The sequence below is a fragment of the Amycolatopsis vastitatis genome (assembly GCF_002234595.1).
Taxonomy (GTDB): Bacteria; Actinomycetota; Actinomycetes; order Mycobacteriales; family Pseudonocardiaceae; genus Amycolatopsis; species Amycolatopsis vastitatis.
This window is the reverse complement of the sequence record NZ_NMUL01000011.1, coordinates 1-57,671: the sequence shown is the minus strand read 5'-3', so window position 1 is coordinate 57,671 and position 57,671 is coordinate 1. Positions and strand designations below refer to the sequence as shown.

At 69.9% G+C, this 57,671-nt stretch carries 42 protein-coding genes and 5 pseudogenes; 22 read left to right on the top strand and 25 right to left on the bottom strand.

Annotated features, from left to right (window positions below):
* Positions 1-525: 525 nt before the first annotated feature.
* From CF165_RS53410 to CF165_RS13910, 5 genes and pseudogenes are all read right to left on the bottom strand, one after another.
* Positions 526-840, bottom strand: a pseudogene (locus CF165_RS53410) (hypothetical protein); the annotation flags it as partial.
* Between the two features lie 411 nt (positions 841-1,251).
* Positions 1,252-6,123 (bottom strand): DNA repair ATPase, encoded by a 4,872-nt coding sequence (locus CF165_RS13930; RefSeq protein ID WP_093947927.1) that lies wholly within the window; start codon positions 6,121-6,123, stop codon positions 1,252-1,254.
* The gene (locus tag CF165_RS13925) at positions 6,120-8,129 is read right to left on the bottom strand and encodes a flotillin family protein (RefSeq protein WP_093947926.1); all 2,010 of its coding nucleotides are present in this window, start codon (positions 8,127-8,129) and stop codon (positions 6,120-6,122) included. Before CF165_RS13925 ends, CF165_RS13930 begins: the two co-directional genes overlap by 4 nt.
* 6 nt (positions 8,130-8,135) lie before the next feature.
* The gene (locus tag CF165_RS13920) at positions 8,136-8,705 is read right to left on the bottom strand and encodes a hypothetical protein (protein ID WP_093947925.1); all 570 of its coding nucleotides are present in this window, start codon (positions 8,703-8,705) and stop codon (positions 8,136-8,138) included.
* 401 nt (positions 8,706-9,106) lie between these two features.
* Positions 9,107-10,039: an AraC family transcriptional regulator gene (locus tag CF165_RS13910; protein WP_093947923.1), complete on the bottom strand. Its 933-nt coding sequence runs from the start codon at positions 10,037-10,039 to the stop codon at positions 9,107-9,109.
* 81 nt (positions 10,040-10,120) lie between these two features.
* Here CF165_RS13910 and CF165_RS13905 point away from each other — a divergent pair, with 81 nt between their 5' ends.
* Positions 10,121-10,909, top strand: coding sequence for an NAD(P)H-binding protein (locus tag CF165_RS13905; protein WP_093947922.1), 789 nt, complete (start codon positions 10,121-10,123; stop codon positions 10,907-10,909).
* A 443-nt stretch (positions 10,910-11,352) separates the two neighbouring features.
* On the opposite strand, the gene CF165_RS13895 is transcribed toward CF165_RS13905, so the two are convergent.
* Positions 11,353-12,192, bottom strand: a complete 840-nt coding sequence (locus CF165_RS13895; RefSeq protein ID WP_093947921.1) for an NAD(P)H-binding protein — start codon at positions 12,190-12,192, stop codon at positions 11,353-11,355.
* 104 nt (positions 12,193-12,296) lie between these two features.
* Here CF165_RS13895 and CF165_RS13890 point away from each other — a divergent pair, with 104 nt between their 5' ends.
* Both CF165_RS13890 and CF165_RS13885 read left to right on the top strand, forming a co-directional pair.
* Positions 12,297-12,653, top strand: coding sequence for a winged helix-turn-helix transcriptional regulator (locus tag CF165_RS13890; protein WP_093947920.1), 357 nt, complete (start codon positions 12,297-12,299; stop codon positions 12,651-12,653).
* Positions 12,654-12,798: 145 nt separating this feature from the next.
* Positions 12,799-13,542, top strand: a complete 744-nt coding sequence (locus CF165_RS13885; protein ID WP_240521583.1) for an SDR family oxidoreductase — start codon at positions 12,799-12,801, stop codon at positions 13,540-13,542.
* Between the two features lie 17 nt (positions 13,543-13,559).
* Here the strand turns inward: CF165_RS13885 and CF165_RS53405 are convergent.
* From CF165_RS53405 to CF165_RS13875, 3 genes and pseudogenes are all read right to left on the bottom strand, one after another.
* Positions 13,560-13,655, bottom strand: a pseudogene (locus CF165_RS53405) (aldehyde dehydrogenase family protein); the annotation flags it as partial.
* Positions 13,656-13,715: 60 nt separating this feature from the next.
* Positions 13,716-15,575 (bottom strand): bifunctional sugar phosphate isomerase/epimerase/4-hydroxyphenylpyruvate dioxygenase family protein, encoded by a 1,860-nt coding sequence (locus CF165_RS13880; protein WP_093947919.1) that lies wholly within the window; start codon positions 15,573-15,575, stop codon positions 13,716-13,718.
* A complete protein-coding gene (locus CF165_RS13875) occupies positions 15,562-16,452 on the bottom strand; it encodes a shikimate dehydrogenase (RefSeq protein WP_205660857.1) in 891 nt (296 codons plus the stop codon). Before CF165_RS13875 ends, CF165_RS13880 begins: the two co-directional genes overlap by 14 nt.
* A 167-nt stretch (positions 16,453-16,619) precedes the next feature.
* Here CF165_RS13875 and CF165_RS13870 point away from each other — a divergent pair, with 167 nt between their 5' ends.
* Positions 16,620-17,282, top strand: coding sequence for a TetR/AcrR family transcriptional regulator (locus tag CF165_RS13870; RefSeq protein ID WP_093947918.1), 663 nt, complete (start codon positions 16,620-16,622; stop codon positions 17,280-17,282).
* A gap of 120 nt (positions 17,283-17,402) precedes the next feature.
* On the opposite strand, the pseudogene CF165_RS13865 reads toward CF165_RS13870, so the two are convergent.
* The 4 genes and pseudogenes from CF165_RS13865 to CF165_RS13850 all read right to left on the bottom strand — a co-directional run.
* Positions 17,403-17,894: pseudogene (locus CF165_RS13865) on the bottom strand (MBL fold metallo-hydrolase); the annotation flags it as partial.
* A gap of 140 nt (positions 17,895-18,034) precedes the next feature.
* A complete protein-coding gene (locus CF165_RS13860; RefSeq protein WP_240521582.1) occupies positions 18,035-19,390 on the bottom strand; it encodes an MFS transporter in 1,356 nt (451 codons plus the stop codon).
* A 115-nt stretch (positions 19,391-19,505) separates the two neighbouring features.
* Positions 19,506-20,975: an alpha/beta hydrolase domain-containing protein gene (locus tag CF165_RS13855; RefSeq protein WP_093947916.1), complete on the bottom strand. Its 1,470-nt coding sequence runs from the start codon at positions 20,973-20,975 to the stop codon at positions 19,506-19,508.
* Positions 20,972-22,411 (bottom strand): alpha/beta hydrolase domain-containing protein, encoded by a 1,440-nt coding sequence (locus tag CF165_RS13850; protein ID WP_093947915.1) that lies wholly within the window; start codon positions 22,409-22,411, stop codon positions 20,972-20,974. Before CF165_RS13850 ends, CF165_RS13855 begins: the two co-directional genes overlap by 4 nt.
* Before the next feature lie 502 nt (positions 22,412-22,913).
* Between CF165_RS13850 and CF165_RS13845 the strand changes: the two genes are divergently transcribed.
* From CF165_RS13845 to CF165_RS52580, 3 genes and pseudogenes are all read left to right on the top strand, one after another.
* Positions 22,914-23,132: a hypothetical protein gene (locus CF165_RS13845; protein ID WP_093947914.1), complete on the top strand. Its 219-nt coding sequence runs from the start codon at positions 22,914-22,916 to the stop codon at positions 23,130-23,132.
* Positions 23,133-23,202: 70 nt separating this feature from the next.
* Positions 23,203-24,975 (top strand): annotated as a pseudogene (locus CF165_RS52585) (bifunctional sugar phosphate isomerase/epimerase/4-hydroxyphenylpyruvate dioxygenase family protein); the annotation flags it as partial.
* Entirely contained in the window at positions 24,949-25,839 is an 891-nt protein-coding gene (locus CF165_RS52580; protein WP_240521589.1) for a sugar phosphate isomerase/epimerase family protein, read from the top strand. The pseudogene CF165_RS52585 and the gene CF165_RS52580, both read left to right, overlap by 27 nt.
* Positions 25,840-25,869: 30 nt before the next feature.
* On the opposite strand, the gene CF165_RS13835 is transcribed toward CF165_RS52580, so the two are convergent.
* From CF165_RS13835 to CF165_RS13820, 4 genes are read right to left on the bottom strand one after another with little or no spacing between them, the layout of a single operon-like run.
* Entirely contained in the window at positions 25,870-27,558 is a 1,689-nt protein-coding gene (locus tag CF165_RS13835) for an FAD-dependent oxidoreductase (protein WP_093947912.1), read from the bottom strand.
* Entirely contained in the window at positions 27,555-28,355 is an 801-nt protein-coding gene (locus tag CF165_RS13830; RefSeq protein ID WP_093947911.1) for a citryl-CoA lyase, read from the bottom strand. Before CF165_RS13830 ends, CF165_RS13835 begins: the two co-directional genes overlap by 4 nt.
* A gap of 1 nt (position 28,356) precedes the next feature.
* Entirely contained in the window at positions 28,357-29,586 is a 1,230-nt protein-coding gene (locus CF165_RS13825; protein WP_093947910.1) for a CaiB/BaiF CoA transferase family protein, read from the bottom strand.
* Between the two features lie 37 nt (positions 29,587-29,623).
* Entirely contained in the window at positions 29,624-30,409 is a 786-nt protein-coding gene (locus tag CF165_RS13820; protein ID WP_093947909.1) for an IclR family transcriptional regulator, read from the bottom strand.
* A gap of 162 nt (positions 30,410-30,571) precedes the next feature.
* On the opposite strand from CF165_RS13820, the gene CF165_RS13815 reads away from it, so the two are divergent.
* Genes CF165_RS13815 through CF165_RS13790 form a run of 6 tightly spaced genes read left to right on the top strand, consistent with a single transcriptional unit; the run spans position 30,572 to position 38,485 of the window.
* Positions 30,572-32,050, top strand: a complete 1,479-nt coding sequence (locus tag CF165_RS13815) for an aldehyde dehydrogenase family protein (RefSeq protein ID WP_158226781.1) — start codon at positions 30,572-30,574, stop codon at positions 32,048-32,050.
* A 35-nt stretch (positions 32,051-32,085) separates the two neighbouring features.
* Positions 32,086-33,831 (top strand): thiamine pyrophosphate-binding protein, encoded by a 1,746-nt coding sequence (locus CF165_RS13810; RefSeq protein WP_093947907.1) that lies wholly within the window; start codon positions 32,086-32,088, stop codon positions 33,829-33,831.
* Positions 33,832-33,863: 32 nt separating this feature from the next.
* Positions 33,864-35,021: an ABC transporter substrate-binding protein gene (locus tag CF165_RS13805; protein WP_158226780.1), complete on the top strand. Its 1,158-nt coding sequence runs from the start codon at positions 33,864-33,866 to the stop codon at positions 35,019-35,021.
* Between the two features lie 55 nt (positions 35,022-35,076).
* A complete protein-coding gene (locus CF165_RS13800) occupies positions 35,077-35,946 on the top strand; it encodes a branched-chain amino acid ABC transporter permease (RefSeq protein ID WP_093947905.1) in 870 nt (289 codons plus the stop codon).
* Complete coding sequence (locus tag CF165_RS13795) at positions 35,943-37,772, top strand: branched-chain amino acid ABC transporter ATP-binding protein/permease (protein WP_093947904.1); 1,830 nt, start codon at positions 35,943-35,945, stop codon at positions 37,770-37,772. Before CF165_RS13800 ends, CF165_RS13795 begins: the two co-directional genes overlap by 4 nt.
* Complete coding sequence (locus tag CF165_RS13790; RefSeq protein WP_093947903.1) at positions 37,769-38,485, top strand: ABC transporter ATP-binding protein; 717 nt, start codon at positions 37,769-37,771, stop codon at positions 38,483-38,485. Before CF165_RS13795 ends, CF165_RS13790 begins: the two co-directional genes overlap by 4 nt.
* Positions 38,486-38,542: 57 nt before the next feature.
* On the opposite strand, the gene CF165_RS13785 is transcribed toward CF165_RS13790, so the two are convergent.
* Genes CF165_RS13785 through pqqC form a run of 4 tightly spaced genes read right to left on the bottom strand, consistent with a single transcriptional unit; the run spans position 38,543 to position 41,898 of the window.
* Positions 38,543-39,508 (bottom strand): ThuA domain-containing protein, encoded by a 966-nt coding sequence (locus tag CF165_RS13785; protein ID WP_093947902.1) that lies wholly within the window; start codon positions 39,506-39,508, stop codon positions 38,543-38,545.
* Positions 39,509-39,566: 58 nt separating this feature from the next.
* Positions 39,567-39,830 (bottom strand): MBL fold metallo-hydrolase, encoded by a 264-nt coding sequence (locus CF165_RS53635; protein ID WP_093947901.1) that lies wholly within the window; start codon positions 39,828-39,830, stop codon positions 39,567-39,569.
* Positions 39,827-41,212 carry a pyrroloquinoline quinone biosynthesis protein PqqE gene (pqqE, locus tag CF165_RS13775; protein ID WP_093947900.1) on the bottom strand — a complete coding sequence of 462 codons (1,386 nt, stop codon included), beginning with the start codon at positions 41,210-41,212 and terminating at the stop codon, positions 39,827-39,829. Before pqqE ends, CF165_RS53635 begins: the two co-directional genes overlap by 4 nt.
* Positions 41,209-41,898, bottom strand: coding sequence for a pyrroloquinoline-quinone synthase PqqC (pqqC, locus tag CF165_RS13770; protein WP_093947899.1), 690 nt, complete (start codon positions 41,896-41,898; stop codon positions 41,209-41,211). Before pqqC ends, pqqE begins: the two co-directional genes overlap by 4 nt.
* Before the next feature lie 368 nt (positions 41,899-42,266).
* Between pqqC and CF165_RS13765 the strand changes: the two genes are divergently transcribed.
* The 3 genes from CF165_RS13765 (at position 42,267) to CF165_RS13755 (ending at position 45,708) form a co-directional block, all read left to right on the top strand.
* Positions 42,267-44,417 carry an outer membrane protein assembly factor BamB family protein gene (locus CF165_RS13765; protein WP_093947898.1) on the top strand — a complete coding sequence of 717 codons (2,151 nt, stop codon included), beginning with the start codon at positions 42,267-42,269 and terminating at the stop codon, positions 44,415-44,417.
* Between the two features lie 152 nt (positions 44,418-44,569).
* Positions 44,570-44,902, top strand: coding sequence for a winged helix-turn-helix transcriptional regulator (locus CF165_RS13760; RefSeq protein WP_240521581.1), 333 nt, complete (start codon positions 44,570-44,572; stop codon positions 44,900-44,902).
* 257 nt (positions 44,903-45,159) lie between these two features.
* The gene (locus CF165_RS13755; protein WP_093947897.1) at positions 45,160-45,708 is read left to right on the top strand and encodes a hypothetical protein; all 549 of its coding nucleotides are present in this window, start codon (positions 45,160-45,162) and stop codon (positions 45,706-45,708) included.
* A 199-nt stretch (positions 45,709-45,907) separates the two neighbouring features.
* Here the strand turns inward: CF165_RS13755 and CF165_RS13750 are convergent, their stop codons facing one another.
* Entirely contained in the window at positions 45,908-46,285 is a 378-nt protein-coding gene (locus CF165_RS13750; RefSeq protein ID WP_093947896.1) for a hypothetical protein, read from the bottom strand.
* 178 nt (positions 46,286-46,463) lie between these two features.
* Here CF165_RS13750 and CF165_RS13745 point away from each other — a divergent pair, with 178 nt between their 5' ends.
* The 5 genes and pseudogenes from CF165_RS13745 (at position 46,464) to CF165_RS13725 (ending at position 50,560) form a co-directional block, all read left to right on the top strand.
* Positions 46,464-47,468: a LysR family transcriptional regulator gene (locus CF165_RS13745; protein WP_093947895.1), complete on the top strand. Its 1,005-nt coding sequence runs from the start codon at positions 46,464-46,466 to the stop codon at positions 47,466-47,468.
* Positions 47,469-47,471: 3 nt separating this feature from the next.
* Positions 47,472-48,038, top strand: a pseudogene (locus tag CF165_RS13740) (ATP-binding cassette domain-containing protein); the annotation flags it as partial.
* Between the two features lie 224 nt (positions 48,039-48,262).
* Complete coding sequence (locus CF165_RS13735) at positions 48,263-49,252, top strand: ABC transporter permease (protein ID WP_093947893.1); 990 nt, start codon at positions 48,263-48,265, stop codon at positions 49,250-49,252.
* 46 nt (positions 49,253-49,298) lie between these two features.
* Positions 49,299-49,697, top strand: coding sequence for a GntR family transcriptional regulator (locus CF165_RS13730; RefSeq protein WP_205660856.1), 399 nt, complete (start codon positions 49,299-49,301; stop codon positions 49,695-49,697).
* Positions 49,694-50,560 carry an ABC transporter ATP-binding protein gene (locus CF165_RS13725; protein WP_093947891.1) on the top strand — a complete coding sequence of 289 codons (867 nt, stop codon included), beginning with the start codon at positions 49,694-49,696 and terminating at the stop codon, positions 50,558-50,560. Before CF165_RS13730 ends, CF165_RS13725 begins: the two co-directional genes overlap by 4 nt.
* Before the next feature lie 233 nt (positions 50,561-50,793).
* On the opposite strand, the gene CF165_RS13720 is transcribed toward CF165_RS13725, so the two are convergent.
* On the bottom strand, positions 50,794-51,456 hold the full coding sequence (locus CF165_RS13720; protein ID WP_158226786.1) for a GntR family transcriptional regulator: 663 nt from the start codon (positions 51,454-51,456) through the stop codon (positions 50,794-50,796).
* Between the two features lie 177 nt (positions 51,457-51,633).
* Here CF165_RS13720 and CF165_RS13715 point away from each other — a divergent pair, with 177 nt between their 5' ends.
* Entirely contained in the window at positions 51,634-52,314 is a 681-nt protein-coding gene (locus tag CF165_RS13715; RefSeq protein WP_093947889.1) for a YbhB/YbcL family Raf kinase inhibitor-like protein, read from the top strand.
* Positions 52,315-52,420: 106 nt separating this feature from the next.
* Here CF165_RS13715 and CF165_RS13710 read toward each other — a convergent pair whose 3' ends face one another.
* The gene (locus CF165_RS13710) at positions 52,421-54,499 is read right to left on the bottom strand and encodes a PQQ-dependent sugar dehydrogenase (protein WP_093947888.1); all 2,079 of its coding nucleotides are present in this window, start codon (positions 54,497-54,499) and stop codon (positions 52,421-52,423) included.
* Between the two features lie 36 nt (positions 54,500-54,535).
* Positions 54,536-57,349 carry a glycoside hydrolase family 2 protein gene (locus CF165_RS13705; RefSeq protein WP_167441439.1) on the bottom strand — a complete coding sequence of 938 codons (2,814 nt, stop codon included), beginning with the start codon at positions 57,347-57,349 and terminating at the stop codon, positions 54,536-54,538.
* Positions 57,350-57,671 lie beyond the last annotated feature (322 nt).

The following is a 57,671-nucleotide window of genomic DNA, read 5'->3' as shown; positions in this document are numbered from 1 at the left end:
TCGCACCGCGCCGCCAGCCGGCGAGCTGGGCGAAACGATTTTCCGACACACTTTCATCGCGTCGAACTGATCAAGGGACCTGAAAATGATCCAAGAAATGGCCGGGCGTCCGTCGCGGCGGGTGAAAGGCGTACGCGGAGGGCTCGTCGCGATCGGTATCGCGGTTCTGCTCGGCCGGTCAGATCGCCGCCGTGGTCGTCGCGTTCGCGTGCCTCGTCGCCGCACGCGCGGCAAGCCGCCGGGATGCGGTGACCGACGAGCGCCGGCTGGGCCGGACCGTGCGGCGGGGAGCCGGCCAGGTGGTGGCCGGGGTGCTCTCGCTGGCCCTTCTGGTGAACGCCGTCACGCCCGCCCCGGTGGCGTTGGGCTTTCAGTCCTCGACGGGCTACGGCAACTCGTTCGAGCCGGCGAAGCCCATGGCGACCACCGTGGTCTCGAACACCCGGCTCACCAGCGACATCAAGTACGGCGACACCTACCCCAACAGCTACCTCGACGTCTACATCGCCGGCAACGACTCCACCGTCAAGCGGCCCACGTTCGTGATCGTCCACGGCGGCGGCTGGATCGCGGGGAGCAAGAACGACGGCGACCCGAATGGCTGTCTCGCGTGGGGATGCCGCGTTCACGCAGCTTGTTCAGCACGGTGGTGTGGTTGACGCCCAGGCGGTCACCGACTCGCGCCAGAGACCAGCCGAGCTTGTACAGGTGGATGGCGTCGTCGACCTGCTCAGGCGAAAGTCCGCGCCGGCGCATCGACACCCCGTGGCGGTGGAGGATGGCGCTGACCGTCCGCCGCTCGATGCCGAACCGATCTCCGAGTTCGTCCACCGTCGCGCCGCCGACGTCAGCCTCGGCCCCTTCGGGTACTGACTACGCGTCGCCTTCTGCCAACGGCGCTGCAGATCGGCCGACAACCGCGTCTCCACCTCCGGCGCCACATGCGAATACACCTCGACCACCCGGTTCGGCAGGTGATGACCCAACCGGCGGGGCCTGCGCGATCTCGGGCGCTCCTCCGGCGATCAGCCACGTCTTGTGACTGTGCCGCAACCCGTGGAACGTCAACCCGGGCCTGACCGCATACAACCGCACCCCCGCCGGTCGAGGCTCGAGCGCCACTACTCGAACAAGACGCAGGTGGCTGACGCGAACCACGGCAGCCCGACTTGCCACAGCCGCCCGGATCGGTTTCATGGTGGGCGGCTCCATCGACCATGACGCGGCTACGTCATTGCGGGGTCAAAGCAATCAAGCCTCTTCCCGCGCCAGCCGCTGTGCCGCGCGCCCGATGGCCGTCTCGACCGCGCCCACCCGGTCGGCCAGCAGGCCCACCGCGCCGACCGCGCGGCTCAGCGGGTCCTCGCCGTCCCCGCCCAGCGCCTGCTCGCGCAGGTACGCGGCCTTGACGGCGGCCCACCGCCGGGCCTGCTCCGCGGACAGCCGTCCCCGCAGCTCGGCCAGCTTGAGCAGGTTGGCCTCGGCGCCCGAGGTCAGCGTCTGCGCCTCGCCGGCGTAGTGGTCGTCGATCAGAGCCTCGAGCTCCGCGTCGTTCATCGCCGGCACGATCCGCTCGGCGAGCTTGTTCATGTTCCGGTACGAACCCTGCAGCTGGAACGGCGGTTCGGTGCGCGACGCGTCCGCCTGCGCCGCCGAGGCGATGTAGGCCTGGTTGTTCGCCAGCACGGTCCGCTGCACCTGCACCAGCTTCCGGAGCACGGCGAGGATCTGCTCCAGCTCCGTGGCCGAATAGGCGTGCGAAAGCTGGTCGGCACGCACGGAACCATCGCCGTGGGCCATCCGGACCAGAACGTCCACATCGGACCGCTCCCGTGACACGAGCGGCGCCAGCACGGCGTTCGACGTCAGCGCGTTCTCGATGTAGCTCAGCGCGAAGAGCTCTTCCTTGCCGGACAGCACATCACCGAGGTTCCACACGTCCGCGCGGTTGGCGAGCATGTCGGGGATGCGGAACCGCTTGCCCTGCTCAGTGTACGGGTTGCCGGCCATGCACACCGCGAACCGCTTGCCGCGCAGGTCGTAGGTCCGCGTGCGGCCCTCCCACACACCTTCCATCCGCCGCTGCGCGTCGCACAGCGAGATGAACTTCTGCAGCAGTTCCGGCGACGTGTGCTGGATGTCGTCGAGGTACAGCAGCACGTTGTTGCCCTGCTCCAGCGCGAAGGAGATCTTTTCGACTTCCTGCCGCGCGGTCGCGTTGGGCGCGTCGGCCGGGTCGACCGAGGTGACGTCGTGGCCCAGCGCCGGCCCGTTGACCTTCACGAAGACCAGCCCGAGGCGGCTGGCGACGTACTCCATGAGCGTCGTCTTGCCGTACCCCGGCGGCGAGATGAGCAGCAGCAGACCGGACTGGTCGGTGCGCTTGGCGTCCCCGGCCGCGCCGAGCTGCTTGGCCAGGTTGTCCCCGATCAGCGGCAGGTAGACCTCGTCGAGCAGCCGGTTCCGCACGAAGGCGCTCATCACCTTCGGCTTGTACTCCTCAAGCCGGAGCCGGTCGCGTTCGGCCGCTACCAGGTCGTTGCGCAGCCGCTGGTACGCGCGGAAACCCGGCACGCGGTCACGCCGGAATCGGTGCGTCCTGGCGAGCGTCTCGTCGAGCCGCACCGCCACCGACCGCCCGGCGATCCGCGGGTGCGCGCCGAGCAGACCGTCCACAGTGGCCGTCAGCGCCGCCGACGAGTCGTACCGCGGCAGGTCGCACAGCTCGATCGCAACGGCTTCGGGCAGCTCGTCAGCCGGCAGCCCGACCGAGTCCACAAAGGACCGCAGCCAGGCGTCGGCGAGCTGGTACCGTTCCACCAGTACGTCGAGGGAGCGCAGGTCCTCGGCGAAGCTCCGCCGGTCGAGCCGGAACTTGTCCAGCACCGCCCGCGCGCCGCCGCCGGTGACGAACCCGGCCGGCGCGACGGCGAGCTCCTCGACCAGGTACTCCCCGGCGAACTCGGCGTCGAGCGCGAGCCCGGCGCCGTCGAGGAACGCCGTCATCGCGGCCGTGAGCTCCCGCGCCAGCTCGTCGCTCGCCCGGGTGGGGCCGAACGCCTCCCGCACCCGCGCGAGCGACGCGGCCCGGGTCGTCCACGCGGCCTTGGCCCGCTCGTCGGCGCCGAACGCCCAGAACAGCTGGGCCGCCGCCCGGGCGGCGGGTGGGAAGCGCAGCAACCCGGCAGCGGACCGCAGCCGCAGCAGGGCCGCCAGGATCGCGGCGGCGTCGTGGTCGTGCACCCCGCGCGCGTACCCCTCGTCGTACCGCTCCCCGGCCACGCTCCGCACGACGTCGAGCAGATCGGCTTCGACCAGCTCGGCGACCGGCCGTTCGGCGAGGATCGACGTCGCGAGGTACTCGGCGCGGTAGACCTCCGGCGACTCCGAGACCAGCAGCTGGTCCCAGTACGGCCGCGTCGCCTCGAAAGTGGCGTCCCGCACCGGCGCCCGGTAGTCGGTGCCGGTGATCGCGAACTTCATCGAGCCGTCGTGCGGCACCAGCGTCAGGTCGAGGTCCTGGGTGTTGACGGCGAAGGTGTTGCGGCCGAGTCGGATCGTCGCGCCGCCTTCGCCGTAGAGGTCGAGGCGGTCGCGCAGGGCCCGGCCGGCCTCCTGGCGAGCGGCCTTCACCCGGCCTTCGAGCTCCTCGGCCCGCACCTGGTCGCCGAGCGCCCGCAGGTCCTCGACGACGCTGCGCAGCTTCGAGACCATCGGATCGGCCGCGAAGTAGGTGTTGATCTCCTCGGCCGAGCCGAGCGAACCGACCCGGCGCGTCACGCTGCCGAGGATGCGCCCGGCCGACTCGACCAGCCGGTCCGCGCGCCGCGCCCGCTCGTCGAGCAGCGTCTGCTTGCGCGAGGAGAACGCCTCGTAGACGTCGGTGCGCTTCTCCCCGAGCGAGGTCAGGAAGTCGTCGAACTCCCCGAACCGCGATTCGAGGTTCTCCAGCTGCAGCAGCAGCCGGCCCAGCTGTTCGTCGCAGCGCTCCGGGGTGTCCGCGACCGCGAGCCCGCCGGTGATGGCCTGCGCGAGCAGCGCGAACTCGGCGGCGAACTCCGCCCGGCCCTCGGTCTCCAGGAGCTCCTTGCGACGCGCGTCGAGCGTGGCCCTGGCCCGGTTGACGGCGCCGATCACCTCGCCGACGCGCTCCAGGATCTTCGTCCGCACGACGGCGTCGGCGATGTCGAGCCCGCCCACGACGTCGGTGAGGACCTCCAGGCCGGCGGACTGCTCGTCGAGCCGCGCGGCAACCGGACCGGCCTCGGCGACCGTCTTGATCGCGCCCGCCGCGGCGATCAGCCCGTCCACCTCGGCGTGGTAGCCGGTGAACGCCTCCTCGCCCTGCAAGAACCGCACGGCCCGCTGCGCCGCCTCGGAGAACTCCGTGTCCAGTTCGGCGATCAGCGTGTCCACGCGCGCGGTGTCGGCGTAACGCAGCTCCCGCACGGTGACCAGGCGCCCGCGCGCCCGGTGCATCTCGGCCAGGCGGCGCACCCACGCGTCCGCCGCGTTCAGCGCTTCGCCCCGCACCCGCCGCACGAGCGACGCCGTGTCGGCCGCCGCCGTGTCGACGGCCTCGGCCGCCTGCGCGGTGAGCGAGGTGACCGTCTCGAACTCGTCCAGCACCTGCTCGGCGGTGACGCGGACGTCGGACAGCGGCGAGCGCAGGTCCCCCAGCTCACTCTCGCCGAGCCAGTGGTAGTGGTCGAAGACGCGCGTGCAGGCGGCGATCAGCGCCTCGAACACCGCCGCCGACGGCGCCATTTCCCCGATCATCCTGGTGATCGACAGGCAGTCGGAGATCCCGCGGACGAGGTCGGCGTTCCCGACCCGCTCCAGCGGCCCGGTGCCGGCCGGCTGCGACGCCGCGTAGGTGTCCGATTGGAACGGCGTCCGCCACACCTGCATCGGGTGGACCCGGCTCGGTTCGTCGGACAGCGCGCGGAACAGGATCATCGTGCCGTCGTCGAACAGCGAGTACCCGTGGCACGGGATCGGGTTGGCGACCTCCTTGCGGATCACGTTGTACGGCAGCAGGAGCGAGCGCCCCTCGGCCCGCGCGTGGAAGACGTACAGCACGTCCTCGCCGTTGGGCGAGCGGATCACGCGCTCGAACTCGAGACCGTCCACAGTGGTGTCGAACGTCTTGCTGACGCCGGTGTCGAGGTAGTAGCCGCCGGGGAAGATGATGCCGTGGTCCTCGGGGAGCCGCTGGCAGGCCTGCCCGATGCCGTCGAGCCGCACGACGTCCTGGGTGCGGGTGTTGAACACCAGGTAGCGGTACGTGGTTTCCTTGTACGGCAGCATGCGCAGCAGGATCAGCGGGCCGATCCGGGCATAGGAGACTTCGGCGTCGGCGAGGCTCTGCAGCGGCTCGTCGACCGGCTCGGCGTACACCCCGGCGCCGGTCTCGGTGTTGTTCTCGACCTTGACCGTCAAGTTGCCGCCGACGGTCTCGACGAACACCTCGTCCTCGATCGAGATGTGCGGGTGCCGGCCGAGGACGTGGTCCTCGCGCGTCGTCTCGATCCACTCGAAGTCGTGCGACGGCGGGAAGACGTGGTCACGTTCGCCACGACTGTCCAGATAGGACACCGTGCCGTCGGCCGCGATCCCCCACCGCAGCACCCGGATGTCCTCGGTGCGCGGACCGATCTGGAACACCGCGAGCAGCTTCCCGTCCAGCCGGCGCAGCTGCAGCAGCTTCGCCTGCCGGTAGTAGCGGTACAGCTCGCCGAAGTCCCGCCCGAACTGCTCGTCACGCAGCAGTTCGGGCAGTTCCTCCGCACTGACGTCGTCGAAGCGGAACGCGTCTTCGTCACGGCTGAAGCGCTGCAGCGAGAAAACGTCGTCGATCGCCGTCTCGGGCTTCAGTCCGATGAAGACGTTGTAGCCGAACAACATCCGGCCGTCGACCGCGACGATGTCCCGGGGCACGCAGTTGTTGGCGGTGCGGATGCGTTCGGTGCCGAGCAGCGCGAGCTGCGCGCCGCCGAAGACCTCGAGCCGGCGCGCGTTGAGCTCGTCCGCGCGTTTCGCCAGCTCGGAGGCCTGGGCGGCCAGCCGGACGCGGAGCACGTCATAGGTGCCCGCGTCCAGCTTCGTCTCGGCCGCCGTCACTGCTTCGCGGCGACGACGGTGGCGACCGACGTCTCGGCGAGGCCGAGCCGCTGCGCCGTGGTCATCAGCTCACGGAGCTTGTCGCTGTCCGGCCCGCCGTCCTGCAGCTGCTTCGCCAGGAAGGCCGACAGCGTCAGGTTCTTCACGTCTTCGGTGCTCACCGCGCCGATCAGCTTGGCGAGGTCGTCGGTGAAGCTGGCCGACCCGTCGAGGTAGGGCCGCGCGAGCGATCCGACGACGTCGGAGTGCTGCACGAAGCCGTCCACGCTCTTGCCGAGCCCGATCGAGCCGACGATCCGGTCGAAGAACATGGTCTCGCCGCCGACGATGTCGATGTCGGCCTTCTCCAGCCCGACGCTGAGCACGGTCGCCTGCGCTTCGGCGACGTCACGCTGCACGTCGAGCGCGGCCAGCCGGATCTCCTTCTCGGCGTCCAGCCGCAGCCGGTACTCCTCGTGCTCCCGGCTCGCGCTGTCGAGCGCGGCCAACGCGGCGGCCTTCTCGGTGAGGCCCTCGGCTTCGCCCTTCAGCTTGTCGCGCAGCGCATCGGCGACCACGGTCGCCTTCTCGCGTTCGACGATCGCCTCGGCGCGGCCGACCTTCTCCAGCGCGACGGCGTCGCGCTCCCGGACCTGCGCGGCGGCGAGGCCGGCGGCGGCCTCCTCGGCCTGGATGCCCTCGGCGAGCCGGATCTTGGCCCGCGTCTCCAGCTCGGCGGCCTGCTGGCGCGCCTCGGCGAGGGTCAGCTCCTCGCGGGCCTTGAACTTGGCGGCCTGCTCGGCGGCCTCGGCGGCCTTGATGCCCTTGACCAGGTTCTCCTGGGCTTCGGCCTCGGCACGGATGACCACCGCCTCGCGGGTGCGCTGGGCCTCCTCGACCACGCGCAGCTTCTTGATGTTCTCTTCCTGCTCGGCGACGGTCTTCTCGACGGCGATCCGCTCCCGGATCACCTCGGCGATCGACCGCTTCTCGGTTTCGAGTTCCTTGTCCTTGGAAATCCGGGACAGCTCGGTCTCGCGCTCGCGGCCGATCACTTCGAGCAGGCGGTCCTTTTCGATCCGCTCGGACTCGATGGCGATGACGCGTTCACGGTTCTTGCCGGCGACCTCGATTTCGCGCTGCTGGTTCTGCTGCTGGATGCCGAGCTGCTCGTCGGTGCGCAGCTGCGCGGCCTGCGACTTGAGCCGCTCCTCGGCCTGCACCTTGAGGGTTTCCGCTTCTTCGCGCGCCCGCATCGTCTCGATTTCGCGGCGCTGCTTGATTTCCGCATCGGCCTGGCGCCGCTCCAGTTCGAGGATCGCCTCGCGGGCGTCGACGTTCTGGCGCGTGATCTCCTTTTCTTCGTGGCGGCGGAACTCGTTGGTGCGCACGTGCTCGATCGCTGTCAGCTCGGTGATCTTGCGGATACCCTGCGCGTCGAGGATGTTGGCCGAATCGAGCGACGCCATCGGGGTCTGCTCGAGGTAGTCGATCGCCGCGTCTTCCAGGCTGTAGCCGTTGAGGTCGGTGCCGATGACGCGGATGATCTGGTCGCGGAACTCGTTGCGCTTGGTGTAGAGGTCGACGAAGTCCAGTTGCTTGCCGACGGTTTTCAGCGCCTCGGAGAACTTCGCGTTGAACAGTTCCTGCAGGGTTCCCTGGTCGCTCGCGCGTTCGGTACCGATCGCCTGCGCGACCTTCACGACGTCCTCGACCGTCTTGTTGACGCGCACGAAGAACGAGATCCGGATGTCGGCGCGGATGTTGTCGCGGCAGATCAGGCCTTCCCGGCCGGTGCGCTCGATGTCGATCGTCTTCACCGAGATGTCCATGACCTCGGACTTGTGCAGCACGGGCAGCACCACGGCACCGGTGAAGGTGACGTCGACCCTGCGCACCTTGGAGATGATCAGCGCCTTGCCCTGCGGCACCTTGCGGAACAGCCGGCTCACGACGAACAGCAGCACCAGGACGATCAGGACCACGACGGCGATCAACACGCCGGCCCCCAAGCCGATGGCATCCATTCCGGTTCAGTCCTTTTCTGCTTCGAGTTCCATGGGGCTGACCCAGAAGAACTCACCCGCGGAGTCGTAGTCGTAGATGACAACGCGGCTGCCCACGCCGAGGTTGCCTTCGCCCGCCAGTCGAATTTGGATGATCGCCGACGAGCCGTCGGCAGCGGTGGCTTCGGCCTGCCCGAAGTCCTCGGTGACACTCGACGTCCGCACGACGGCGACCCGGCCGACGAAGTCCTGCCGCGTCGGTTCGGCCCCGGCGAAGACCCGGCGAAGGGGCGCGACCACCAGCCGGGTACCGAGCGCCCCGAGCACGAGCGCGGCGGCCAGGACGCCGATCCCGAGCAAAACCCGCAGGGGCGCGCCTTCGATGAGGACCGTGCCGACGAGGCTGAGGAACCAGCTGAAGGCGACGAGCAGCGACAGCGAGATGGACAGCGGGACGCCGCCGAAGAACCCGATGTCACCGTCTTCGATGTCGAGGACGCCGAGCAAGGCCAGCCCCCAGTAGCCGATCACGACGACCAGCAGGAAGCTGAACAGCACGGCAGGAAAAGCCAAAGCCGCGGAGACGAACCCGCTCATCGTTTCTTCCCCCCAAGGACGGGCCCGGCAGCGCAAGGCCCTGGCCGGCGACTATATCCGGCGCGCGCGAGAGGGCGAGCGAACATTTCGGACACGAAGCGGTTACGCACGAGCCGGCTCAAACGAGACCCGAGGTGACACTTGGCTTCCGAGGAGTCACGTTTGGTCATTGAACAACCGGACCAAGGTTTCGACGTAGCCGGGGACCAAAGCGGTCCCGCCGTGTCCTTGAACACGGTGGTCAGCATGGGGAAACACCTCGACTCTCAGGGTTGCTCGCGGATGACGTCCGGCATGGCAGGCGGCCGCGGCGAACAGGCCGATGCTGTCCGCGACCGGAACCAGTTCGTCGGCGCCACCTAAGGTCGCCAGGTGCGGACAGCGTGACCCGGTACAAGCGATCACGAACCGGAAGTCACACCGCCGCGGCGCCAGTCCGAGGGGCTGGCGCCCCGGACGCGTTTGAAGGCGACGCTGAAGGCGAACGGGTCGTCGTAGCCGACCGTGCGGGCGACGGTGGCGATGGTGTCTTCGCTGCCGCGCAACAGGTCCGCGGCCAGCGTCATCCGCCAGCCGGTCAGGTAGGTCAGCGGCGGCTCGCCGACCAGACGCGCGAAGCGGGCGGCGAACGCGGCACGGGACAGGCCGGCCCGGGCGGCCAGCTCGGCGACCGTCCACCGGTGCGCCGGCTCGGTGTGCAGCAAGCGCAGGGCTTCGCCGACACCGGCATCGCTCAGCGCCCGGTACCAGGCGGGCGGCGGCTCCATCCGGGCGCACCAGCCGCGCAGCGCCAGCACGAGCACCAGGTCCAGCAGCCGGCGGAGCACGGCATCCTGCCCGGGCTCGTCGCACGCCACCTCGGCGGCGAGCAGGTCCAGCGCGCCTCGGGTCCGCGGCCCGGCGGGCACCACCGCCAGCGGCGGCAGCATGCCCAGCAGCCGTTCCGCGGCGGCGCCATGAAGCTCGTAAGCGCCGCGGAGCATGGTCGTGGCCCCGGGCTTGCTGTCGCCGTACGTGCGCGGCGCCTGGTTCCTCACCGGCTGCGCGTCGGTGATCGGATACTTCTTCGTCCCGCGGATCACCAGCTGTGGCGGAGTGCCCGGGTCGTCGGCGATCGTGTACGCGGAGGCGCTGATCAGCGCGAGGTCCCCGGCGGCGAGGCGCACCGGCACGGCGTCACCGACGCGCAGCGACGCGTGCCCGCCGAGCGTGGCCACCAGCGTGAGCGGCGGGGCGTCGGCGAAGGCCAGCGACCACGGCGGCCGCTGGATCAGCTGCCGGACCAGCGCGTGGCCGGCGTGGGCCCGGTGCAGCAGGTCGCTGAGGACGTCCATCTCGGCACCATAGACGCTGACAAAGGGATCGGGGATTTTCAACCATGGATCGTCTCGCCTTCAGGGGGTTGGCTTGCGACCATGCAGACCACCTTGATTCTCGGCGGCACCGGCAAGACCGGCCGCCGCGTCGCCCGGCAGCTCGGCGCCGCCGCCCGGGTCGCCTCCCGTACCCGCGGCTTCGACCTCGCCGACCCCGCGACCTGGGCCGCCGCCTTGGCCGGTGTCGCGGCCGTCTACCTCGTGGAACCCAACCTCGGCGCCGGGGATCGGCTCCCGCGGTTCGTGGCCGAAGCGGTGTCGGCGGGCGCCCGCCGTCTCGTGCTGCTCTCCGCCCCGCGCGCCGGCGAAGCCGGCCACCCACTGCACGCCGCCGAAGAAGCCGTCCGCAACTGCGGCGCGGGCTGGACCATCCTGCGCCCGAACTGGTTCGCGCAGAACTTCAGCGAGGGCCCGTGGGCCGCGGGCATCCGCGACGGCGCGTTGACCCTCCCGGCCGGCGAGGGACGAGCCCCGTTCGTCGACGCCGAAGACATCGCCGAAGTCGCCGCAGCGGCACTCACCGACGACCGGCACCACGGCCAGGTCTACGAGCTGACCGGCCCACGAGCAGTCGGCTTCGCCGAAGCGACCACACTCATCGCGCAGGCCACCGGACGGAAGATCGACTACCTCGACATCGACCCCGAAGCATTCATCGAACGGCAAATCCGTTACGGCGTCCCGGAAAACGTGGCGAACCTGCTCACCGGGCTACTGGCCGACCTCCGAGACGGCCGCGGCGCCGACCTGGCCGACGGTGTCCAACGCGCCCTGGGCCGGCCGCCGCGATCGTTCGAGGACTTCGTCGCGACCACCAACTGGCCGTGACCGGCGGACGCGGCCCCCGAATGCGCGCTCATGCCGCTGACAGCGCCTCAGCCTGCCTGTGCTGCGTGCCGCGCTACGGTGATCTCCGGCGTGGCTCACGCCGGACCTCCGTCGACTGCCCCAGCGCAGGCACTTCCGGCAAGCTCCGGGAGAAGACGTCACGGCGGAAACGAAACGGCTGCGGCTGGCCGTGGCGCAGGCTGTCCTCCGCGAAGATCCTCGCGACAGCGCGGGGCTGCGGGAGCGACATACGCCGGCTGATGCGCGAGGCGCACGAGGCGGGTGCGGCACTCGTGCACTTCCCCGAGGGCGCGACCTGTTCTCCGCACAAGCGGATCATGTCCGTCGAGGGCTCGGACATCCGACATGCCGTTGACCGCGCTGTCGCAGGATAGTGTGGACGGCTTCGGTCAGCGCATCGCAAGATGAGTGTCCGTGCCACCTCAGCGGAAGTCGTTCGCGTGGTCATCGGCCCACTGCGCGAACGTGTGGGCAGCACGGCCGGTGACGTCCGCGACGACAGTCGACACCCGCGGCGGTGCGGTGGTTCCGGCCCGCCATGCGGCCAAGATCGCATCGACACCCATGGGCGGCATGGTCTTGCCGAGCTCGGCGCGTGCCTGTTCGACCGAAATCGGCTCGAGGGTGATCTCGCGACCGACGGCCGCGCCGATGTGCCGTACCTGCTGCCGAAGGGACAGTGACTCGGCCCCCCACACGGGGTAGGCGTGGCCGCGGTGACCCGGCTGGGTCAAAGCGGTCACCGCGAGCGCCGCCAGATCCTTCTCGTGAACGGGTGCCGTCTGCGCGTCCGGGTAGGGCACCCGGACGGTGCCCTCTTCACGGATCGAGTTCCGCCACCACCACAGGGTGTTGGTGGCGAACATCCCCGGCCGGATGAATGTCCATGCCAGGCTGGAGTTCTCGAGGGCGGACTCGACGGCGATGTGCGCCCGGGCGATGGGGTTGTGCGCGGCATCCGGGTGGATGACAGACCCGGACGACAGAAGGACCACGTGCCCTACGCCGGCAGACTCGGCCGCTGTCACGAAGCCGTCGATTCCTTCTGGTTTGGCGTAAAGGAACACGCGCTGCGCGCCGTCGAGAACGGCAGGCAGGGTTTCCGGGCGCTCCAGATCGGCCGTGACGACTTCCGCTCCCGGTGGGAAGCCCGTCGGGAGCGGATTGCGGCTCGTCAACCGAATCTTCTCGCCCGCCGAGCTCAGACCAGCCGCGACATGGCGACCGACATTGCCGCTCGCTCCAAAGACCACTGTGACCATGACGGGAGCGTAGATCCCCGGCTTACTGATCGAAAGGACCTACCTTAAGGTAAGCTCCGGATGTGAAGGTAAATTCCCAGCCTGGGCCGGACGCATGGCAGGGCATGAGTGACGCGTTCAACAGCGAGTGCCCGGCGCGCGAGGTGCTCGAGCACATCACCAGCCGCTGGGGCATGTTGATCTTGGCGGCGCTGGGAGAGGGCCCGCGGCGCTTCTCCGAACTGCATGCGACGATCGGCGGGATCAGCGAGAAGATGCTGTCGCAAACACTGCGCACCCTGGTGCGGGACGGCCTTGTCACGCGAACTGTCGAGCCCGCCACGCCGCCGCGGGTCAGCTACGAACTCACGCCACTCGGCCGGGGACTCACCACGTCACTGGAACAGTTTCTGAGCTGGATCCGGAAGCACACGATCGACGTCGTCACCGCCCAGCGCCGCCACGACAAGCAGCACGGATGAGCTCACCAACAAGAACCTGCCTGGCATCGCAATGAACCCCTTCGTTCCAGTCTTCTAAATCGATTGCCAAGCCTGCACCGCCGTCGAACGATGACACCTTGTGACGACTACAGGCGAGAAACCATGCCCCGCCAGCGCCAGGCCGGTGGCGTTGCTGACCGGCGTCGGCCGCTCGATCGGGATCGGGGCGGGCATCGCCCGCCAGCTGGCCCAGGCGGGCTGGGACGTCGCCTTCACGTACTGGACACCGTACGACGCGCGCATGGCCTGGGGCATCGAGCCCGATGCGGCGGATTCGATCGCCGGGACCCTGGCGGAACGGGGCGCCAAGACGGTGGCCATGGAGGCGGACCTCGCCGCCCCGGAGACTCCGGAGCGCGTCTTCAACGAAGTCGAACGACGCCTCGGCCGCATCACCGCATTGGTGATGTGCCACTGCGAGTCGGTCGACTCGGGTCTGCTCGACACCACCCTCGAGAGCTTCGACCGCCACTTCGCGGTGAACGCACGCGCCACGTGGCTGCTGATCCGCGAATACGGCCGCCGGTTCCGCGGGCCCCGGGGAACCGGACGCGTAATCAGCCTCACCAGTGACCACACCGTCGGCAACCTGCCCTACGGGGCCAGCAAAGGCGCATTGGACCGCATCACGCTGGCCGCCGCCCATGAACTGGCCCACCTCGGGATCACCGCCAACGTGATCAACCCAGGGCCGGTGGACACCGGGTGGATGTCCGACGACGTTCGAGAACACATACTGCGCCGGACGCCACTGGAACGGCTGGGCACCCCGCAGGACACCGCGCACCTCGTGGCGTTCCTGTGCTCCCCGCAGGGCCAGTGGGTCAACGGGCAATTGCTGAAGAGCAACGGAGGGTTCACCGCCTGACAGCCCGGACCGCTCGGGGAGCCGGCCAGGCAGGTCTGTCCGGTGGCCGCGAACACGCCGGCGACCACGCCGTTGGCCGCCGCCTCGAGGTCCGCGTCCGGGAACACCAGCTGCACGCCGGGGTCGAGTAAGGATTTCGGACGCTCGCTCGGCAGGTCAGCACCCGCCGTCGATCAAGTCGAAGTTCGCGGTGTCGAGGGGTGCGCCCTGGATGTCGCCGCTTCGCGTTGCCTGCGGTGTGCGGCCATCCGGACCGGCGAGTTGACCGCTCCGTCTCCGGTGTAGCCGCCGATTCGTTGCACCACCTCGAAAAATATTCGGCCGCCCAGCACCACCGTGAAGAAGTGCAGCAGTTCGCCCTGCTCGTCGCGGTCGTAGAGCACCGACTGTTGCCGCAGGGCGGTGAGCAGCTCGGGGTTCGGGGCCAGGCGGGCGTCGAGGTCGTCGTAGTAGTTGCCCGGGATCTCCAGCAGAGGTGCTCCGAGCTCGCGCATCCGGCGGGCGCTCGCCAGCGCGTCGGCGGTGGTCAGCGCGACGCGTTGAGGCTCGCGTACGCCCGGCGCCCAATCTCCGCGTCGGAGCAGGGCGGACTCGAGGGCGATGCGGACGCGGCCCGCTGGATCGGCCACCGTCCGGCTGCGCACCAGCCCGAACGGCGCGGCGAACTCCGTCACGGGCTCTGGCTCGAGGCCGAGCACCGCGCGGTAGAACAGCGCCGCCTCGTCGAAGTGGTCGAACGGCTGGGTCAGAGCCAAGTGGTCGATCCCGGTCACCCCGGCCTCCCGGCCGGGCGGCTCGGTCTGGGTGAAGTCGCCGAACCAGCTGTCCGCGACGTCGGCGCCGGTGCGGCAGAAGAACACCGACGTCCCGTCCGGCGCGGCGATCGCCGACAGGTCCGCTTCGTCCGCGCGGTGGCTGCGCGGCAGGATCGGTGCGAGCAGCCGCTGGGCGCGCCGGGCCGAGGCGACCGGGTCGGCGCTTTCGACGGCGACCGCGCCGACCGAGGCGCCCACGGCGGGACCGGAACTGTTCAGCAGGATCCGTGCGTCACCCTGCTGCCACAAGCGGACAGGCTTGGACCGGTGGTGGCCCGTTTCGGTGAAACCCAGTCCGCTCAACGCCTCGGCCATCGCCGGCTCGGTCGCGTTGTCGGCCGTCAGCTCGACGAACGCGTGGCCGGCCAGTGCCGGAGCGGGCGGCAGGTCCGCGACCCCGAGCGTCTCCTGCAGGCCGAGCAAGGACCGCATCGCGTCGACGGCCGCCGGTCCGGGGTCGGCCTGGCGGAAGACGTCGTTGAACACCTCGAGCGACAACGGCCCGCGGTAGCCGGCTGCGAGCACGTTCCGGGTGAACGCCGTGAGGTCGAACGCGCCTTGGCCGGGGAAGAGCCGGTGGTGCCTGCTCCACTGCAGGACGTCCATCTGCAGCCGCGGCGCGTCGGCCAGCTGCAGGAAGAACAGCTTCTCGCCGGGGATCGCGCGGATCGCGGCCGGGTCGCTGCCGCGCGACAGGATGTGGAAGCTGTCCAGGCACAGCCCCAGCGCTGGGTGGGCGGCACGGCGGACGATGCGCCACGAGTGCTCGTAGGTGTTGACGAACCGGCCCCACGCCAGCGCTTCGTAGGCGATCCGGATATCCCGCGCGGCGGCGTGTTCGGCCAGGAGGTGCAGCTGCTCGGCGGCGAGGTCGTCGTCGTCGACCGCGTCCGGCGACACCGACGAGCACACCAGCATCGTGTCGGCGCCGAGCTGGTGCATGACGTCGAACTTGAGCTCCGCGCGCCGGAGGTTGCGGGCGAGCACGTCCGGCGGCACGGCTTCGAAGTCACGGAATGGCTGGTACAGGTCGATCGACAGGCCGAGCTCGGCGCAGTGTTCGCTGATCTCCTTCGCCGACCAGGACGAGGCGACGAGGTCGTTTTCGAAGATCTCCACCCCGTCGAACCCGGCGTGGGCGGCCGCGGTCAGCTTGTCTTCCAAGGTGCCGGACAGGCAAACCGTGGCGATCGAACGCCGGGATTCAGTCGAGGACATCGGCGGGCTGCCTTTCCGGGGAAGTCGTGAGCGTGGCGAAGTGGTCCAGCATCCGCGTGGCGTCGGGTTCGGCCCCGGTGAACAGGCCGAACGCCTCGGCGGCCTGGAACACCGCCATGCGGCCGCCGTCGAGAACGCGCGCTCCGAGCGCGCGAGCGGCTCGGACCAGTTCGGTTTCGAGCGGGCGGTAGACCACTTCGGCGACCCACAGGTCCGGGCGCAACAGTTCGGCGGGCAGCGGCAATCCGGGGTGGGCGGCCATGCCGGTCGGGGTGGCGTGCACGAGCCCGTCCGCGGCGCCGACCGCCGCCCCGAGGTCCGTCCCCGCCGACGCACGACCAGGCCCGAACCGACCGGCGAGGGCGCCGGCCAGCTCGGCGGCCCGGCCGGCGTCGAGGTCGAAAACCCGGACGCGACCGGCGCCGGCCGTGAGCAGGCCGTGGGCCACCGCCGCGCCTGCCCCGCCCGCACCGAGCACCACGACGGCGCCGAGGTCCGCGTCGGGAAGTCCGGTCCGCAGGCCACGGGCGAAGCCGGACCAGTCGGTGTTGTGCCCGACCGCGCGGCCACCTTCGAACACGACGGTGTTGACCGCGCCCAGCGCCGCCGCGTCGGGGGACAGCTCGTCCAGGTGCTCGAGCACCACCTGCTTGCAGGGGTGGGTGATGTTCAGCCCGCGGTATCCGGCTTCGCGAGCCGCGGCCAGCATCGGACCGACAGCTGCGGCCGGGACATCGTGGTCGTCGAGGTCGAATCGGGTGTAGACCAGCTCCAGCCCGAGCCGACGGGCCTCGGCCTCGTGCAGCGGCGGGCTGAGCGACGGTCCGATGCCCGCGCCGATCAGCCCGGTGAGGACCGTGCCCGGCGTGGCCCGCACCGCGTGAGCGCGAATCGCCTGGGCGGCTGATGACAAGGTCACGAGCACCCCCGTAATGTACGAACTAGTACGTTATTTGTACCTCACGACGCCGCCGTCGTGAAGAGCCTCGGATCCGCGGCGACGTCCTACAGTGGGCACATCAGCTGAAACGAGGAAGGAAATCCGTGGCAGCACCGACGTCCGACGAAGTGGCGAACAGCGGACCCGAACGCATCCGCGACGCCGACCGGACCCGCACCGAGATCCTGGACACCGCCGCCCGCGAGTTCGCCGAAAAAGGCTTCGACGGCGCCCGGGTGGACGAGATCGCCGCGAAGACCCGCACCACCAAGCGGATGATCTACTACTACTTCACCAACAAGGACCAGCTGTTCGTCGAGGTGCTCGAACGGGCCTACACGGTCATCCGCTCCCTCGAGCAGAACCTCGACGTCGACCACCTCGACCCCGCCGAGGCGATCCGGCAGCTCGCCGGGCTCACCTTCGACCACCACGAGTCCCACCCGGACTTCGTGCGGCTGGTCAGCATCGAGAACATCCACCGCGCCGAGCACATCGCCCGGTCCACCGCGCTGTCCAACCTGGCCAACCCGGCCCTCGACGTGCTCACCCGCATCCTCGCGCGCGGCCGGGAAGCCGGGCAGTTCCGCGACGATCTCGACGCGCTCGACGTGCACATGGCCATCAGCGCGTTCTGCGTGTTCCGCATCGCGAACCGCCACACGTTCAACGCCATCTTCGACCGCGACATGCTCGACCCCGCCCTCCGCGACCATCATCGGCGCATGGTCGCCGACATGCTCGTCAGCTACCTGACGACGCGCTGACCTCACGCGATCCGCACTGTCCGGCCGGCGACCGGCGTACCGCGCGAGCACTTCCGGGTCGTGGCCCGGGATGATCAGGCCGGCGCCGGCCAGCTCCTTGACGCGGTCGAAGGCGCCGTACACCCCGGTCATCGAGTGCAGCAGCGGCGCCGGGCGGTCGTCCTGGATGTTCTCGTGGAAGTGACTGGCGTCCGAAGCCAGCACGACCGCGCCGACGGCGGTTTCGACGCGGACGACCTGCATCCCGGCGGTGTGCCCGCCGACCAGGTGGACACTCAAGCCGGGCACGACCTCGGCGTCGCCGTCGACCAGGTCGACCGCCCCGGCCCGCACGTGCTCGACGGCTGCTTCGTCGAGCAGCCACCGTTCTCGCTCGATCCGCTTCGCCCACGGCCCGGTCCAGTAGTCCAGTTCGGACTGTTGGACCTTGAACCGCGCGCCGGGAAAGCCGGCCACCGCGCCGCAGTGGTCGTAGTGCAAGTGCGTCAGGACGACGTGATCGACCGTCTCCGGGGCGACGCCGAACCCGGTGAGCAGCCGGGCGGGTTCGACGTAGTCCAATCCGGACACTTCGCGAGCCCGCTCCGCGCGGATACCGGCGTCGACGACCACCGTGTGCTCCGGCGACACCGCGAGCCAGATGTAGTAGGCGGTCGGGTGGGGGTCCGCGGAATCTCCGCCGTAGCCGAGAAAGTGTTCGCCGCGGTACCCCGTCCGCCGGCCGTAGCACAGGGCGTAGACCTCGAACGCGCTCACCGCGGGACGCCGGCCTCGCTCCGATCCGGCGCCGGCTCCTTGAGTCCCAGCTGCGCGGTCGGCACCCGGTAGGTCTCCTTCCCGGTGGCCACAGCGATCACGTTCACCAGGCACAGCGCGGCGGTGAAGACGGCGACGCCCAGCCACGCGCCCCGGCCCGTCCCGGTGACCCCGACCGCGATGCTGGGGAGGAAACCGCTGATCGCGAACCCGATCTGGGTCCCGATCGCGGTACCCGACAAGCGCACCCGGGCGGGGAACATCTCGCCGTAGAACGACGGCCACACGGCACTCGTGGCGGTGTAGACGATCCCGAACATCCCGATGCCGACGACGAAGATCCACAGATAGCTGCCGGCCGCGATGGCACCGAGGTACGCGAAGATCAGGATCGCGCAGCCCAGTGATCCCGCGATGAAGATCCGCTTGCGGCCGAAGCGATCGGAGAACTTCGCCCACAGCGGGATCGTGATCACGGCGGCGACATTGGCCAGTACACCGACCCACAGCATGGGCGTCCTGCTCAGCCCGACCGTGTTCACGGCGTAGCTGAGCGCGTAGACGGTGAAGATCGTGCTCACCGAAGCGATCAACGCGGCCACGACCACGCGCAGGACGTCGGCCCAATGGTCCCGCAACAGGACGGCCAAGGGGAGCTTCGCGACCTCTCCGCTCGCGACCTCCTCCTGGAACACCGGCGTCTCTTCCAGTGAACGGCGGATGTAGTAGCCCACCAGCACCACGACCGCGCTGAGCCAGAACGGCACCCGCCAGCCCCAGGACAGCAACTCCTCCTGCGGCAGCGCGGCCACCGGCAGGAAGACGGCCGTGGCCAGGATCTGGCCGGCTTGGGTGCCGCTGAGGGTGAAGCTCGTGTAGTAGGCACGCCGGTGTTCGGGGGCGTGCTCGAGGCTCATGGAGTTCGCGCTGGCCTGCTCACCGCCAGCGGACAAGCCCTGCAGCAACCGCAGCACGACCAGCAGGATCGGCGCGGCCACACCCACCGAGCCGTAGCTCGGCAGGCAGCCGACGAGCACGGTGGAGAGCCCCATCAGCAGCAGGGTGGCCAGCAGGACGCGCTTGCGGCCGAACTTGTCACCGAGGTGCCCCAGCAGCAGCGCGCCGAGCGGCCGCGACACGTAGCCGACGCCGAAGGTCGACAGCGCCAGCAGCGTGCCGGTGGCCGGCGACGAGGCCGGGAAGAAGATCTTGTTGAAGACCAGCGCCGCCGCCGTGCCGTAGATGAAGAAGTCGTAGTACTCGAGCGCGCTGCCGATCCACGCGGCCAAGGCCGCCTTGGCGGGCTTGCCCGCGGGCGGGGCGCCCACTGCGCCGTCCGGACGATCAGTCACGTCGTTCTCCTCCGCGGATGCACCCTTACAGTCCAATGAACTAACCGGTTAGGTATGTACCGTACGGTTAATTAGAGAGACTGAAGGGCGCTCGCGAGCTTGTCAAGTACCGCTGTCAGCCGGGGACGCTGGAGTTCGCTGCCGCGTTGATGACCGCGTCGGCGTCCGGACGCGTCAGCCAGCCCTGGTCGACGAGGCGTTCGGTCTCGGCGATGAACGGGCGGGCGTACGCCCCGTGGTCGGGATAGACGAGCTTCAGCCGCGCCGGGTCGAAGGGAAGCCGATGACCCTGCAGGCCGCAGGTCGTCGCGGGACTGCTCGTCGGGTAGTAAGTCGCGACCGGGACATCGAGCCACGGGGTGCGGACACCGCCGAGCGCGTTGCCGAACCGGTCGGTCACGGTCCGGCCGGTGACGTCGACCTGGATCCGGTCCGCCCGCGGTGGCGGGGTTCCGCGCCGGGCCCAGCGATCCAGCTGCGCCTGTGCGGCGTTGAACAGGTAGTGCACCGGGAAGTCCGTGCTCAGGCCGGGATCGGTGCAGTTGTAGTAGTTGTAGGTGAACCCGGCTTTGGCCAGGTCCTCCGGCGATGGGGCGAAGCTGGCCGTGTACGAGTACGCGTGAGCGGACCCGGGCACCTCGTAGAGCCGGTACCGGTCGTCGCGCGAGTCGGCGTCCGGGCGGCGGGAGAAGCCGCCGTCGGAGTAGAAGTCGGTCTCGGTCTGGACCCGGATCACCGGTTGCGCCGTCGGACGCACGATGTTGCGGGGGTCGGCGACCGGAACGGGTGCCGAGCACTTGCCGAGCGGGCGGGGTCCGCCCGCGGCGGCTCCGATCAGGAACCCGTCGTAGACCTGCGCTCGCGGGTGAATGGCGTTGAGGTACCGGATCAGGTAGGCGCCGGACTGCGAATAACCGGTGGCGTACACCTTCCGCACGTCGAAGCCGCTGATCGGGTTGGCCCGGCCTCGGGCTTTCAGCGCGGCGCCGACCTGGGTGAAGATGTCCCAGATCAGGCCGCCCTCGGTGGTGGCGGTGGAATTCAGCGCCGTACCGGTGCACCGCTGACCCGGTGGCGTGGGATCGGCCCAGGACAGCGCCGCGTAACGTTGCGGGTCGAACGCCCGCAGCGCGTCCACTGTGGTCGGTGCGCTGGTGACACCGACGTAGGCGGTCCCGTCGCGCAGGTACTGGTCGTGCGAGGTCAGCCACATGCGGTCGAGATCCCAGCGGTTGGTCATGTTCATCAGCTCGACCACGACCGTGCCGTTGAAGTCGCGCCGGTCCGCCGGGCGGCGCACGATGATCCGGTTCTCGTACGAGGCACCGCTCCTGGTGACCACGACCCGGCCAGCCGCGTCGTAGTCGTAGACGTTGGCCCTCCCCCGCACGAAGAACTCCTGCTCGACGTACCCGTGCCCGGCCAGGTCCACAGTGGACGTGTTGAACGGGTGGGACGTGGCGGTGGCCGGAATAGGACCGACCAGATCGACCGGACCGGCCGGTCCCGCCGCGGCCGCCGTCGTCGTGACGCCGGCGACTCCGAGCAGGATCGCCAGCACGATGCCGTACTTGCGGCGGCTCATGGCACATCAGCCCTTTCGGCGGCGCGGATGGTGGCGTCGGCGTCGGCCTGGACGAGGAAGCCGTCGCGGACGTTCTGGTTCGTGACCTGGCGGACCGCGCGGACGTACTGCGCATGGGTCGGGTAGAGCTCACGCAAGGTGGTGCCGTCGAACGGGATCCAGGTGCCGCCCTGCGCGCAGGCGCTGTCACGGTCGGGCGTGAGGCCGGTGTTCCAGCCCGTGTTGCGTTCGGTCGGCGCGGCGACCGCGGCGAGCCGGATGCCGCCCTTGATGATCTGGTAGTCGTCCCGGTTGGCCGTGGCCGGCCTGGTCGAGGTGTCGGTCACCTCGATCCGTGGCGCGGCGGGTGGCCGGGTGCCGCGGGCGACCCAGCCGGCGATGTGGTCGAACATCGCGTCGAGCACGTATTCGTAGGGCACGTTGCTGCGGGCCGGCGCCACACAGGGCGCGGTCGGCCCGGCCGGCAGGCCCGACACTCCCGCGTCGCGGAGCCGGATCGGGTTGTTCACCAGGTAGGCGTGCCGGTCGGAGTGGGACGCGCCCGCGATCTCCCAGTAGACGAAACGGCCGGTGTCGGGCTGTCGGCGAGCGGCCTGGCCGGCGAGCACGTCGTACTCGCCGGCCGTCTTGAACACCTTCGTGGTCAGGTCGGTCCGTACCGGGCCACCGCCGTCGACGATCGCGATGGCGTCGTACACCGGTGCGATCGGGTGGACGGAGTTCGCGTACGTGGTCAGCCGCGACGCCGACTGCGACTGGCCGGTCGCGATCACCGTCCGCACGTCGAGTCCCGGCACCGGGTTCGCGCCGCGTGGATGCCGCAGGGCTTGGGCGGCCTGGCTGAACACGTCGTAGGACAGCGCGTCGTCGGTGACCGTGCCGCCGTCGGTCAGGTCGAGCGAGCCGTACCGGCCGGGACTCCATGCCTTGAGCCCGCGTGGGGAGTGGACGCCCGTGCCCTGGGCACTGACGCCGACCCAGACGTAGCCGGCTTCCAGCAGGTGCCGGAACGAGCGGCTCCACACGACCTCGTAGTCGAACGTGTTGGTCACGTTGTACCACTCGACAACGGCGGTGCCATTGAACTTCTTCGGCGAGATCGGGCGCCGGACCACGATTCTCGTCCGGTACCCGTGCCCGCCGTCGACGACCGTGCCGGTGGCGCCGTCCGGGGTCGTGTAGCGGTTGGCGGTGCCATCGACGAAGTACTCCTCTTCGACGTACCCGTACGCCCGGAGGTTCTGGTCGGTGGCGAAGAAGGGGTAGTCGCGGGAAGGGTCGCCGGGTGGCGCCTTCGCCGGGATCGGGCCGGTGACCACCGGCGAAGGCACGGCCACCGGGCCGGCCGGCGGGCTCGCCGGCGCCGCTGGGGTGGCCGCGGCCGGACCCGTCACCAGTCCGGCCAGAAGAGCCGCGGTGACAAGGAAAACGCGCACTTCGGAACACCTCGATCTCGCCGCTGGACCAGGAGCCGGCTGGAGCGCCGACGAAGTACTCGCCCCCGGGTAGTGAACGTGCGGGTGAAGGGCTCGCCGGAAGATCCTTTGTGGACACAGAACGCCGGTACCCCGTCCGCACGGCGGAAGGTCGCTGCCACGCCGACGATGGCAGCGATGACTGACTTCCGTCCGGCGGTCGAGGCGCCGCCTCTCCCGACTCGATGAAGGTCCGCTAGATGGACCTAGTGAACCGACTCACGGGACGAACAATAGGACGAAGTCCGACACGGGCGCAATACACCCGATCGCCTCAATGCACCGGGAGGCCGTCCTGGACGACGCCGGCGAGCGTCGCCCAGGCGCACGAGGCCGGGGCGGCCAGACCGCCGGACCTCCTTGCTCGCAAAGGATTAAGCGCTTACCGCCGCCACGCCCTTCCCTATTCCGGCGCCGGAGCGTATATGTAACTACCTAGTACGTTCACGGGCAAGGAGGCCGCGTGACCGCTCGAGACGGCCGTTTCCTCATCAGGCTCATCGGTTCGGGTATCGGCACCTCGCTGAGCCCGCCCCTGCACGAGCGTGAAGCCGGGAAGCTCGGGCCGGCCCACCTCGATGCCCTCTCCCCCGACACGGCGGCGCTGGGCGAGGTCAACACCGTCGTGTTCACCGGCCAGGAAGCCAGGCAAGGAAGGGTGGCTGCCCATGCTCGCCGTTGAGCGCCGCGGCGCGACCTCGTCTCCCGAATTCAGCACCGCCGGCACCGCCGGAACGCGACGACGCCTCGGCATCGCGACGGCCTGCCTGTCCGGCACCCTCGACGACAAGCTGTCCGCCGCCGCGGCGGCGGGATTCCGCAGCATCGAAGTCTTCGAACAGGACCTCGTGGCGTCCTCGTGGTCACCGAGCCGGGTACGCGAAGAATGCGCCCGGCTCGGCCTGTCGATCGACCTGTACCAGCCGTTCCACGACTTCGAGGCCGTCCCACCTGACGTGCTCGCCACCAATCTCCGCCGCGCCGAGCGGAAGTTCGACGTGCTGGAGCAACTGGGCACGGACACCTTGCTGGTTTGCTCGTCCACCTCACCCGACGCGGTGGACGACGACGACCTCGCCGCGGAACAGCTGCACCTGCTCGCCGACCGGGCCGCGGCCCGCGGGCTGCGGATCGCCTACGAGGCCTTGGCCTGGGGCCGGTTCGTCAACACCTACCAGCACGCCTGGCGGATCGTGCGCCGCGCCGGCCACCCCTCGCTGGGTCTTTGCCTGGACAGCTTCCACGTGCTCTCCCGCGGCGGCGATCCCGCGGGAATCCGCGTCGTGCCCGCGGAGAAGATCTTCCACCTGCAGCTCGCGGACGCCCCGCACCTCGTCATGGACGTGCGGGAGTGGAGCCGGCATCACCGGTCGTTCCCCGGGCAGGGTTCGTTCGACCTCGCCGGTTTCGCCGGCCACGTGCTCGCGACCGGCTACGAGGGCCCGCTGTCGCTCGAGGTGTTCAACGACGTCTACCGCCAGACCGACCCGTGGCACGCGGCCGTCGACGCGATGCGCTCGCTGCTCGCCATGCAGGAGTCGGTCGTGATGAGCGGCCTTCCGCCGGCGTCCCTGCTCGGCGGGCACGTGTTCACCGAGCTCACCGTGGACGAGGTGTCGGGCCCGGCGATGGCGCACACGCTGACGAGGCTCGGGTTCACCCACACCGGGCAGCACCGCTCCAAACCCGTCCAGCTGTGGCAGCAGGGCGAGGCCAGGATCCTGCTGAACCACGGGTCACAACGGACGGTCGCCCCGGGGACGGCGATGATTTCCGCACTGGCACTGGAAAGCAGCGACCCAGCCGGTTCGGCCCGGCGTGCCGAACGCCTCCTGGCACCCGTGCTGCCCCGCGTCCGCCGGCCCGAAGAGGCGGACCTGTCCTCGGTGGCCGCGCCCGACGGCATGGAGATCTTCTTCTGCCGCAACGACAGCTGGCCGGACGACTTCGTCCCCACCGGCAACGCGATCCCGCCGGCCCTGCTGACCGGTACCGACCACGTGTCCCTCACCGAGTCGGTTGACGACTTCGACCAGAGCTCGCTGTTCTACCGATCGGTGCTCGGGCTCGAACCGGATCGCACCGTCGAGCTGACCGCGCCGTTCGGGCTGATCCGCAGCCGGGCGGCGAGCGATCCGGCCCACCACGTCCGGATCACCCTCAACACCGCATCGCTGCGCCGGGGCGACTGGGCGCCCGCGGTCCCCAACCCCCAGCACGTCGCGTTCACCACCGGCGACATCTTCGCCGCCGCGAGGGCCGCCGGCGGAAGCGTGCTGCGCATCCCGGACAACTACTACGACGACCTCGACGCCCGCCTCGCCCTGCCGGCCGAGCTGCTCGCCACCCTGCGCGCGCAATCGGTGCTCTACGACCGCGACGAGCACGGCGAGTACCTCCACTTCTACACCGAGATCGTCGGCTCACGAGTGTTCTTCGAAGTGGTGCAACGCGTCGACGACTACGCCGGGTACGGCGCGGCCAACACCCCCGTGCGCATGGCCGCGCACCGCCGCAGCCGGCTGAACGCCCTCCGGGAGACGGCGGACGCGCACGACCACGGGCACGACTACTCCCTGGCCCACCTGACCGCGCTGAGCCTGTCCCCGCCCGAACTCGTGGCCGCGGCGGCGAACGCCGGCTATCGCTACGTCGGCCTGCGCCTGACCCGGGTGACCCGGGAGGAACCGCACTACCCGCTGGCCACCGATCCCGCGCTCATGCGCGCGACGAAGGCACGCCTGGCGGCCACGGGGATCGAGGTCCTCGACATCGAGCTCGCCCGGATCGGCCCCACCGACGAGCCACGCGACTTCCGGCGCGTCCTCGAAGCCGGCGCCGAACTGGGCGCGCGGCACGTCATCACGCAACTGCCCGACCCCGACCCGGTCCGCAAGGTCGACCACTTCACCGAACTGTGCGACCTGGCCCGCCCGCTCGGGCTGACCCTCGACCTGGAGTTCCCGTCCTGGACCGAAACCGGCGACCTCACCGAGGCCGTCCGCGTCCTGCGCGCCGCCGACCGGCCCAACGCCGGCCTCCTGATCGACGTACTGCACTTCGCCCGCTCCGGCTCCAGCATCGACGAACTCCGCGAGCTACCGCGTGAGTGGTTCCACTTCGCCCACGTCTGCGACGCGCCCGGCGAAATCCCCGCCACGACCGCCGGACTGATCTACACCGCCCGCTTCGAGCGCCTGTTCCCCGGTGAGGGCGGGCTCGACGTGCCCGGCATCCTCGCCGCTCTCCCACTCGGAATTCCTTACACATTGGAGATCCCCCGCGCCATGCTCGTCGCCCAGGTCGGCGCGAGTGAACACGCCCGCCTCGCCCTCGCGGCCACCCGGCGCCACCTCAACGCGGTCAGCCCGGCAACAACCCGGCCCTGACGGCCTCTTCCGGCGTCTGGTCTCACGGGGTCAGCCGCGCCGGCGGTCGCCGGGAAGTTCGCGGGCGTGCTGCGCGGCCAGATAGCCGAACACCAATCCCGCTCCGATCTGACACCCCGCGCCCGGGTACTCCGAGGCGGTCATCGACGACGCGTCGTTGCCACAGGCGTAGAGCCCTCGGACCGGGTCACCGCTCGCACTGAGGACTTCGGCGTCAGGGCTGGTGCAGAGGCCCAGCGCGGTCGCCAAGGGAGTCGGGACCACCTCGATGGCGGAGAACGGCGGCTGTTCGATCGAACCCAAGTTCACGTGCGGACGGTGAGCCGGATCGCCGTACTGGCGGCCGTACGGACTCTCCCCCTTGCCGAACTCCTCGTCGATGCCGGTGCGTGCGGAACGGTTCGTTGCGGCGATCGTCCTTTTGAGACCGGCCGCATCGACTCCGGTCCTCATCGCCAGATCCTCGAAAGTGTCAGCGGTGTGCAGATATCCCTGGTCGCGGTACCGGCGGAGCACGGCCCGGCGTGCATGCGGTCGGATCATACCCAGCCCGTACCGCCTCAGCGTCCGAGCGTCGAGGACCAACCACGCGGGGATCGCGTCCGCGGCGTACATCGCCCGGACGAACCGGTGGTAGGACACCGACTCGTCGACGAACCGCCGACCGGCCGCGTCGACGGCCACGATGCCGGGCTTGGCGCGGTCCCAGATGTGCGGGAACACGGCCGTGGAGCCGTCCTTCCGGCGGCCCAGGGAGCTCGGGAACCACAACGCGTTGTCGTCGCGCGGCTCGGCCAGGACGCCGCCCACCGACCTGGCCAACGCGATCGTGTCACCCGTGGCGCCCTCGGCGGCCGGCGTGAACTGCGGCGTCGGCGACGGCAGGTGCTCGGCGCGCAGGTCCGGATTCGCCGGGAACCCGCCGCCGGCGAGGACGACACCGCGGCGGGCCGTCACTTGCACCAGCCGCCCTCGGTGGGACACGACCGCACCCGTCACCCGACCCGGGGCATCGGTCGTCAGCTCGGTCGTCCGCGCGGTGAACCAGACGCCCCCGGAGCGGCGCGTCAGCTGGTCGTAGAGGGCGGCGACGAGCGCGTTGCCCATCGTCAGGCGCGTCCCGCGAGGGTGGCGGAGACGGTCGACCACCCACCTCGCGCCGAGGCGGAGGGCCAGTGCCGTCGCGCGTACCGAGCCGTCGAACACCTTCAGCAGCCGGTCGGCCTCGCGCCGGCGGACCATGAGCGTCCCGCCGAACAACGCGAACTCCGGGATCGGCCATCGAACGCGGCCGAAGTGGGCGAGCCGCCGCGCGTCGAACGTGTGCGGTTCCAGCGCCCGGCCGACCCCCGATCCCGGCAGGTCCGGGTGGTAGTCGACGACGTGTGCCGAATGCCAGAATCGGAGGCCGAGCCGTTCGAAGTACTCGATCGCCTCGGGCCCGTGGCGCAGGTAGGACTCCCGCAGTTCACGTGGCGCCCGGTCGCCGACGAGCGCGTCGAGGTACCGGCGAGCCTCCGCGAGGTCGGCGGCCGGGTCGGGCTGGTGCCGGTGGCCCGGGATCCACGACGTTCCGGCCGAGTAGGCGCTCGTGCCGCCGAGCCACTCCGTCTTCTCCAGCACCAGCACCGAAAGTCCCTCGGCGGCCCCGGCGACGGCCGCCGCGAGGCCGGCCGCGCCGGAGCCGAGGACGAGCAGATCGACCGGGTGGTCGGTCACGCCTGGACCGGCAGCACGGTCGGCAGGATCGACGTCGGCACCGGGCCCTTGTTCCGCCGGCCCTGCGTCGTCTCCTCCCAGGCGTGGGCCAGGATCCCGACGCTGCGGCTGAGCACGAACAACCCTCGCGCGAGCGGTGGCGGAAACCCGAGCTCGGCGTAGATCACCGCGGTGGCGCCGTCGATGTTCATCGGGATCGGCTTGGCCCGGCCCTTGTTCAGCAGTTCCTCCACCGCACGCGCCGCGCGCAGGTGGTTCCCCGCCACGACACCCTCGGCGACGGCCTCGTCCACCAGCCCCAGCAGGGGATCACGGCGTGGGTCACGCGGGTGGAAGCGGTGACCGAAGCCGGGCAGGTAGCGGCTGTGCTTCCGGAAGTCCGTCACGACGGCTTCAGTTGCGGCTTCGAGGGATTCTCCGGCCTCTTCGCGGGAGACGATCGCCGACAGCAGCTCGACGCACTGTTGCCCGGCGCCGCCGTGGGAGTCGCCCAGCGCGTTGACCCCGGACGCCATCGCGTTGTTCAGGCCCACTCCGCAGGTCGCCGTCATCCGCGCGATCGCGATGGACGGCGCTTGCGGACCGTGGTCGACCGACGCGACCATCGCGGCTTCGAGCAACGCCGCTTCCCGGGGCGACGGGCTCGTTCCCCGCACCATCAGCCAGATCGTGGCGACGAACCCGTGGGAGCCGATCAGCTCCTGCACCGGGATTCCGCGCAGTTCGACCACGCCCGGTTCCATGCGGCAGATCGCGTTGGCCCACCAGTCGGCCGCGGCAGTCGTTCCGGCGTCCATGTCAGTCCTTGTCCACGGGCGCGAACGACCGTTCCGGAGCGGGTCGCGGGATGGGCGGCTCGTCGTTCCACCGGCGGGCCAGCAGCACGGCTTCGTCGTTGTGCTCGCCGAGCAACGGCGGCCGCGCGCTCGGCCGAAGCGGCTCGCCGTCGAGGAGGACGCCGTTGCCGCTGGCGCGCAGGGTGCGATCCGCCTCGCCGGGGAACGGCAGCTCGGTGAAGAACCCGCGGTGGGCGAGCTGTTCGGACTCGATCGCCTGGGGCACGGTGAGAATCCGGGCCGCCGGCACCCCCGCGGCGGACAGCAGCTGCTCCCATTCGAGCGCGGACCGCGCGCCCAGGGCCTTGTTCAGCTCGGCGTCGAGGTCCGCGCGGTGGGCCTTGCGGTCTTCGCGGTCGGCGAAGCGGGGGTCGGTGGTCAGTTCGGGCCGCCCGACCAGCGAGCACAGGGTGACGAACTGCTCCTGCCGGTTCGCCGCGATGTTCAGCGGGCCGTCCGCGGCGAAGAACGTGCCCGAGGGCGCCGCCGTCGCGTTGTCGCGCCCCATCGGGACCGGCGGGACGCCGCTGATGACGTAGTTCGAAACCGCCCAGCCCATCGCGGAAATGGACGCCTCGAGCATCGACAGGTCCAAAAAGGACCCTTCACCGGTGCGGTCCCGGCCGACCAAAGCAGCCGAAATGGCCAGCGCCGCCATCAGCCCGCCGATGGTGTCGGAGACCGGGAACCCCACCCGCAGGGGTGCCGTTTCCGGCGTGCCGGTCACGCTCATCATGCCCGAGAGGCCTTGGATGATCTGGTCGTAGGCCGGGGCCTGGCTCATCGGTCCGCTTTGGCCGAAACCGGAAATGGCGCAGTACACCAGTCCGGAGTTCAGCGCGCGCAGGCTTTCCCAGCCGAAGCCGAGCCGGTCGAGCACCCCGGCGCGGTAGTTCTCGAGGACGACGTCCGCGCCGCGGACGAGATCCTGGAAGAGTTCTCGCTGACCGGTGTCCTTGAGGTCGATCTCGATCGACTTCTTGCCGGCGTTCTGCGCCAGGAACGACGTGCCGATGCCGGCCCGGTTCAGGGCCGCGTCCGGTCCCAGGTTCCGGGCAAGGTCGCCCGAGCCCGGCAGCTCGACCTTGACCACCTCGGCGCCGAACAGCATCAGCTGGTAGCTGCAGTACGGTCCGGCGAGGACATTGGTCAGGTCGAGCACCCGGATCCCGCGAAGCGGTCGTTTCGTCATTCCCTCTCCTTGCACCTGGCGACGAGCCCGGCCGGAGTCAGCCGGCGAACGGATGGTCGAATCCCCGCTCGCTCATCCGCGTTGCGGACTCGGTGAGGTCGGCCACGAACTCGGCGATCCGGTCCTCGGAGAACCGGACGGTGGGACCGCTCAACGACAACGCGGCAGCGACAGCACCGTTCTTGCCGAGCACGGGGACCGCCACGGCCGACAGACCCGCTTCGCGTTCGCCGTGACTCACCGCGTACCCCTGGTCCGCCGCCTCGATCAGTCCTTTGTGGATACTGTCGGCGTAGTCGGCACCGGCCGGGGAACTGCGCGCGATCCTCTTCAGCAAAGCAGGAGAAGCGTCGCGGAGCAAGACTTTCGACGAGGCGCCGCCCCACAACGGGAGTTCGTCACCGACGCGCACGACGTGCCGCAGCGGCTGCGGGCTTTCCTGCTGGGCAACGCAAACCCGGTACATGTCCCGCCGGACGTAGAGGTTCACCGTCTCCCGCTGCCGGCCGCCGAGTTCGCGCATCAGCTGCATCATCTCCGGCGGCAGTTCCCAGCTCTGCCGCGCGAGGTGCGCCCACCGCCACAGCCCGGGGCCGGCCATGTAGCCCTTGCCGGTCGACCACAGCAACCCGTTGAGCTCCAGCGTCTGCGCCAGCCGGATCGCCGTCGTCTTCGCGAGACCCGTCGCCTTCACGATGTCGGAGATCGTGACGGCGGGCCGCTCGTCGGTCAGCAACCCCAGGATGTCCAGCGCGCGCTGCACGCTCCGGACACCCCCCTCACCGGACGAGCCCTCGCGCTCCTCGGCCCCGTCAGCCTTCATCTCTGCACACCCTTCGTCGCATTGCGGGTCCCCGGCCGGTGGACCAGTTCGCAACAGTTTCAGATCCCGCTCTTGCCACCGGTAGGCAGCTGACCGTACGTTACACGGAGTCCGCAGAGCGGTCCAGAAGTGCCGTTTAATGGTTCACAAGGGAGTGTGGCGGTGCTGGAGCAGATCCTCGAAGCCGCAAAATCCGAAACCTCGGTCGAGGCCGCCGCGTTCATCGCCGGGCAGTGGTCCCGCGAGGGCTCGGTCGCCGAGCGCATCGGCCCCTACCAGCGAAAAGTGGTGTCCACGTCGATCACCGCGGACGAGGCCCAGATCGCCCGCGCGGTCCGCCACGCCGCCGCGTCCACGCCCGCCGTCGCGCGTCTGGCCCCGGCCACCCGTGCGGCGATCCTGGAGCGCGCCTCACGGCTGGCCGAAGACCACCGGGACGACATCGCCCGGCTGATCGCCCTCGAACTCGGGAAGCCCCTCAAGGACGGACGGGGCGAGCTCGACCGCGTCGCGGACACCTTCGCCGTCTGCGCCGCCGAAACCCGGCACATCGGCGGGGAGAACCTGCCGGTCGCCGGCTGGCAACGCGGGGTCGGCAACACCGCCCTGACCTACCGCGCGCCGGCCGGGGTGGCCCTGGCGATCACCCCGTTCAACGCCCCGGCGAACCTCCTGGCCCACAAGCTCGGCGCCTCGTTCGCCGCCGGCAACACCACGCTGGTGAAAGCTCCGCCCCAGGCGCCGGCCACGACCGCGGCCGTGGTGGCGCTGCTGCTGGAAGCGGGCATGCCACCGGAAGCGGTGCAGCTGCTGCACGGCGGCGGTGACGTCGGCGCAGCCCTGTGCGCGGCCCGCGAAGTCGCCGTCATCAGCTTCACCGGCAGTGCCGAGACCGGCAACGCGGTCGCCCGCGCGGCCGGTGCCAAACGGCTGGTGCTGGAACTCGGCGGAAACGCCGCGACGCTCGTGTGCGCGGACGCCGACATCGCTCTCGCCGCCAAGACCTGCGCCCGCACCGGCTACAGCAACTCCGGCCAGAGCTGCATCTCCGTCCAGCGGGTCTACGTGCACCGCAGCCGGTTCGAGGACTTCCTCACCGCGTTCCGCACCGAGGTCGAGGGGTTGCGGGTCGGCGACCCCCTGGACGAGGCCACCGACGTCGGCTCGATGGTCGACGACGAAGCCGCGGCCCGCGTCGAAAAGTGGACCTCCGAAGCGGCAGCCGGAGGCGCGCGGGTCCTGCTGGGCGGTACCCGCGACGGAGCCACGCTGCTGCCCACCATCGTCGCCGACCCCTCGCCGGACGCCACCGTCGTCGTCGAGGAGGTGTTCGGCGCCCTGGTGGCCGTGCTGCCGTTCGACGACCTCGACACGGTCATCGCGTCGTGCAACACCAGCCGGTTCGGCCTGCAGGCCGGAATCTTCACGCAGGACATCGGCGCGATCTTCACCGCGTGGCGCGAACTGCAGGTCGGCGGGCTGATCGTCAACGGCTCGTCGAACTTCCGCCTCGACCACGTGCCCTTCGGCGGGGTCAAGGACTCCGGCTTCGGCCGCGAGTCCCCCGCGCCCATGATCGACGACTACACCGTCGTCAAGACCCTCGTGCTGCGCAACCTGTCCATCTGGGGCGAGCAGTGACCGGAACGCCGAGCGAGGAGAGGAGTTCGACTTCGATGAGCCACCCCGCCCCGACCATCACCGCCGCCGAGGCGCTCGTCCGCCAGCTGGAGTCCTACGGCGTCGAGTACGTGTTCGGCCTGTGCGGGCACACCAACATCGCGTTCCTGGACGCGCTGGGCCGCAGCCGCATCAAGTTCGTCATGGCCAGGCACGAGCAGGCCGCCGCCCACGCCGCCGACGGCTACGCCCGCGCCACCGGCAAGCCCGGCGTCCTGCTGGTCCACGTCGGGCCCGGCATGATGAACGCGGTCACCGGCGTGGCCACCGCGGCGTTCGACTCGGTGCCGCTGATCACGATCTCCGGGGACATCCCGTCGTACTACCACGGCCGGCACCCGCACCAGGAAGTCAACCTGCACGCCGACGCCGACCAGACCGCCATCTACCGCCCCTTCGTCAAGCGCGCGTGGCAGGTGCACCGCGCCGAGGACCTCGCCCGGTTCACCGAGCGCGCGTTCTGGACGGCGACCTCGGGCCGGCCGGGCGCCGTCCTGCTCAGCGTCCCAATGGACCACTTCTCGCGTGCGGTCCCGCTCGTCGAGTACCCGCTCGTCGCGCACACGGCGAAGCCCGCGCTGTCCGCCGCCGACGCCCATCGGATCGCGCAGGCGCTGGCCGGCGCCGAACGCCCGCTCGTGTACGTCGGCGGCGGCCTCCGTTCGCCGGAAGGACGGGCCGCGCTGCGCGAACTCGTCGAGTACCTCGACATCCCGGTGGCCCACTCCCTGATGGCCAAGGGCACCCTTCCCGACCGCCACCCGCTCGTCATGGGCATGACCGGGTTCTGGGGCCTCGAGCTGACCAACGAGTACACCCGCAAGGCCGACGTAGTCCTCGCGCTCGCGACCCGGTTCGCCGAGACCGACGCCAGCTCGTGGAACTCCGAGTACACCTGGGCGTTCCCGCCCGGCCGGCTGATCCAGATCGACCTCGACGCCGCCGAGATCGGCCGCAACTACCCCGTCGAGATCGGCGCGGTCGCCGACGTGAACCACGCCGTGCCGGCCATCACCGCCGCCGTCAAGGACCTGGTAGCCGAGCCCGTCGAGCGAGCCGACGTCCGCGCGCAGATCGGCTCGGTCCGCGCGGACCTCTTCTCGGCGAGCCAGGAACGCGGCCGCAGCACCGACTTCCCGCTTCGCCCCGAGCGGATCCTCGAGGATCTGCGCACGACGCTCCCCGCCGACGCCGTGCTCGTCACCGACGTCGGCTGGAACAAGAACGGCGTCGCCCAGTGCTACGAGCTGCCCGAGGAGGGCCGGTTCATCACTCCGGGCGGCGCGTCCACGATGGGCTTCGGCCCGGCGGCCGCGGTCGGCGTGCAGCTGGCCCAGCCGGATCGCGTCGTCGTCGCGCTCGTCGGCGACGGCGGGATGAGTGCCCAGCTTCCCGCCGTGCCGCTGGCCGTCGAGCAGGGGTTGCCCGTGCTGTTCGTCGTGATGAACAACCGGGCCCACGGCACCATCGCGGACCTGCAGGCCCACAACTTCGGCCAGAGCTTCGGCTGCGAGTTCCGCGACCAGGACGGCAACCCCTTCTCCCCCGACTTCGCGGCCTTCGGCCGCTCCTGCGGCGCCGACGGCTACACCGTCGAACGCCCCGAGGACCTCGCCGCCGCCCTGCGCGAGGCGATCGCGAACCGGCGCCCCGCCGTGCTCGACGTCCCCATGGTCAACGAGCCGGTCCCGACTCCCGGCCATTGGAACATCAACGACATCTACCAAGGCGTCTTCGAATGACCCCCGCCACCGCAGACAACGGAGTGTCCCCCATGCACCGACCCGGAATCAGACGACTGCTCGCCTCGATGACCCTGCTGGCCGCGGGCGCCGCGGCGGCCTGCAACGCGCCCGGCAGCTCGTCGTCGTCCCCCTCGGACACCAGCGGCCCGATCAAGATCGCGGTGGTCAACGCGCAGAGCGGCCAGCTCAGCTCGCTGGGTGCGTGGGAGTACAAGGGCGCGAAGCTGGCCGTCGACCAGTGGAACGCCAAGGGCGGGGTGAACGGCCGCAAGGTCCAGCTCGACGTCTTCGACGACGCCGGCGACCCCACCGTCGGCACCAACCTGGCGCGCAAGATCTCCAGCGAGGGCTACATCGCGATGATCGGCACCGCCGAAAGCGCGGTCACCGTGGCGATGTCGCCGGTCCTGCAGCAGGCGAAGATCCCGAGCATCACCTCCGGGCAGTCGCCGGCCATCATCGCGGTCAAGAGCCCGTTCCAGTTCTTGAACGGGCCGACGAGCACGACCTACGACGAGACGCTCGCGAAGTACCTGGTTGACCAGAAGGGCCAGAAGAACATCGCGTTCATCACGAACAACGGCTCGTACGGCAAGGGCGAGCACGACGCGTTCGGCAAGGCACTGGCCGGCCGCGGGGTCACCCCGGTCGACAACCAGGTCGTCACCACCGACCAGAAGGACTTCAGCGCCGCGCTGACCTCCATCCGGCAGAAGAACCCGCAGGTGCTGTTCGTCGGGACCGAGGAGGTCGAGGCAGGCCTGATCGTCAAGCAGGCCCGCGAGCTGGGCATCACCGCGACCATCGCAGGTGCCGCCCCGATGGGCACGTCGGTGTACCTCACCACGGCCGGCGCGAGCAACGCCGAAGGCACCGTCGTCAGCAGCCCCTACCTCAGCAACGAGACCAGCGACGCGGCCCGCCAGTTCGCCCAGGCCTACAAGACGGCCTACAACGAGGACGCGGAACTGCACGGGGCCAAGGCCTTCGACGGCACGAACATCTTCCTGACCGCGCTGAAGACGTCCAACGGTGCCACCGGTCAGCAACTGGCCGACGCCATCCGCGGCACGAAGTACCCGGGCCTGCTCGGCAACTTCACGTTCGACCAGACCGGCGTCGGCATCCACGCCACGGCGATCGGTGTCATGACCGGCGGCAAGCTCGTCGCGGCGCCCGCCAGCTGACTCGCCCCCGAGGGGCCGCGCGGAACCGCGGCCCCCGCCGGTGAAAGGACCCCCTATGCAAGTTCTGCTCCAGACGCTCGTCGGCGGGCTCAGTTTCGGCGCCGTCTACGCCCTCGTCGCGATGGGCTTCTCGATCGTCTACCGCACCATGGGCCTGGTGAACTTCGCCCACGGCCAGGTGGTCATGGTCGGCGCGTACGCGGCCTCGACGTTCTACATGTCTTCACGGCTCCCGTTCATCCTCGCCATCGTGGTCGCCATGGTGGTCACCGGGCTCATCGCGCTGGTCATGGAGCGAGTCCTGCGGCCCTTGGAGAACAAGGACTTCGACCTCATGCTGATCGGCACGATCGGCTTCGGCGTTGTCCTGGAGGCGCTGGCCACCATCATCTGGGGCGCGACCGGGCACGCGGTTCCCACGCCCGTGGAAACCGAGCCGCTGGACCTGTTCGGCGTGCGCGTCCGGACCTACAACCTCGTGGTGCTCGGCATCGCCGCCGTCGCCACCGTGCTGCTCCTGCTGTTCCTGCAGCGCACCAAGCGCGGCGCTGCCATGCAGGCGGTGGCCATGGACCACGAAGCCGCGACGGCCGTCGGCATCCACGTCGGACGCAGCAACGCCATCGCGTTCGCGATCGGCGCCGGGCTGGCCGCCCTCGCCGGCGGGCTGGTCGGCCCGCTGCTGTACGTCAGTCCCACGCTCGGCGGCACCCTGGGCATCAAGGGGTTCGCCGCGGCGATCCTCGGCGGCTTCGGCAACATCGGCGGCGCGATCGTGGGCGGGCTCGCCATCGGCTTGCTCGACTCCTTCGCCTCCGGGCAGTTCCAGGGCTACTCGGATCTGGTGGTGTTCCTCGCCTTCACGGTCATCATCATGATCCGGCCGACCGGGTTCTTCGGCGAGCGGACGGTGAACCGGGCATGAGCACCCTGCTGCGGAACAGATCCACCACGGCCAAGGTGATCGCCGTCGCCGCGATCGCCGTCGCCGCGTGGTTCCTGCCCTACGGGCTCGACGGCTACGGCATCCACGTCGTCAACATCGCCGTGGTGTTCGCCCTGCTGGCCGTCGGCCTGGGGCTCGCGATGGGCGTGGCCGGGCAGATCAACCTCGCCCAGGTCGCCTTCTTCGGCATCGGCTCCTACGCCCTGGCCATCTTCACGACGTCGTCCGGGCTCGGTGTCTGGGTCTCGGCCGTGCTCGCGATGCTGGCGACCGCCCTGGCCGGGCTGTTCGTCGGCATCCCGGCCCTGCGGGTCCAGTCGCACTACCTCGGCATCGTCACCCTCGGCCTGGCACTGGCGTTCACCAACTGGGTGACCAACGCCCAGATCGCCGGCGGCGCGTCGGGCATCAACGGGATCCCGGCCCCGCCGCTGTTCGGCATCGACCTGACCAACGAGTACCTGTACTACTACTTCGAGCTGATCGTCTTCGGGCTCGCCATCGCGTTCGCCGGGTTCCTCGTCCGCACCGCGCTCGGCCGGCGGCTGCGGGCGATCCGCGACGACTCCCTCGCCGCCGGCTCGGTCGGCGCTCCGGTGTCGCTGCTGCGCATGACGGCGTTCCTCACCGCCAGCGTCTACGGCGGCGCCGCGGGCGTCCTGTACGCCGGGCTGATCCACTACATCGCGCCCGAATCGTTCAGCGTGGCCAACATGTTCCTGCTGCTGGCGATGGTCATCATCGGCGGGCGGCAGAGCATCGTCGGCTGCGTGATCGGCGCGATCGCGCTCTCCCTGGTGCGCGAGGCGCTGGTCGACTTCTCCGTCTACGCGCAGCTCGGCTACGGGACCGTCGTGGTGCTGATGGTCGTGTTCGCGCCCACCGGCCTGGCCGGTCTCCCCCAGCGGATCCGGGCCGCGGTGCAACGCCGCCGGCGCCGGCAGGCAGGCGTGTTGCGGGAGTTCCGCCCGTACGAGCGGGCCACCGGGAGGGTCGCCTCCGGCTCCCTCGAGATCTCCGGGATCACCAAGCGGTTCAAGGGGCTCCGGGCTCTCGACGACGTGACGTTGTCGGTCGCGCCCGGCGAGATCCGCGGCATCGTCGGACCCAACGGCTCGGGGAAGACCACGCTGTTCAACGTGATCAGCGGGATCTACACCACCGGCGGCGGGACCGCGAGCTTCAGCGGGCGGCCGCTGATCGGGCAACGCCCGCACCAGCTGTCCCGGCAGGGCATGTCGCGGACGTTCCAGAACCTGCGGCTGTTCGGGCAGATGACGGTCGAGGAGAACCTCCTGGTCGCCCTCGACCGCACACCGATGCGCTCGGCCTGGCAGTACGTGGTCTGGCCGATCGGCATCTGGCGGCACGAACGGCGGCTGCGGCGAGCCGCGGCGGAGCTGCTGGATCGGTTCGGCCTGACGGACTTCGCCGACGCTGCCCCTCGCTCGCTGCCGTACGGCATCCAGCGACGGGTCGAACTGGCCAGGGCGATGGCAGCCGAGCCCAGCCTGCTGCTGCTGGACGAGCCCGCCGCGGGCCTCAACGGCCAGGAGGTCGGGCAGCTGCGGGAGATCGTGCGGTCCATTCGCGACAGTGGCGTGACGGTGGTGCTGATCGAGCACAACATGGGCCTGGTCATGTCGCTGTGCGACCGGGTCACGGTGCTGGCGAGCGGCCGGGTGATCGCCGAAGGCACGCCCGCGGAGGTCGCCGTCCAGCCGGAGGTCATCGAGGCCTACCTCGGCGACTCGTTCAGCACGGCGGAGGTCGTGGAAGCCGTGGAGACGGAGGCACTGCAATGAACCCGGGCGATCTGGTCGTGGAGGACCTCGCCGTGCATTACGGCGGGGTCCAGGCGGTCAACTCCGTGTCGTTCACCGTCGGCGCCGGCCGCTGCCTGGGCATCATCGGAGCCAACGGCGCGGGCAAGACGTCGACGTTGAAGGCCCTGATGGGGCTGGTCCCCCGCAAGGTGGGCACCCTCCGCCTCGGCGACCGGGACCTGACCAAGGTGAAGCCGAAGGACATCGTGCGCCACGGCATCGGCTACGTCCCCGAAGGCCGGCACGTCTTCACCGGACTGACGGTGGAGAAGAACCTGCTGCTCGGCGCGTACCTGCGGTCGTGGAAAGGCAAGACGCAGGAGAAGCTGGCCGAGGTCTACGAAATGTTCCCGGTCCTCGGGGAGATGCAGCACCGCCTCGCGGGGGCGCTGTCCGGGGGCCAGCAGCAGATGCTGGCGATCGGGCGCGCGCTGATGTCCGAGCCCCGGCTGATGCTGCTGGACGAGCCGTCGATGGGCCTGTCGCCGAAGCTGGTGGAGGAAATTCTCGGCATCCTGCAGCGGCTGTCGGCGTCGGGGCTCGGCCTGCTGCTGGTGGAGCAGAACGCGAAGCTGACGTTCGAGGCCACGGAGACGTGCGTGGTCATGGAGAACGGGCGGATCGCGATGACGGGCAGCTCCGTCGAGCTGGCGCACGATCCGCTGGTCCGGCAGATCTATTTGGGGCTGTAACCCCGCAAGGCGAACCCCCGGCCGGGATTCCCGGCCGGGGGTTTCGTGTTGTGACGTTCAGCGGCAGAACGGCGCCGCTCCCGCCGCGGACTTGATGCCGTTCGCGATCAGCGTCTGGAAGTACGCCGCGCCGTCCGAAGTGGACGTGTTGGTGAACGCCCAGCTCTCGTGGCCGAGGGTGGTCACCCACGACCGGCCGCCGTCGTAGTACTGGCACCAGGCCACCGGGTGGTCGTTCCCGTGGCCCGGGTGGCCCATCGAACCCTTCACGCCCTTCGCGAGGGTCGACTCGTCGACCTTTGCCAGGACGCGCACGTTGCTCGGGAACGGCACCAGGTTGTACCACTCGTCGGTGAACGCCCACCGGTTCGGCAGGCTCTTCGTGGACACGTCGTTGCGGTCCACCGTCTGCACCACGCCGGCCTGCGCGGGGCCGTGGTCGTAGTAGTTCGCGCCGCCCAGCAGGCCTTCGTACCATGGCCAGTTGTACTCGGTCCCGAAGGCGTTGTGGATGCCGACGAACCCGCCGCCGCCCCGGATGTACTGCCGCAGCGAAGTCTGGGCAGCGTCGTCCAGTGCGTCGCGCGTGGTGCTCATGAAGATGACCGCGTTGTACTTGAACAGCGCGCTCGGGCTGGCGAGCTGGGTGACGTCTTCGGTCCAGTCGACGGCGAACCCGTTCTTCTTGCCCAGCTCGACGAGCCCGTTCTGCGCGACGTTCGCCGCCGTCAGCGGCGGGTTCAGGCCCGGGCCGAGCGCCGGCCCCAGGTTGGCGTGGCGCGGCCCCGCCGTGCGCGAGTAGACGAGCACCTTCACGCCCTTGCTCAGGTCGAAGTTGTCCCAGTCGTGGTAGCAACGCGTGTCGAGGCCGCGGCAGACGCCGTAGTCCGGGTCGCCGAGCGCCTGCGCACCCTGCTTGCCCCCGTCGTGCGCCGAGGCGGGCATCCCGATCACCGCGGCCGTCGTCAGCGCCGCGGTCACGGCGCTGACGAACATCGTCACCAACGTTGTTGATCTCTTCATGGTGGTTCCGGCCTTTCTCCGGGCACGGCGGTGCCCGGGGTCTCTCGGGGAGGACGAGCTACAGCTCGAGCAGCAGTCCGTCGGCGGCCACGGCCGCGCCCACGGCGGCGACTTCGGCCAGCTCCGGGGCCTGCGGCAGGACGAGCGGGTTCGTGTTGTTGAGGTGGGTGAAGAGGTACCACGTGTCGCCGTCCCCGCTGACGGCCAGGCCGTCCTGGGTTCGAGAGACGTCCGCGTCACGAGCGGCCTCGCAGACGCGGCACCCGCAGTTCCACTGCGGCGCTCCACCGCCGGCGGCCGTGCCGAGGAACCGGATCTTCATGACATCCGCCGGGGTACGGCCGGCTCCGGCGTCAACCCCGCGACGCTGTCCAGCACCAGGTCGTGGTGGTCCGAGAGGTCGCAGACGGGGTCGGTCACCGTCGCATCGCCGGTCAGCTGGTACGCCTGGCAGCGGCAGCCCCCGAAGTCGATTTCCTTCAAGGCACAGCTCCCGCACGGGTCCGGAAGCCAGTCCGTGCCCCGGAACTTCCGGAACGCCGGCGACTCGTACCAGATCCGCTCGAGCGATTCCGACCGCACCGACGGGATTTCCAGCCCGGGCAACGTCTCCGCCGCCAAGCACGGCAGCACGTGCCCATTGGGTGTCACGGTCAGCTGCCGCGCACCCCAGCCGTAGTTGCACGGCTTGGGACGCGGGTCGTAGTAGTCGGCGGCGACGTGCACGACCTCGTAGCCGTACCGCTCCCGGACGCCGGCGACGTCCTGGGCGGCCTGGTCGACTTGCTCGCGCGTGGGCAGGAGAGCGGCGCGATTGCGCAGGGCCCAGCCGTAGAACTGGGTGTGGGCCAGCTCCAGCCGGTCCGCGCCGAGACGATGGGCCAGCTCGGCGATCGCCGGGATGTGCCCGACGTTGCCGCGGTGCAGCACCACGTTGATGGTCAGTGGCAGCCCGGCGGCCCGCACCGCCTCGGCGACGGCGAGCTTGCGCTCGTGCGCCGCCCGCCCGGCGATCCGATCGGCGGGCGCCGCTTCAGCGTCCTGCAGGGACAGCTGGAAGTGATCGAGACCGGCCTCGGCGAGCCCGGCGATCCTGGTCGCGTTCAGCGAGATACCGCTGGTGACCAGGTTCGTGTAGAGGCCGAGCCGGTGGGCGGCCGCGACCAGATCGACGAGATCGCGGCGCAGGCCGGGTTCGCCGCCGGACAGGTGGAGCTGCAGGACGCCGAGGTCACGGGCCTGGGCGAGCACGTCGAGCCAGGTGGCCGTGTCCAGTTCGTCCCGGTAGTCGGTGAGGTTGAGCGGGTTCGCGCAGTACGTGCACTGCAGCGGACAGCGGTAAGTCAGCTCGGCGAGCAGGCCGAGGGGCACCGGAGAACGGTGCTCGATCGATGCCGCCGACGTCCTCGGGGAAGCTGGCGCCGGGCGGGCGTCCGGTGTCTCGCCCACGAGGCCGCGGTTCTCGAAGTCCGCCAGCGTCCGCAGCACCGAGCCGGCGGAAACGCCGGCGTACTCGGTGGCGAGGTCGGCGACGATCTCCGTCACCGAGCGGTGGGTGTCGCACCGGGACAGGACGGCCACCGCGGTCTCGTTGAGCAGCAGCACCCCTTCGGGGAACAGCAGCACCGGGCGGCCGCGGACGGCGTCGAACTCCACCCGGACGCCGCGGCGCAGCCCGAGGCGGCTCTCGGCGGTCACCGTCATGACGCCCCCGCGTAGTCCACCGCGTCGAGCACGGCCCACAGCACGTCGCACTTGAAGTTCAGCGCCCGGATCGCGGCCTCCTGCTGGTCGGCGGTGACGCAGTGGTCGAGCACCAGGCGCAGCGTCAAGGCACTGTCTTCGCGGGCTGCGGGGATCCGGCGGTCGAAGTAGGCGAAGCCCTCCGGCCGGATCCAGTCGTAGCGCTCCCGCCAAGCGTTGACGCGGTCGGTCATGTGCCCCGGAGAGAACAGTTCGGTGCACGCCGCCGCGACGCTTTCGATCCACGGCTTGGTTCGGCAGAAGTGCAGGTACCCGTCGACGGCGAACCGCACGCCGGGCAGCACGTGCCGCTCGTCGAGGACCTCCGCTCTGCTCAGCCCCACCGCTTCCGCCAAGCTCAGCCACTGTTCCATGCCGCCTTCGCCCGGGTTCGCGCCGTCGTGGAAGACGATGCGGTCCACCCAGACCCGGCGGACTTCCGGCAGCGGGCACGCCGCGATGATCGCGGCGTTCTTCTGCGGCAGGCACTTCTGGTAGTACCAGCGGTTGGCCACCCACCGGCGCAGGTCCGCCGGGGAGCAGCCGCCTTCGTGCAGCCGGAGGTGGAACGGGTGGTGAGCCCAGTAGCGCTTCTCGAGGCGGAGCAGGGCGTCGGACAGCTCCGCCCGGCTCAGCGGGCCCGCCACGGCCCGCTCTCGCCGGCGTATGCGGTGACCTCGGGACGAGTCTCGTAGCACTCGATTGCGGGCTCCGACCACAACGGGAGGACTCGCTCGTCTCCCTGTGCCACAACGGTTTCCACAGCAGAAGGCATACCGGAACTCCTCTTCGAGTCACGAAGCTTGGTCCACAGAGCGGTCCTGATGGTCCGTCTAGTGTTCCGCGACAGTACCTTGCGCAGCGCGCGCCGAACAAGAGGCGAATCCTCTTGTGGCTCGCGCGGCCCGGTTCTAAACTCAACCGTCGAGCGGTCCGCAAGTACCACTAGACGGACCATTGCTCTCTGGATCATCTCGTCGCAGCGCGCGTTTCCTCAACGGAGAGGGCTCAACCGATGGATCGACGCAAATTCCTGACCGGTGCGACGGGAGCCGCCGTGGCGGGCACCGTGCTCCCGGCCCGGCCTGCCGCCGCCGCGCCGGCCACAGTGGACACCCCGCGCCAGCCCGACGCCTTCGGCAAGCCGGGCAGGGACTTCACGAAGGTGGGCGGCGACCTCGGCAACCAGAACCACACGCCGCTGCGGCAGATCACCCGCCAGAACGTGAACCGGCTCGGCGGCGCCTGGCACGTCAACCTCGAAGGCGGTGACACGTCCCGGGCCCAGCAGAGCACCATCGTCGCGCAGAACGGCGTCCTCTACGTCCAGACCACCCAGCAGAACGTCTTCGCCGTCGACGGCCGGACCGGCGCAGTGCGCTGGAAGACCAACGTCGGCACGGAAACGACCAACATGCGCGGTGTGGCCTTGGGCCAGGGCAAGGTGTTCTCGACCTCGGGCGCGAACATCCTCTACGCGCTCGACCAGAAGACCGGCGCGGTCGCGTGGAAGACCCAGCTGCTGACCGAGGATCCGACCCAGGGCACGCCAGAGCCGTGCGATCCGGCGAACGGCCAGTGCGGCGGAACCACCGGCTCCCTCGCCGGCGCGGTGGTCTACTCCGACGGCCTCGTCTACGTGGGCATGCAGGGCAGCACCACCGGCGCCCGCGGCCGGGCCTACGCTCTCGACGCGGCCACCGGGAAAATCGCCTGGACCTTCTGGGCCGTCCCGGGTCCGGGACAGTTCGGCGGCGAGACCTGGGAGGGCGACTCCTGGAAGACGGGCGGCGCCGTGCCGTGGATCCACCCCGCGGTCGACCCCGAGCTGGGGCTCGTCTACTGGACCTTCGGCAACCCCTACCCGCGCACCAACGGCTCGACGCGCGGCGGCGACAACCTCTTCGCCAACTCGATCGTCGCGATCGACGCGAAGACCGGGAAACGCCGCTGGCACTTCCAGTCCGTGCACCACGACATCTGGGACTACGACAACGTCATGGCGCCGGTCCTGATCGACCTGCGCATCGACGGCAAGCTGCGCAAGGTCGTCGTCTACGGCAGCAAGGTCGGGATGTACTACATCCTCGACCGCACGAACGGAAAGCCGATCCAGGGCGTCACCGAACGTCCGGTGCCGCAGGACCCGCGGCACAAGACGTCGCCCACCCAGCCCTTCCCGGAGGGCGACCCGTTCGTCCCGCAGGAGCCGCGGCTGGACAACTCGACCCGCCCGGTGCCCTTCTACCCGACCGGCGGCCTGTTCGCGACCCACTGGGACCGCGCGACGATCATCTTCCCCGGGGCGGGGGGCGGCGCGGACTGGTCCCACGTCTCGTTCAACCCCAACACCGGCTGGGTGTACGTCGGCTACGGCCTGATCAACTCCGCCTACTCCAACACCATCGGCGGCCGGGTCAACACCGCGCGTCCGTTCGGCGAGTACTTCGCGGGCGGGCTTGCCGCGGTCGACCCGCGGACCAACGAACTGGTGTGGAGCAAGGACAGCGAGTGGTCCCTCGCCCACGGCAACGGCATCCTGACCACCGACGGCGGGGTGATGTTCCAGGGTGGCCCGGACGGCAACCTCCTGGCGATGAACGACGTCGACGGACGGGAGCTGTGGCGGTTCCAGTGCGGCGCGGGCGTCCACACGAGCCCGATCAGCTACGAGATCGACGGCGAGCAGTACCTCGCGGTGTTCGCCGGCGGCAACGGCCTGCCCTACCCCGACATCCCGAAGGGCGACCACCTCTGGGCGTTCAAGCTCGGCGGCAAGGTCGCCCCGGCGCCCGCGCCGGCTCCCCCGTCGAAGCGCAACCAGATCCGCGCGGCCGCCGTCACCGCCGCCGCGGCGAAGAACACCGTCACCTTGGGCCGGGTCTGGGACGCCACCGCGGGAGCACCCGGCGCGACGGAGAACACGGTGGCGCAGACGGCGATGTCGCCACAGAACCTGACGGTCCCGATGGGCACGGAGATCACGTTCGTCAACCCACCGGGCAACGCGTTCGCCCACGGCGCGGTCTCGTTCTTCGAGTACGAGTTCGACAGCAGCACCCTGATGCCGGGACAGTCCTTCAAGCACATCTTCACGAAGAAGGGCGAGTTCTTCTACAACGACCCGATCTTCCCGCAGAACACGGGCAAGATCGTCGTGATCTAGGGCGTGAGCGGTGATCGAACCACCGCTGCCACCGCAGCAAGGCAGTGGGGGAAGGCGAGCCTCAGTTCGGCATCCGGTTGAACCTGCGGATGACGCGGTCGTAGATCCGACTTACCGTTGCGCAGTAACTTATGATTCCTTAGTATTGGGTCGTGGACATCACCGACACCGCGTTCTGCCCGCGCTATCACCGTGCCGTGGAGGTCATCGGGAAACGGTGGACCGGTGCGATCGTGCGGGCGATGCTGCTCGACGTCACCCGGTTCGGCGACCTGCGGGCGGTCGTGCCCGGGCTGAGCGACCGCATGCTCACAGACCGGCTGAAAGAGCTCCAGGAGGAGGGCATCGTGGAGCGGATCGTCCATGCGGAAACCCCGGTGCGGATCGAGTACCGGCTCACCGAGAAGGGTCGCGAGCTGCACGACGCGGTGTACGCGTTGAGCCGCTGGGCCGACCGCTGGATCCCGCTCGAAGCCACCACCTGACCTGAGCGACGCCGGGGCGACAACCACATAACGACGTCCAGCGACAGGCCGCGTGCCTGCCGTCGGACGAGCTTTCCCTTTGATCGCCGGGCTCAGTGGTGGGACGCGGAAACCGAGCGATGGCAGGACGGCCCGCTGCTGTTGTCCGACGAACCGCTGAACCGCCACGTCTTCGACCAGCCCCTGGAGGCGGCCCGCTCCGGTTCGCCACGACCGGCGGCGGCAGCTGGCCCGGCGGCAACATCCGGCTCGGCGAAGTGGTGTTCCACGGCGAGCAGCTCGGCGCCTCCCACCGCGACGTGCTCGCCCGGCGCGCCCGGGCGACGTTGTTCGACGACCGCGTCGGCGACCTCGCGGCGATGCTGTACTTCCCGGCGTTCGGTTTCCACCAGGGCGACGCGTATTCGGGCAGCACGTGCCTCGAGCTCTCCGGCGCGGGCGAGGCGCATCCGTTCTACCGCGCGCCGTTCGGGCACGCCATCCCGGACTGGGACTTCACGATCGCCGAGAACCCGCGGCCGGGCCAGTACCGCTGGCTGCAGTTCGCCTGGACGGCGACGTCCCCGGCGACGACGGGAATCGGGCTGCGGCTCGGCCACCCCTGGCCCGCCCCGGCGTACTGCGCCTTCGTGGGCGACTCGGACTGGCCGGACTACTCGGTGCTCGCCGAACACCGAGTCGCGGGCCCGCCGCCGGCCGGGTGGACGAAGGTCCGGATGGACCTGTGGGCGCTGTCGGGCGGCGAACCGGTCCCGATCCGCGGATTCGGCCTCCGCTCCGAAGGCGGCGGTGCCCGGTTCGACTAGCTCGTCCTCGGCCAGACCGAGGCCGACCTCCCCTGAACCGGTGCCGTGAAGGCCGGCTCGAGAAACTCTCTGAATTCTCGCTCAGCTGCAGAATGCGCCATTTATTTTGTGAGTTGACTCCACGCTGTCCAGCGGAACCGGTGGGATCGGCTTCGATCCCACCGGTTCGGCGGCGGCCCGTTTTAGGCATGATCGCCTGCTAGGCCGGACCGACCGGCTCCCAGACGTCGAGGTGGGCATCCAGGGAGATGTCCTGGGTTCCGATGCGGAATCCGACGAACGACCGGACCATGCAGGACTGCTCCCCCGGATGCAGGCTGCCGCTCCCGTTCGAGGTGCTGGACCACCAGATGTACGACACGTCCGGGCCGCCGACCGGTTCAGGATTCCCGAAGCACACCTGCGTGCGCCCGAAGAACCAGGTCGGCATGTCCTGGCTCTCGCCGGGCGACAGATGCAGACCCGTGGCCTGGGTAGAAGCCAACGCGGTACCCGCGGCGGCAGCCATCAACGCGGCACTCAGGCTCGCGACCGCGAGCAGCCGGCGCGCGCGGCCTGATTTGGTCTTCGTGATCATATTTGCGTTGCCTTTCGTAGTATGAACGCTTGGTTCGAACGCCTGTGATGCTGTCACCCGACCCTGACATCGGAGGGAGACGTTGTCGAAGACATGTTCCGGATAGCCCGATAAGGGGTGTCTATCGGGCTGCCCGGGCGTACGGTGAGGGCAGCACTGGGGGTGGGAGGCAAGTGCTGTGGAACTGCGACATCTGCGTTATTTCCTGGCGGTGGCCGAAGAATCGAGCTTCACCCGGGCCGCCCGGCGGCTCCACGTCAGCCAACCGGCGCTCAGTCAGCAGATTCGTGCGGCCGAAAAGCTCATCGGTACGCCGCTTTTCCACCGCGACATGCCCGGCGTGCGGCTGACGGCAGCCGGCGAGGCACTGCTCGAGCCTGCGGGTGACGCGCTCGCCGTCGTGGCGGACGGCGTCCGCGCGGCACGGGCCGCCGCGCGTGCGGACGGACGCGCGGTGCTGCGGGTCGGCTTGCCGTGGGCCGAAGTTATGGGTGAGCTGACCCAACCGATCCTGGCCACGTACGCCAAGGCGTACCCGGACACCCAGCTGCTGTTCTCTTCCCTGGATCCGGCTGGGCTCTACAACGGACTGCGCGACAACACCATCGACATCGCCCTCGCCCGGCTGCCGCTGGACCCGGAGTTCTGCGCCTGGACACCACTGTTCGAAGATCGCCGCGTTGCCGCCGTGGGAACGGGAAACCCGTTCTTCGACGCGGAGTACGTGGAAATCGAAGACATCGTGGACATGCCGATACCCGACGTGGTGTTCAAGTCGCCTGCTCCCGAGCTTTATTCCTACTGGACGCTCGAAGCGGAACGGGGGGCGAGAGCGCGAATCTCGGGAAACCCGGTCAGCTCGACGATCGAGGTTTCCTACGCGCTCGTCCACGAGCCCGATCTGGTGATCATCGGCCCGGAAACCATACGGAGGTTTCCGGCGCTCCCGCAGTCGTTCCTGCGCTTTGCCGTGATCGCCGACGCCCGCCCGAACCGCGCCGTGGTCGCGCGTCGCCGCACCGACGACCGTCCGGCCGTGCTGAGGTTCTGCGAGGTCGCGGCGGCGGTCGCCCGGCACCTCGGGCCCGTGCTCTTGCCGCGCGGAACGACTTTGTGCGTGCCGTCCGGTGACTCGTCAGCCGAGGTGCTGCCGGCGTCTGACAGACTCAAGTTCACTACTTAACTAGTGAAACGTGGTACCTTGGCGGCAGTCGATGACGGAAAGGAGACGGCCGTGACCCTGCCGAGGCAACCTGACCAGGCGCTTCCAGCCATCGCCGCGGGCTTGGGCAAGCGGTACCGCCGGGGCTGGGCGTTGCGGGAGACGTCCCTGGTGATCCCGAAGAACCGGATCGTGGCCCTCGTCGGCCCGAACGGCGCGGGCAAGAGCACGCTGATGGGGCTGATCACCGGGTTGCTGAGTCCGACGACCGGTGGGATCACCGTGTTCGGGGACCAGCCGACGGGCAGGGGACTGCACCCCGCGGTGTCCTACCTGGCCCAGCAGAAGCCGCTGTACCAGCAGCTCACCGTGGCCGAGACGCTGAAGCTCGGGGCGCGGACCAACCCGACCTGGGACCAGCACTACGCCGAGTACCTGGTCGCGCAGGGGGCGGTGCCGATGGAGGCGAAGGTGGGCACCCTGTCCGGCGGGCAGCGCACCCGCGTCGCGCTGGCGCTGGCCCTGGGCAAGCGTCCGGGCCTGCTGTTGCTCGACGAACCGCTGGCCGACCTGGACCCGCTGGCCCGCGAGACCGTGCTGCGCACGCTGGTGACCGAGGCGAGGACGCAGGGCATCACCGTGTTGCTGTCTTCGCACGTGCTGGCAGAGTTGGAAGGCGTGTGCGATCACCTCGTCCTGCTCCACAAAGGACGAGTCCTGCTGGCCGGGGACGTCAGCCGGCTCGGCGCCGGCGGCACCCCGCTCGGCGTACTGGCCATGAACCGCATGCGTGAAGCAGTTCGGGAGGACGCGGCGTGATCTGGGTTTCCTGGCGGCTGCACCGCGCGCAACTGATGACCATGCTCGGAGTGCTGGTCGTCGGCGCCGGGGTCATCGCCCTGCTGCGGTCGAACATGCTCGACGACCTCGCGTCGACGGGGCTCGCTTCCTGCGTGTCCCAGACCCTCGACAAGTGTTCTCCGGCCGGTGCGGCGAAAAGCTTCGCGGAGGCGTGGTCGACCCCGTTCGACGTCGCGCGGGCCGCGATCATCTGCCTGCCGGCCCTGATCGGCGTCTTCGTGGGGGCGCCGCTGTTCGCCCGAGAACTGGAACAGGGCACGCACGTTCTGGCCTTCACCCAGTCGGTGAGCCGTACCCGGTGGATGTTCGGCAAGCTGGTCGTCGCGCTCACTCCCGCGTTGGTCCTGCTGATCGTGCTCCAGTCGCTGGTCTCGTGGTGGCTGTCCGCGGCCGGCATCCTGGGGCCGTTCATGAACGGCCCGTTCACTGCCTTCAACTTCGGCATCGAGCACGTCTCACCGGTCGGCTACGCGCTGTTCGCCTTCGCGCTCGGCACCTTCCTCGGCGTGGCGACCCGCCGCACCCTGGTGGCCATGACCGGGGGGCTCGCCGCATTCGTCGTCGTGCGCCTCGCCCTGTCCGGCCTGGTGGACCGCCTGGTTCCGGCCCAGCGCCTGGAAGTCACGCCCGACCAGCCGGTGACCGTGTACCAGGACGGCAGCCTCGTGATCGGCGACGGCTGGCTCGACGCCGCCGGGCAACCGGTCTCCGAGGACAAGGCCCAGGTCCTGATCCAAGCCTGCAAGTCGGCACCGGGTGGAGCGGCGAACACTCAGGAGGCGTACCTGGCGTGCTTGCCGCAGTCCGGTCTCGCCAAGAGGTACGCGGACTTCATCCCGGAAAGCCAGGCCTGGCAGGTGCACCTGGTCGACGTGGCCATCTTCGGCGGGGTCGCGGTCCTGCTGCTGGCCGGTACCGCCTGGGTGCTGCGGCGGCAGAGCTGAGCACGGTGGAGACCCGTGAGCCGCGCGAGCACTTATGCTGACCGGCGTGATCGAGTTCCGGATCGACCGGCGGTCCGGGGTCTCCACCTACATGCAGATCGTCCAGCAGGCCAAACAAGCCATGCGACTCGGACTGCTGAACCCCGGCGACCGGCTGCCCTCAGCGCGGGAGGTGGTGGAGGCGACCGCCGTCAACCCCAACACCGTGCTGAAGGCGTACCGCGAACTGGAACGGGAAGGTCTGGTGGAGGGCCGCCGCGGCTCGGGCACCTTCGTGACCAAGTCACTTTCCTCCGAGGCCACTGCGGGCGACGACGCGCCGCTCCGGCAGGAACTCGCGGCCTGGATGCGCCGCGCCCGGCAGGACGGCCTCGTCGTCGAGGACGTCGACGCCCTGTACACCGCGGTCCGCGATGAGCACTACCCCGCCGAGGAACGATCATGAACCCCCTGACCGCCACGGCCCTGGGCAAGCGATACCGCACCCGCTGGGCCGTCCGCGACTGCGATTTCGCCATTCCCGAAGGCAAGGTCGTCGCCCTGATCGGCCCGAACGGCGCCGGCAAGAGCACCCTGCTGCGCATGGTCGCGGGCCTCATCCGCCCGACCACCGGCGACCTGACGGTCTTCGACACCCCCGTGCGGGGGCGGACCCACCCGGACGTCTCGTTCCTGGCGCAAAGCCGGCCGCTCTACCGCGACCTCACGGTACGCGAACAGGTGCGCGCCTGCGCGGCCATGAACGACCGCTGGTCCACCGACCGGGTGCACGAGGTGCTCGGGCTGCTGGGGGGCGTGGACTACGACGCGAAGGTCGGCACCCTGTCCGCGGGCGTCCTGACCCAGCTGGCCATCGCGATGGCACTGGGGCGGCTGCCCCGGCTGCTGCTCCTGGACGAACCGCTGGCCGACCTCGATCCGCTGGCCCGCGACGAGACGCTGCGGATCATCATGACCGAGGTCGCCGACCGGGGGACCACCGTGGTGATGTCCTCGCACCTGCTCAGCGACCTGCGTGAGGTGTGCGACCACATCTTGCTGATCGACGAGGGCCGGGTTCAGCTCAACGGCGACATCGAGGATGTCCTCGCGCGGCACCGGATCCTGGTCGGTCCGGCCGCGGACGAGTCCACCGTGGGGGGAACTCTGATCAGCGCGACCCGCACCGAGCGCCAGTCCACCCTGCTGCTGCGGGAGGCGAGTCCGACGCCGGAAGGCTGGGCGGGCACCGAACCCGACCTGGAATTCCTGGTCATGGGTTACCTGCGTGCCTCGCGCGAGCGGCGGTCTTCGGCCCGGCGCGGGTAGCCGTCCAGCCCTCGGACGACCCACTGTCCTGCCGGGAAGCCATCACCGCGCAGGTGCCCTCGGTGCCTGCATCGGCCTCGGATACGTTCGAAGGGCCGCGGTTCTCCTCGGGACCAGTGACGATCCGAGGAGGGGGCCGGAGCAGGTCTCTCCCGCCACCGCCCCGATCGAGTTCGGCTCGCGTGAAGCGGTATCGGCAATCAGGATCTGGTCCGCCAGACTGCCGAGGCGCGTCAGGCTGGCGTGGCGGGTTCGCGCTGGGCGGGGTCGGCCAGTCCGGCCGCGGTCAGGGTGACGTGCTGGACCAGCGCCGCGACCGCGGCGTCGGCATCGCGCGCCAGCCCGGCCTCCTCCAGCCGCCGGTGTTCGCCGAGGTGGTCCCGGCCGGGGGCGCGGTGGGCCGACCAGCGGCGTGCGAGTTCGCTCGCGGTCCACATCCGGTCGAAGGTCTCGAGAAGGATCGCGTTGCCGCAACCCTCCAGCAGGGTGCGGTGGAAGATCCGGTGCGCTTCGGCCCATGCGTCGCTGTAGTGCTCGCCTTCCTCGGGGACGAACGCCGGGGTGCGGGCGAGACGGTGATGGGCGGCCCGCACGCGAGACTCCCAGTCCAGGTCACCACGCTCGATGGACATGCGCAGGAGAACAGGTTCGACGGCCTGCCGAGCCTCCGCGATCTCCTGCCAGCGACGATCGGAGAAGGCCGGGACAGCGAAGCCACGGTTCGGCAGCCGGTCGGCCAGTCCCTCGCCGACCAGACGCACGAGTGCCTCGCGCACGACGGCCAGGCTCACGCTCTCCTTCTTGGCGAGATCCTGCGGTTTGAGGGCATCACCGGGTGCGTGGGCACCGTGCATGATCGCGTCCCGAAGGTTCGCATAGACCTGCTCGGAGAGCATGGGCTTGCCCGGCGAGGTCGTGGCACCCGTCGTTCGCGTCATACCCAGATCATAGACGAAGCGACAGATAATCGATTATTAGTGATATGGTCGATTAAGAGATCCGAGCGAGTGCCGGACCTCCCGGCGAGACCCCAACCTCGGCACGTCACCACCGTGCAGAAAAGGAACGACGCGATGAGCGCCAACGACCCGTTCGCCCGCCTCCCCCAGGCAGCCACCTTCACCGTTGCCAGCACCACGATCACCGACGGTGCCGCCTGGTCGCTTGAGCAGCTCTCCTCCAGCGTCCCCGGCGGAAAGGACATCTCCCCGCAGCTGTCCTGGAGCGGCGCTCCCGATGGCACCAAGAGCTACGCCGTCACCGTCTACGACCCGGACGCCCCCACCGGGTCCGGGTTCTGGCACTGGGCGGTCGCCGACATCCCCGCCACCGTCACCGAACTGCCCGAGGGCGCGGGCGACGACTCCGGTTCGGGCCTGCCGGAGGGGGCCTTCCAGCTCCCCAACGACGCCCGCCTCGCGCGTTTCATCGGCGCCGCCCCACCGGCTGGGCACGGCCCGCACCGCTACTTCGTCGTGGTGCACGCCCTTGACGTCGAGTCCGTCTCCATCCCGGCCGACGCCACCCCTGCCGTCCTCGGCTTCACCATGTCCTCGCACACCCTCGGTCGCGCGGTCCTGATCGCCACAGCGGAAACGCCGCACGCGGACGAGGACACGGAACGGATCGAGGTCTCCCGGCTCATCCCGGCCCCGCCGGCGCCATCTTCGCCGAGGACGGCACTCTCGTCACTTCCTACTACGACTGGTCGGAAGTCGGCGAGGGGTGGCGCAAGCGCGTCGCCTTCCCGGTGATCCCGAAGTCCGCCCTGAAAGCAACCCTGGGGATCTTGGAGCGCACCGTCCGCCGGAACGCTGCCGCCTGAACGGGTTTCTGCCGGCACAACGCCGGCGCGCTCCGCTACCCACCCAGTGCGACGTGGAAGATCCTCTCGTTGCTGTTGTCGGGGGTGCTGTCTTTGTCGCCGTTGTTGGTGGTGGTCAGCCACAGGCCACCGCCGGGGGCGGGCTCCACGGTGCGCAACCGTCCGTAAGTACCGTTGAAGTACGCCTGGACATCGGTCAGGTCGCTACCGCTGATCACTTCCCGGTACATCCGGGTCCCGCGTTCGCAGGCGACGTAGAGCACGTCGCGGACGATGGCGATGCCGGAGCAGGAGCCGTCCGCGGTGGGGTAGGTGCGTTTGGGTGCGATGAAGCCGGCGGTGCCGCACGTTCCGGAGGTGCCTTCACACGCCGGCCAGCCGTAGTTGCCGCCCTTGGTGATCAGGTTGGTCTCGTCCATGATTCCGTCGCCGAACTCCTGTTCCCACAACCGTCCCTGGGAGTCGAACGCGAGTCCCTGCGGGTTGCGGTGGCCGTAGCTCCACACGTAGGTGCCGAAGGGGTTGTCCGAGGGCACGCTGCCGTCCGGGTTCAGCCGCAGGACCTTGCCGTTGAGGCCGGCCTTGTTCTGCGCGTTGTCGCCGTTCTGGGCGTCGCCGGTGGTGGCGTAGAGCTTGCCGTCGGGGCCGAAGCGCAGCCGGCCGCCGTTGTGGTATTTGTTGCGCAGCAACCCGCTGATCAGGACTTGTTCTGTGGTGGTGCTGAGCTGGTCGTTCTCCAGCTTGAGGCGCACGATCCGGTTGTCGGCCGGAGAGGTGTGCATGATGTAGAGCCAGTGGTCACCGGCGAACCCGGCAGAGATGGCGAGGCCGAGCAGTCCACCCTCACCATCGGTGTTGTCCACGCCGGGGACCGTGCCCACGCTGGTCTTGGTGCCGGTGGCGGGGTTCAGGTGGACGATGTCGTGAGCGTCGCGCCGGGTGTAGAGGACGGTGCCGTCCGGCAGCGTCACCAGACCCCACGGGATGTCGGTGTCGGTGGCGATCTGCGTCACCGCGCACACCGAGTCGCCGCAAGCCGCGCCGGTGGTCACGGTCGTGGTCGCACTGGGCGGCGACACGTTCGCCTGCGCGTCCCGCGCCACGACGTAGTACTGGTAACTCGTGTTCGCCGCCAAGCCACTGTCGACGAAGGTCGTCGCGGGCGGCGCGGTGGCGGTCCCGGTGACGGCACCGACCTTGACGCCACCGCGGTAGACGTCGTAAGCCCGGACACCGATGTTGTCCGTGGCCGCGGCCCAGTTCAGGGTCACCGTGGTGCCAGACGCGCTGCCGGTGAGCTTCGTGGGCGCACTCGGCGCCTGGTCGTCCGGCTGACACTGCGGCGGCGTGATCGAAACCGTGGTGCTGGCCTGCGACACATTGCCCGCGGCGTCACGCGCGTTGACGTACAGGCCCCAGGTCGCGCCGGCGACCACGGTGAGGCTCGTCGAGAGGGTGCTCCCGCTCACCGACTTCATCGACTGGCCGTCGTGGTAGACGTCGTAGAACGCCACGCCCACGTTGTCGGTGGACGCGTTCCACGAGAACGTCACGGCGTCGCAGACGAGGTCGCTGATCCGCGGGTTGCCCGGCACGCTCGGCGGCACGGCATCGCCGAGGGAGGTCCGCCACTTCTGGTTGCCGCCCCCGGTGCAGGTGTACAGCCCGACGAGGGTGCTGTTCGCGGTGCCGGCCGCGGTGACGTCCAGGCAGAGGCCCGACTGCACACCGGTGATGGTGCCGTCCGTGGTGATCCGCCACTTCTGGTTGGCGCCACCGTTGCAGGGGTAGATCTGCGCGTCGGCCGGCGAGGTGGTGCTCGCGCCGGCGACGTCGAGGCACATCGCGCCGTCGTACACCCGCAGTTCGCCCGCCGCCGTGAACGTCCAGGCCTGGTTGGCTTGGCCGTTGCAGTCGTAGATGTTCACGCGTGTCTTCGGCGCAGTGCTGTTGCCGACGACGTCCAGGCACCGCCCGGACGCCACGCCGACCACGGTCGCACCGGGAGCCGCCGCTGCCGCCGCGGGCACGACCGTCGTCACCGCGGCCACGGCAGCGAAAACCGCGCCCAGAACACGCAGGCGCGACCGCCGACGGGATTTCAACGGGAACATTCTCATGACCTTTCACTGTGGTCAGCCAGGGATGCCTCACGCGTCGAAGCGGAAGTACACGGTGCGGTGGTAATCGCCGGCGGCGGCGTTCGGGCGGCTCTCCGGGCCCAGCGCCGCGACGCCGTGGAACTTGTTGCCGATCGGCGCGATGCCGTCGAGGAAGGAGATGCCGCCGGCCGGGTAGGTCACCACGGCGTTCTGCGGGTCGGGCCCCACCTTCGGCGTGAACAACCGCAGGAACAGGCCCTCTTCCGCGGCGACCACCGTGACCGCGCCTTCGGTGGTCTCCAACACGGCCCAGCAGGTCCGGGCGTGGTAGCCCTTGAACTCCGGGTACTGGTACCCGCTCGCTCCGGTCGCGGTGTCGTTGTACGGCTTGCGCCAGACGTCGGGCTGCACCCCGCGCAGCCGGTTCTTGTAGACGCGGTACGGCCCGTCCCCGAGCCAGGTGAGGCCCCGCACGTTGGCCTCGGGGTAGTCGAAGTTCACGCCGAGGTGGTCGTGGTCGCCGGTGGCGCGGTAGCGGTACTCCAGCCGCAGCCAGCCGTTGGCGTCCAGCCGCCAGCGCACGGACGCCAGGTCGCCGCTGTAGTCCGCCTGGGCGACCCAGCCGGTGCCGTCGCGGAAGTGGCTGAACCCGGTGAGCGTGGCCGCCCCGCCGGCCGGGGCGGGGCCGTTGGCCAGCGACACCGGCGAGCTACCCAGGCGCACTCCGCTCAGCCGCCCGCCGGCCTTGCTGATGGTGATCCGGGTGGCCCCGGCGATGAGCGTCACCTCACCGGCGGTCTCGGCTGCGGTCACGCTCCCCGTGGTCGCCGGGCGGACCAAGAGGGCGGCGTAGTCCGGCGCCTTGCGGATGCGCCACGTCCAGGCGGTGATGTTCCTGCCGGTCGGGTCGGTGACACTCAGCTGCAGGGCGTCGGCGCTGGTCCAGTCGACGGGCAGGCCGAGCGCCAGCGCGCCGGTGGCTCCCGGCACGACGTCCGGCGCCTCCGCCTGACCTTGGGCGAGGACCTGGTGGCCGGTTCCCGCGCCGGGCACGGGGAAAGCAAGCAGCTGCCAGGTGAACCGGCACCGCCGGAGATTCGTGAAGTCGTACCGGTTGACCAGCTTCACCGTCTTGTCGAACGACGCCGGGAAAACCGACTCGTAGTACGCGGAATTGGCCAGCTGGACCGGCGACCAGATGTCCTTGATCGTGAAGAAGCTGCCTTCCTTCTCCCGGTACGGGCCGAGGATGCCGTCGGGAGCGCGGCTGCCGTTGGTGTCGAGGGCCCCGCCGCGGTCGTCACGCACGACGCTTTCGTCGACGAGCGCCCAGATGAACCCGCCCGCCGAGCGCTGCGACCCGCCCATGAGTTTCCAGTAGTCGTCGAGGCCGGCTCCGGCGCCGCCGTCGTAAAGGCCGTGCAGGAACTCGGTCGGCATGAAGATCGTGCCGCCGGCGACCTTGCTCGCGGTGCTGCTGTAGGTCTGGTAGTGACTGGTGTCGACGCCGCTGAACGTCGTCCACGGGTGCAGCACCGCCCGCCCCTGCGGGTCGTACCGCCCGAAGTCGTCGTCCAGCGCGGCGTTCCAGCCGCCTTCGTTCCCGTTGTCCCAGAACAGGATCGACGGGTGGTTGACGTCGCGCTCCACCAGCGCCTTGACCAGTGGGGCACCGACACCTTCGTCGTAGCGGCGCTGCCAGCCGGTCAGCTCGTCCAGGACGTAGAGCCCGAGTTCGTCGCAGAGGTCGAGGAAGAACGCGTCCGGCGGGTAGTGCGACATCCGGACGGCGTTCATGTTCATGTCCTTCATCAGCCCGATGTCCAGCCGGGCGAGGCGCGGGCTCGAGGCCCGGCCGGAGGTCGGCCAGAAGGTGTGCCGGTTCGCTCCTTTGAGGACGATCCGCTTCCCGTTGACGTAGACGCCGTCACCGGTCCGGACTTCGATCGTGCGGAACCCGAAGCGCTCGGCGACGCTGTGCCACGGCTCCCCGGCGGCGCTCGCGAGCGTCAGCTCGACTCGGTGCAGGTTCGGCGTTTCGGCCGTCCACAGTTCCGGCTGGGACGCGGTGGTGGTCAGGGTCGCGTCCGTGGCTCCGCTCGCCACGGCGACCGAGAAGGCGCCGCCGACGGCCGAGCCGTCGAGCCGGCGCAGCTGGGCGGTCAGCCGGGCCGCCGCGGGCACGCCCGCAAGCGTGACGTGGGCGGCGAAGGTCCCGTCCGCGCGGGCGTCGACCGCGACCCGGTCGATCCGCGCGGACGGGTACGCCTCCAGCGACACCGGCCGGAACAGCCCGCCGAAGTTCCAGAAGTCACCGCGGCGCTCGGCGTCGTTCACCGAGTTGTCGGCCGATTCCTTGCTGACGGTCGCCTCGAGCAGGTTCGGCTCACCGAGCCGCAGCAGGGCGGTCACGTCGTAGCGGAAGCGGTAGAAGCCGCCCTGGTGCACCGGTCCCGCCGAAACGCCGTTGACGCGCACGTCGGCGTCGGTCATGGCCGCCTCGAACACCAGGAAGATCCGGCGGCCGGCCCAGGACGTCGGCGGCGTGAACCGGTGGCGGTAGTTGCCCTTCTCCGCCGGGACGAGGTCACCGCCGTAGTGGTAGCTGCCGAAGCCGTGGCACTCCCAGTTCGACGGTGTCGGGATGCGGCTCCACTCCCCTGCGCGCCGGCCGGCCGTGACCTGGAAGTCCCAGTCGACGGTGTGGTCCGCGTCGCAGCCGGTGAGGAGCATCGTCTCGGTCGCCGGACCGACCGGCTCCGCACCGGCTTCGCCCGCCGAAGAGACACCGAGCGCGGACAACCCTGCTGTGGCGGCGCCCACCGTGCTGATCGACAGCGCCGTACGACGATTGAATTCCACTGGGTCTCCAAAGGACGGGAAGTGAAGTCCGCCGACGTACACAGAGACGCGAAAGAGGCTGACGGCTCAGCTGATATATGACACATCATACGACAAAGGCTGGTGCGCAAGCGGACAAACCGTCGGACAAGTCTCGACGTGGTTCACCCGTCGTCGTACCGCAGCGCGGGAGGGCAGTCAGCCGTCCGCACCGCTTTTGCGGCGGCGAGGCGCGGCCGAACGGGGTGGCGTCGAGCGCATGTGGTCGCGCACCGGAGCGAGCAAGGCGGCCAGTTCCTTGACGTCGTCGTGCGAGAGTGGCTCGAAGAGCAGGCCGCTGACC

Bases quoted from the DNA above. Each gene is read 5' to 3' on its own strand.
- CF165_RS13925 (WP_093947926.1), bottom strand. From the start codon at position 8,129: ATGGATGCCATCGGCTTGGGGGCCGGCGTGTTGATCGCCGTCGTGGTC.
- CF165_RS13920 (WP_093947925.1), bottom strand. From the start codon at position 8,705: ATGAGCGGGTTCGTCTCCGCGGCTTTGGCTTTTCCTGCCGTGCTGTTC.
- CF165_RS13910 (WP_093947923.1), bottom strand. From the start codon at position 10,039: ATGGACGTCCTCAGCGACCTGCTGCACCGGGCCCACGCCGGCCACGCG.
- CF165_RS13905 (WP_093947922.1), top strand. From the start codon at position 10,121: ATGCAGACCACCTTGATTCTCGGCGGCACCGGCAAGACCGGCCGCCGC.
- CF165_RS13895 (WP_093947921.1), bottom strand. From the start codon at position 12,192: ATGGTCACAGTGGTCTTTGGAGCGAGCGGCAATGTCGGTCGCCATGTC.
- CF165_RS13890 (WP_093947920.1), top strand. From the start codon at position 12,297: ATGAGTGACGCGTTCAACAGCGAGTGCCCGGCGCGCGAGGTGCTCGAG.
- CF165_RS13880 (WP_093947919.1), bottom strand. From the start codon at position 15,575: ATGTCCTCGACTGAATCCCGGCGTTCGATCGCCACGGTTTGCCTGTCC.
- CF165_RS13855 (WP_093947916.1), bottom strand. From the start codon at position 20,975: ATGAGCCGCCGCAAGTACGGCATCGTGCTGGCGATCCTGCTCGGAGTC.
- CF165_RS52580 (WP_240521589.1), top strand. From the start codon at position 24,949: ATGGCCGCGCACCGCCGCAGCCGGCTGAACGCCCTCCGGGAGACGGCG.
- CF165_RS13830 (WP_093947911.1), bottom strand. From the start codon at position 28,355: ATGGACGCCGGAACGACTGCCGCGGCCGACTGGTGGGCCAACGCGATC.
- CF165_RS13825 (WP_093947910.1), bottom strand. From the start codon at position 29,586: ATGACGAAACGACCGCTTCGCGGGATCCGGGTGCTCGACCTGACCAAT.
- CF165_RS13820 (WP_093947909.1), bottom strand. From the start codon at position 30,409: ATGAAGGCTGACGGGGCCGAGGAGCGCGAGGGCTCGTCCGGTGAGGGG.
- CF165_RS13810 (WP_093947907.1), top strand. From the start codon at position 32,086: ATGAGCCACCCCGCCCCGACCATCACCGCCGCCGAGGCGCTCGTCCGC.
- CF165_RS13805 (WP_158226780.1), top strand. From the start codon at position 33,864: ATGCACCGACCCGGAATCAGACGACTGCTCGCCTCGATGACCCTGCTG.
- CF165_RS13800 (WP_093947905.1), top strand. From the start codon at position 35,077: ATGCAAGTTCTGCTCCAGACGCTCGTCGGCGGGCTCAGTTTCGGCGCC.
- CF165_RS13795 (WP_093947904.1), top strand. From the start codon at position 35,943: ATGAGCACCCTGCTGCGGAACAGATCCACCACGGCCAAGGTGATCGCC.
- CF165_RS13790 (WP_093947903.1), top strand. From the start codon at position 37,769: ATGAACCCGGGCGATCTGGTCGTGGAGGACCTCGCCGTGCATTACGGC.
- CF165_RS13785 (WP_093947902.1), bottom strand. From the start codon at position 39,508: ATGAAGAGATCAACAACGTTGGTGACGATGTTCGTCAGCGCCGTGACC.
- CF165_RS53635 (WP_093947901.1), bottom strand. From the start codon at position 39,830: ATGAAGATCCGGTTCCTCGGCACGGCCGCCGGCGGTGGAGCGCCGCAG.
- pqqE (WP_093947900.1), bottom strand. From the start codon at position 41,212: ATGACGGTGACCGCCGAGAGCCGCCTCGGGCTGCGCCGCGGCGTCCGG.
- CF165_RS13765 (WP_093947898.1), top strand. From the start codon at position 42,267: ATGGATCGACGCAAATTCCTGACCGGTGCGACGGGAGCCGCCGTGGCG.
- CF165_RS13750 (WP_093947896.1), bottom strand. From the start codon at position 46,285: ATGATCACGAAGACCAAATCAGGCCGCGCGCGCCGGCTGCTCGCGGTC.
- CF165_RS13725 (WP_093947891.1), top strand. From the start codon at position 49,694: ATGAACCCCCTGACCGCCACGGCCCTGGGCAAGCGATACCGCACCCGC.
- CF165_RS13720 (WP_158226786.1), bottom strand. From the start codon at position 51,456: ATGCTCTCCGAGCAGGTCTATGCGAACCTTCGGGACGCGATCATGCAC.
- CF165_RS13715 (WP_093947889.1), top strand. From the start codon at position 51,634: ATGAGCGCCAACGACCCGTTCGCCCGCCTCCCCCAGGCAGCCACCTTC.
- CF165_RS13710 (WP_093947888.1), bottom strand. From the start codon at position 54,499: ATGTTCCCGTTGAAATCCCGTCGGCGGTCGCGCCTGCGTGTTCTGGGC.